At 70.8% G+C, this 56,893-nt stretch carries 52 protein-coding genes and 1 pseudogene (1 of these 53 cut by a window edge); 42 read left to right on the forward strand and 11 right to left on the reverse strand.

Annotated features, from left to right (window positions below):
• Positions 1-90 precede the first annotated feature (90 nt).
• Entirely contained in the window at positions 91-978 is an 888-nt protein-coding gene (locus tag BMG523DRAFT_RS00005; protein WP_011434943.1) for an HAD family phosphatase, read from the reverse strand.
• A 256-nt stretch (positions 979-1,234) separates the two neighbouring features.
• Entirely contained in the window at positions 1,235-1,951 is a 717-nt protein-coding gene (locus tag BMG523DRAFT_RS00010; RefSeq protein ID WP_011434944.1) for a sigma-70 family RNA polymerase sigma factor, read from the reverse strand.
• 262 nt (positions 1,952-2,213) lie between these two features.
• Here BMG523DRAFT_RS00010 and BMG523DRAFT_RS00015 point away from each other — a divergent pair, with 262 nt between their 5' ends.
• From BMG523DRAFT_RS00015 to BMG523DRAFT_RS00050, 8 genes are all read left to right on the forward strand, one after another.
• Entirely contained in the window at positions 2,214-2,525 is a 312-nt protein-coding gene (locus tag BMG523DRAFT_RS00015) for a glutaredoxin family protein (RefSeq protein WP_011434945.1), read from the forward strand.
• A gap of 212 nt (positions 2,526-2,737) precedes the next feature.
• The gene (locus BMG523DRAFT_RS22375) at positions 2,738-3,853 is read left to right on the forward strand and encodes a redox-sensing transcriptional repressor Rex (protein ID WP_232234864.1); all 1,116 of its coding nucleotides are present in this window, start codon (positions 2,738-2,740) and stop codon (positions 3,851-3,853) included.
• The gene (locus BMG523DRAFT_RS00025) at positions 3,850-5,271 is read left to right on the forward strand and encodes a glutamyl-tRNA reductase (protein WP_011434947.1); all 1,422 of its coding nucleotides are present in this window, start codon (positions 3,850-3,852) and stop codon (positions 5,269-5,271) included. Before BMG523DRAFT_RS22375 ends, BMG523DRAFT_RS00025 begins: the two co-directional genes overlap by 4 nt.
• Positions 5,268-6,455, forward strand: a complete 1,188-nt coding sequence (gene hemC, locus BMG523DRAFT_RS00030) for a hydroxymethylbilane synthase (RefSeq protein ID WP_011434948.1) — start codon at positions 5,268-5,270, stop codon at positions 6,453-6,455. The genes BMG523DRAFT_RS00025 and hemC overlap by 4 nt, the downstream gene beginning before the upstream one ends.
• Positions 6,456-6,457: 2 nt before the next feature.
• Positions 6,458-8,281 carry a uroporphyrinogen-III synthase gene (locus BMG523DRAFT_RS00035; protein WP_011434949.1) on the forward strand — a complete coding sequence of 608 codons (1,824 nt, stop codon included), beginning with the start codon at positions 6,458-6,460 and terminating at the stop codon, positions 8,279-8,281.
• Positions 8,278-9,306 (forward strand): porphobilinogen synthase, encoded by a 1,029-nt coding sequence (gene hemB, locus BMG523DRAFT_RS00040; RefSeq protein ID WP_023839819.1) that lies wholly within the window; start codon positions 8,278-8,280, stop codon positions 9,304-9,306. Before BMG523DRAFT_RS00035 ends, hemB begins: the two co-directional genes overlap by 4 nt.
• A gap of 613 nt (positions 9,307-9,919) precedes the next feature.
• The gene (locus BMG523DRAFT_RS00045; protein WP_011434951.1) at positions 9,920-10,144 is read left to right on the forward strand and encodes a heavy-metal-associated domain-containing protein; all 225 of its coding nucleotides are present in this window, start codon (positions 9,920-9,922) and stop codon (positions 10,142-10,144) included.
• Between the two features lie 113 nt (positions 10,145-10,257).
• Positions 10,258-12,822 carry a cation-translocating P-type ATPase gene (locus tag BMG523DRAFT_RS00050; protein WP_043590050.1) on the forward strand — a complete coding sequence of 855 codons (2,565 nt, stop codon included), beginning with the start codon at positions 10,258-10,260 and terminating at the stop codon, positions 12,820-12,822.
• Positions 12,823-12,885: 63 nt separating this feature from the next.
• Here BMG523DRAFT_RS00050 and BMG523DRAFT_RS00055 read toward each other — a convergent pair whose 3' ends face one another.
• Positions 12,886-14,415: a methionine--tRNA ligase gene (locus BMG523DRAFT_RS00055; RefSeq protein WP_023839818.1), complete on the reverse strand. Its 1,530-nt coding sequence runs from the start codon at positions 14,413-14,415 to the stop codon at positions 12,886-12,888.
• Positions 14,416-16,344: 1,929 nt separating this feature from the next.
• Between BMG523DRAFT_RS00055 and BMG523DRAFT_RS00065 the strand changes: the two genes are divergently transcribed.
• Genes BMG523DRAFT_RS00065 through BMG523DRAFT_RS00085 form a run of 6 tightly spaced genes read left to right on the forward strand, consistent with a single transcriptional unit; the run spans position 16,345 to position 21,801 of the window.
• Positions 16,345-17,169 (forward strand): TnsA-like heteromeric transposase endonuclease subunit, encoded by an 825-nt coding sequence (locus tag BMG523DRAFT_RS00065; protein WP_051623717.1) that lies wholly within the window; start codon positions 16,345-16,347, stop codon positions 17,167-17,169.
• Complete coding sequence (locus tag BMG523DRAFT_RS25765) at positions 17,169-17,507, forward strand: hypothetical protein (RefSeq protein ID WP_133057013.1); 339 nt, start codon at positions 17,169-17,171, stop codon at positions 17,505-17,507. Before BMG523DRAFT_RS00065 ends, BMG523DRAFT_RS25765 begins: the two co-directional genes overlap by 1 nt.
• 20 nt (positions 17,508-17,527) lie before the next feature.
• A complete protein-coding gene (locus tag BMG523DRAFT_RS00075; RefSeq protein WP_051623723.1) occupies positions 17,528-19,102 on the forward strand; it encodes a Mu transposase C-terminal domain-containing protein in 1,575 nt (524 codons plus the stop codon).
• Entirely contained in the window at positions 19,099-20,232 is a 1,134-nt protein-coding gene (locus tag BMG523DRAFT_RS00080) for an ATP-binding protein (protein WP_043590052.1), read from the forward strand. The genes BMG523DRAFT_RS00075 and BMG523DRAFT_RS00080 overlap by 4 nt, the downstream gene beginning before the upstream one ends.
• Positions 20,233-20,236: 4 nt before the next feature.
• The gene (locus BMG523DRAFT_RS22380; protein ID WP_083494687.1) at positions 20,237-21,046 is read left to right on the forward strand and encodes a TniQ family protein; all 810 of its coding nucleotides are present in this window, start codon (positions 20,237-20,239) and stop codon (positions 21,044-21,046) included.
• Entirely contained in the window at positions 20,941-21,801 is an 861-nt protein-coding gene (locus BMG523DRAFT_RS00085; protein WP_043590053.1) for a LysR family transcriptional regulator, read from the forward strand. Before BMG523DRAFT_RS22380 ends, BMG523DRAFT_RS00085 begins: the two co-directional genes overlap by 106 nt.
• A gap of 183 nt (positions 21,802-21,984) precedes the next feature.
• On the opposite strand, the gene BMG523DRAFT_RS00090 is transcribed toward BMG523DRAFT_RS00085, so the two are convergent.
• On the reverse strand, positions 21,985-22,500 hold the full coding sequence (locus BMG523DRAFT_RS00090; RefSeq protein ID WP_023839811.1) for a putative immunity protein: 516 nt from the start codon (positions 22,498-22,500) through the stop codon (positions 21,985-21,987).
• 98 nt (positions 22,501-22,598) lie between these two features.
• Between BMG523DRAFT_RS00090 and BMG523DRAFT_RS00095 the strand changes: the two genes are divergently transcribed.
• Positions 22,599-22,922: a hypothetical protein gene (locus BMG523DRAFT_RS00095; RefSeq protein ID WP_023839810.1), complete on the forward strand. Its 324-nt coding sequence runs from the start codon at positions 22,599-22,601 to the stop codon at positions 22,920-22,922.
• A gap of 192 nt (positions 22,923-23,114) precedes the next feature.
• Here BMG523DRAFT_RS00095 and BMG523DRAFT_RS00100 read toward each other — a convergent pair whose 3' ends face one another.
• Together BMG523DRAFT_RS00100 and BMG523DRAFT_RS00105 are read right to left on the reverse strand one after the other, a co-directional pair.
• Complete coding sequence (locus tag BMG523DRAFT_RS00100; protein WP_011434963.1) at positions 23,115-23,768, reverse strand: class I SAM-dependent methyltransferase; 654 nt, start codon at positions 23,766-23,768, stop codon at positions 23,115-23,117.
• A 137-nt stretch (positions 23,769-23,905) separates the two neighbouring features.
• Positions 23,906-24,064: pseudogene (locus BMG523DRAFT_RS00105) on the reverse strand (MerR family transcriptional regulator); the annotation flags it as partial.
• Between the two features lie 522 nt (positions 24,065-24,586).
• Here BMG523DRAFT_RS00105 and argS point away from each other — a divergent pair.
• Entirely contained in the window at positions 24,587-26,623 is a 2,037-nt protein-coding gene (gene argS, locus BMG523DRAFT_RS00110; RefSeq protein ID WP_023839808.1) for an arginine--tRNA ligase, read from the forward strand.
• 153 nt (positions 26,624-26,776) lie between these two features.
• Here the strand turns inward: argS and BMG523DRAFT_RS00115 are convergent, their stop codons facing one another.
• A complete protein-coding gene (locus BMG523DRAFT_RS00115) occupies positions 26,777-27,028 on the reverse strand; it encodes a hypothetical protein (RefSeq protein WP_035729516.1) in 252 nt (83 codons plus the stop codon).
• Between the two features lie 215 nt (positions 27,029-27,243).
• Between BMG523DRAFT_RS00115 and hemL the strand changes: the two genes are divergently transcribed.
• From hemL to ccsB, 7 genes are all read left to right on the forward strand, one after another.
• On the forward strand, positions 27,244-28,602 hold the full coding sequence (gene hemL / locus BMG523DRAFT_RS00120; RefSeq protein ID WP_011434967.1) for a glutamate-1-semialdehyde 2,1-aminomutase: 1,359 nt from the start codon (positions 27,244-27,246) through the stop codon (positions 28,600-28,602).
• Positions 28,599-29,246: a histidine phosphatase family protein gene (locus BMG523DRAFT_RS00125; RefSeq protein ID WP_011434968.1), complete on the forward strand. Its 648-nt coding sequence runs from the start codon at positions 28,599-28,601 to the stop codon at positions 29,244-29,246. The genes hemL and BMG523DRAFT_RS00125 overlap by 4 nt, the downstream gene beginning before the upstream one ends.
• Positions 29,247-29,335: 89 nt before the next feature.
• Positions 29,336-30,223, forward strand: coding sequence for a putative RNA methyltransferase (locus BMG523DRAFT_RS00130; protein ID WP_235462768.1), 888 nt, complete (start codon positions 29,336-29,338; stop codon positions 30,221-30,223).
• Between the two features lie 230 nt (positions 30,224-30,453).
• Positions 30,454-31,065, forward strand: a complete 612-nt coding sequence (locus BMG523DRAFT_RS00135) for a TlpA disulfide reductase family protein (RefSeq protein WP_023839805.1) — start codon at positions 30,454-30,456, stop codon at positions 31,063-31,065.
• Positions 31,066-31,099: 34 nt separating this feature from the next.
• Positions 31,100-32,035, forward strand: coding sequence for a cytochrome c biogenesis CcdA family protein (locus BMG523DRAFT_RS00140; RefSeq protein ID WP_011434971.1), 936 nt, complete (start codon positions 31,100-31,102; stop codon positions 32,033-32,035).
• A gap of 410 nt (positions 32,036-32,445) precedes the next feature.
• On the forward strand, positions 32,446-34,146 hold the full coding sequence (locus tag BMG523DRAFT_RS00145) for a cytochrome c biogenesis protein ResB (RefSeq protein ID WP_235462783.1): 1,701 nt from the start codon (positions 32,446-32,448) through the stop codon (positions 34,144-34,146).
• On the forward strand, positions 34,146-35,339 hold the full coding sequence (gene ccsB / locus BMG523DRAFT_RS00150) for a c-type cytochrome biogenesis protein CcsB (RefSeq protein WP_011434973.1): 1,194 nt from the start codon (positions 34,146-34,148) through the stop codon (positions 35,337-35,339). The genes BMG523DRAFT_RS00145 and ccsB overlap by 1 nt, the downstream gene beginning before the upstream one ends.
• Positions 35,340-35,525: 186 nt before the next feature.
• On the opposite strand, the gene BMG523DRAFT_RS00155 is transcribed toward ccsB, so the two are convergent.
• On the reverse strand, positions 35,526-35,951 hold the full coding sequence (locus BMG523DRAFT_RS00155; protein WP_011434974.1) for a PLD nuclease N-terminal domain-containing protein: 426 nt from the start codon (positions 35,949-35,951) through the stop codon (positions 35,526-35,528).
• 386 nt (positions 35,952-36,337) lie between these two features.
• Between BMG523DRAFT_RS00155 and BMG523DRAFT_RS00160 the strand changes: the two genes are divergently transcribed.
• The 8 genes from BMG523DRAFT_RS00160 to BMG523DRAFT_RS00195 all read left to right on the forward strand — a co-directional run bounded on the left by BMG523DRAFT_RS00160 (position 36,338) and on the right by BMG523DRAFT_RS00195 (position 42,845).
• Positions 36,338-37,789, forward strand: coding sequence for a menaquinone biosynthesis decarboxylase (locus tag BMG523DRAFT_RS00160; RefSeq protein WP_023839804.1), 1,452 nt, complete (start codon positions 36,338-36,340; stop codon positions 37,787-37,789).
• Positions 37,790-37,864: 75 nt separating this feature from the next.
• On the forward strand, positions 37,865-38,824 hold the full coding sequence (mqnP, locus tag BMG523DRAFT_RS00165) for a menaquinone biosynthesis prenyltransferase MqnP (protein ID WP_108913489.1): 960 nt from the start codon (positions 37,865-37,867) through the stop codon (positions 38,822-38,824).
• Between the two features lie 14 nt (positions 38,825-38,838).
• Positions 38,839-39,621, forward strand: a complete 783-nt coding sequence (locus BMG523DRAFT_RS00170) for a UbiX family flavin prenyltransferase (RefSeq protein ID WP_011434977.1) — start codon at positions 38,839-38,841, stop codon at positions 39,619-39,621.
• Between the two features lie 95 nt (positions 39,622-39,716).
• Positions 39,717-40,091, forward strand: a complete 375-nt coding sequence (locus tag BMG523DRAFT_RS00175; protein WP_051623719.1) for a hypothetical protein — start codon at positions 39,717-39,719, stop codon at positions 40,089-40,091.
• Between the two features lie 113 nt (positions 40,092-40,204).
• Complete coding sequence (gene mqnE, locus BMG523DRAFT_RS00180; protein WP_011434979.1) at positions 40,205-41,353, forward strand: aminofutalosine synthase MqnE; 1,149 nt, start codon at positions 40,205-40,207, stop codon at positions 41,351-41,353.
• 12 nt (positions 41,354-41,365) lie between these two features.
• On the forward strand, positions 41,366-41,659 hold the full coding sequence (locus tag BMG523DRAFT_RS00185) for a hypothetical protein (protein WP_011434980.1): 294 nt from the start codon (positions 41,366-41,368) through the stop codon (positions 41,657-41,659).
• 62 nt (positions 41,660-41,721) lie between these two features.
• Complete coding sequence (locus BMG523DRAFT_RS00190) at positions 41,722-41,973, forward strand: DUF4229 domain-containing protein (RefSeq protein WP_051868632.1); 252 nt, start codon at positions 41,722-41,724, stop codon at positions 41,971-41,973.
• Positions 41,967-42,845: a menaquinone biosynthetic enzyme MqnA/MqnD family protein gene (locus tag BMG523DRAFT_RS00195; RefSeq protein ID WP_011434982.1), complete on the forward strand. Its 879-nt coding sequence runs from the start codon at positions 41,967-41,969 to the stop codon at positions 42,843-42,845. Before BMG523DRAFT_RS00190 ends, BMG523DRAFT_RS00195 begins: the two co-directional genes overlap by 7 nt.
• Before the next feature lie 31 nt (positions 42,846-42,876).
• Here BMG523DRAFT_RS00195 and BMG523DRAFT_RS00200 read toward each other — a convergent pair whose 3' ends face one another.
• Positions 42,877-43,872 carry a helix-turn-helix transcriptional regulator gene (locus BMG523DRAFT_RS00200; protein WP_011434983.1) on the reverse strand — a complete coding sequence of 332 codons (996 nt, stop codon included), beginning with the start codon at positions 43,870-43,872 and terminating at the stop codon, positions 42,877-42,879.
• A 515-nt stretch (positions 43,873-44,387) separates the two neighbouring features.
• Between BMG523DRAFT_RS00200 and BMG523DRAFT_RS00205 the strand changes: the two genes are divergently transcribed.
• From BMG523DRAFT_RS00205 to cobA, 6 genes are all read left to right on the forward strand, one after another.
• Positions 44,388-44,933, forward strand: coding sequence for a response regulator transcription factor (locus tag BMG523DRAFT_RS00205; RefSeq protein ID WP_011434984.1), 546 nt, complete (start codon positions 44,388-44,390; stop codon positions 44,931-44,933).
• A gap of 222 nt (positions 44,934-45,155) precedes the next feature.
• Positions 45,156-45,347 carry a putative leader peptide gene (locus tag BMG523DRAFT_RS00210; RefSeq protein WP_035729528.1) on the forward strand — a complete coding sequence of 64 codons (192 nt, stop codon included), beginning with the start codon at positions 45,156-45,158 and terminating at the stop codon, positions 45,345-45,347.
• A 60-nt stretch (positions 45,348-45,407) separates the two neighbouring features.
• Entirely contained in the window at positions 45,408-47,117 is a 1,710-nt protein-coding gene (locus BMG523DRAFT_RS00215) for a nitrite/sulfite reductase (RefSeq protein WP_011434985.1), read from the forward strand.
• Positions 47,110-47,346, forward strand: coding sequence for a hypothetical protein (locus BMG523DRAFT_RS00220; protein ID WP_011434986.1), 237 nt, complete (start codon positions 47,110-47,112; stop codon positions 47,344-47,346). Before BMG523DRAFT_RS00215 ends, BMG523DRAFT_RS00220 begins: the two co-directional genes overlap by 8 nt.
• A 101-nt stretch (positions 47,347-47,447) precedes the next feature.
• Positions 47,448-48,119 (forward strand): phosphoadenylyl-sulfate reductase, encoded by a 672-nt coding sequence (locus BMG523DRAFT_RS00225; protein ID WP_011434987.1) that lies wholly within the window; start codon positions 47,448-47,450, stop codon positions 48,117-48,119.
• Between the two features lie 60 nt (positions 48,120-48,179).
• The gene (gene cobA, locus BMG523DRAFT_RS00230; protein ID WP_011434988.1) at positions 48,180-49,706 is read left to right on the forward strand and encodes a uroporphyrinogen-III C-methyltransferase; all 1,527 of its coding nucleotides are present in this window, start codon (positions 48,180-48,182) and stop codon (positions 49,704-49,706) included.
• Here the strand turns inward: cobA and BMG523DRAFT_RS00235 are convergent.
• Both BMG523DRAFT_RS00235 and BMG523DRAFT_RS00240 read right to left on the reverse strand, forming a co-directional pair.
• Positions 49,672-50,145, reverse strand: coding sequence for a sirohydrochlorin chelatase (locus tag BMG523DRAFT_RS00235; protein WP_011434989.1), 474 nt, complete (start codon positions 50,143-50,145; stop codon positions 49,672-49,674). The genes cobA and BMG523DRAFT_RS00235 overlap by 35 nt on opposite strands.
• A 102-nt stretch (positions 50,146-50,247) precedes the next feature.
• The gene (locus tag BMG523DRAFT_RS00240) at positions 50,248-51,213 is read right to left on the reverse strand and encodes an NAD(P)/FAD-dependent oxidoreductase (RefSeq protein ID WP_011434990.1); all 966 of its coding nucleotides are present in this window, start codon (positions 51,211-51,213) and stop codon (positions 50,248-50,250) included.
• A gap of 545 nt (positions 51,214-51,758) precedes the next feature.
• Here BMG523DRAFT_RS00240 and BMG523DRAFT_RS00245 point away from each other — a divergent pair.
• From BMG523DRAFT_RS00245 to BMG523DRAFT_RS00265, 5 genes are all read left to right on the forward strand, one after another.
• Complete coding sequence (locus BMG523DRAFT_RS00245; RefSeq protein ID WP_011434991.1) at positions 51,759-53,597, forward strand: serine/threonine-protein kinase; 1,839 nt, start codon at positions 51,759-51,761, stop codon at positions 53,595-53,597.
• A 42-nt stretch (positions 53,598-53,639) separates the two neighbouring features.
• Positions 53,640-53,900: a hypothetical protein gene (locus tag BMG523DRAFT_RS00250; protein ID WP_011434992.1), complete on the forward strand. Its 261-nt coding sequence runs from the start codon at positions 53,640-53,642 to the stop codon at positions 53,898-53,900.
• 327 nt (positions 53,901-54,227) lie between these two features.
• Positions 54,228-55,415 (forward strand): cyclic dehypoxanthinyl futalosine synthase, encoded by a 1,188-nt coding sequence (gene mqnC / locus BMG523DRAFT_RS00255; protein WP_011434993.1) that lies wholly within the window; start codon positions 54,228-54,230, stop codon positions 55,413-55,415.
• A 24-nt stretch (positions 55,416-55,439) separates the two neighbouring features.
• The gene (gene add, locus BMG523DRAFT_RS00260; RefSeq protein ID WP_011434994.1) at positions 55,440-56,522 is read left to right on the forward strand and encodes an adenosine deaminase; all 1,083 of its coding nucleotides are present in this window, start codon (positions 55,440-55,442) and stop codon (positions 56,520-56,522) included.
• Between the two features lie 16 nt (positions 56,523-56,538).
• Positions 56,539-56,893: the 5' portion of a demethylmenaquinone methyltransferase gene (locus tag BMG523DRAFT_RS00265; protein ID WP_035940880.1), read on the forward strand. The gene runs 368 nt beyond the window's last position; 355 of the gene's 723 nt are visible here — the first part of the coding sequence; the start codon lies at positions 56,539-56,541; its stop codon lies off the right edge, out of view.

Below are 56,893 nucleotides of genomic sequence, written 5' to 3' on the forward strand. Positions count from 1 at the left end.
GACCCGCCACCACGCATCCCGATCAGCCCGACCCGATCCGAACAATCAACCACGTAGCTATCTCACCGCACGCACGTGCGGAAGACAGGTCTAGGCGCCCGCGGCCCGGCGCCGCAACGCCATGCCGGCGGCGACCCCGCCGGCGAGCGCGCCCACCCCGGCTGCCGTCGGAATGCCGATCTTGGCTGCCTTGCGGGCCGTGCGAAAGTCCTTGATCGGCCATTCGCGTTCCCGGGCCACGGTCTTCAGGTCCGGATCCGGGTTGATCGCGACCGGGTGGCCCACCAGGGAGAGCATGGGCAGATCGTTGATCGAGTCCGAGTAGGCCCAGCACCGCGACAGGTCCAGGCCCTCCCGCTCGGCGAGCGCCTGCACGGCCTCGGCCTTCGCCTGGCCGTGCAGCAGGCCGCCGACCAGGTGGCCGGTGTAGGTGCCCTCGGCGGAGACCTCACTGACCGTGCCGAGGGCGCCGGTGAGGTTCAGCCGCCGGGCGATGACCGAGGCGAGCTCGACCGGGGTGGCCGTGACCAGCCACACTCGCTGGCCCGCGTCAAGGTGCTGCTGGGCGAGCGCGTGCGTACCCGAGTAGATCTGCTCGGCCATCCGTTCGTCGTAGATCTCCTCGCCGTAACGGACGATCTCGGCCACCGTGCGCCCGGCGACGAAGGCAAGCGCGGTCTCCCGAGCATCCCGGATGCCGCTCGGGTCCTCGAGCCCACGCAGCCGGTAGGTGATGTGCTGCCAGCCGAACCGGATCAGGTCACGCGAGTTGAAGAAGTCCCGGGCGGCCAGGCCGCGGGCGAAGTAGAAGATCGAGGCGCCCGCCATCATGGTGTTGTCCACGTCGAAGAACGCGGCCGCCGACTCGTCCAGCGGAGCCCGCGGAACCTCCTCGGCCGCGACCTTCAAGGCGGCGATCGCGGCGGCCTCGGCGGCCTGCCTCGTCGTGGCCAGGTCCCTGCGTCGTCGCACCCTCATCGTCAACTCCATGCTGTCCGGGGCGGAGCAAGGGCTCGGCTCGGGAAGTGACCGGGGCCGCCACCCACCCCTTGTCGCCACCTCCGCGCGCCGCGATCCACGCCATGGTTCGCCGGCACGCCGTCAGAGTACGGTGCGGCACGACTTCGCGGCGGCCGCCGCTCGAACGTGACGGCGGGAAAGTGCCGGTGGAACAACGACCGGGCCGGGGTTGCGACGTGATCTGGGATATCGCTCACGGCGAGGGGCCCGGAGGTCAGGCCGTGCCTGCTGCGGGAAGGGCGCGGGCAAGTGTCCGAATTGCTCTGAACTGCAAGGATTTGACCGCCCCTTCGTTGCGGCCCATGGCCAGCGCGGTCTCGCGGACCGACAGCCCTTCGAGGAACCGGAGCGCGACGCACTCCTGCTGGTCCGGGCGCAGTTCGCGGACGGCGTCGAGCAGCTCGCGGCGGGTCAGCACGGCCAGGATCGACTCTTCGGGGCTCGGCGCCGTCAGCGCCGTGGCTCGGTGCTCGGCCGCGGCGAGGATGTCCGCCGTCGGGATCTCGAACCGGCGCCGCGCCGAGCGGGCCTGATCGACCAGCAGGTTGCGGGCGATGGTGATGAACCAGGCACCGATGTCCCGTCCCTGCCACTGGAACGTGCCGATGGAGCGGAAGGCACGCAGGAAGGTCTCGCTGACGATGTCCTCGGCGGCCACCGGATCCCCGCCCAGCCGGTACAGCGCGTACCGGAACACGAGGTTGGCGTACCGGTCGTAGAGCAGCCCGAAGGCGTTGACGTCACCTCGCCGGGCCCGGGCGACGAGCGCCGTCCGGTCGTCGTCGGCCGGATCGCCCTGAGGGTCCCCGACTCGCTCGCGGTCCTCCCGGGCGCCCACCGGGGACATCGCGTCCTGCCGGCGGAGGGGGCCGCGGCGCGGGGCGGCGAGGTCGACGAGGTCGACGAGGTCGGCGAGCGTGCATTCGGTCACAGCCCGGGCTCCGGAGGATGCGGTCGCGGCAAGGTGGGCCGGAAGGCCCGGCGCACATGGTTCCGTTAGTAGCTGAGTGTAGCCGGAGGAGGGAGCGCGGGAAGTCGGAGATCGTCCGGGCGCAGGCAGAGGGCGTCTTCCGGCGAGGTCCGGACCGGACCGCACGCCGGGGCCGGGGCCGGGCCCCTGAACGGACCTCGGTCCCACCGAGCGGTTCGGAAAGCCACTCGGCGGCGACGGGGATCGCGCCTACCATCGGGGAATGGACGACGGGTTGGAACAGGCGGATTCCGGCCGCGACGGTGTGCGTATCACACTGCTCACCCGGACGGGATGTCATCTGTGCGACACCGCGCGGGCGGCGGTCGTCCGGGTCGCCGAGCAGGAGCAGGTCGGGTGGCGGGAGGCCGATGTCGACGCCGATCCCCAGCTTGCCGACGCCTACGGCGACCGGGTGCCGGTCATCCTGCTCGACGGCCGGGAACACGGTTACTGGCGGGTGGAGGAGGACCGGCTGCGGCGGGCGCTCGCCGGCGGCCGGTGGGCGCTGCGCCCTGCCAAGGGTGGTCGCTGATCAGGGGGCCGGCTCTCCTCGGCACTTCGTGAATCCCTTCACGAAGTCGTACACTGCCCGAGGACAGCCGACTTGTGGCGCCGACTACCGCACGCCGGGACTACCGCACGCTGGGTGTCGGCGGGGCCACGGATTCGGGCCCATAGCTCCGGGCGTAACCGCGCGCCTAGAGATCGGAGCCGCGGATGAGTCAGCCACGGCGTCGCCCGGCGGTGATCCGGCGACGTACACGTAGTGACACGGCTTCCAGGCGTTCCTCCGACGTTCCGGAGGCGACGGTCGCGCGGCTTCCGCTCTACCTCCGGGTGCTGACGACATTGGCGGAAAGCGGGGTTTATACTGTGTCTTCGGACACGCTCGCGGCCGCCGCCGGAGTCACTCCGGCCAAGGTTCGCAAGGATCTGTCCCATCTCGGTTCCTACGGCACGCGGGGCGTCGGCTACGAGGTGGATGTCCTGCTCGACTGCATCGCCGCGAAACTGGGCCTCACCGAGGACAGAGCGGTTGTGCTGGTGGGAGTCGGCAACCTCGGCCACGCCCTGGCGGGTTACGGCGGCTTTTATGCCAGGGGCTTTCGGATCGTGGCCCTGGTCGACGCGGATCCCGAGCGAGTCGGCGAGCGGGTCGGTGAGGTTGTCGTCAGTCCCGTCGGCGATCTCGAACAGGTGATCGTCCAGGGTCAGGTCACGATCGGGATGATCTGCACGCCGGCAGCCGCGGCGCAGGGGGTGTGTGATCGTCTGGTCGCTGCCGGGGTCACCAGCATCCTCAACTTCGCCCCCACGGTGCTTTCGGTACCCGACGGTGTGGACGTGCGTAAAGTCGACCTTGCCGTGGAACTGCAGATCCTCTCGTTCCATGAAGCACGTAAACGTCCGTCGCCGGCACGGGACACATCACCGAGACGGGGCGCGAGATCCACACCGGGCGCCGGCTCCGGGCGTGACGCCGTGCCGCCGCGCCGGGCGCGCCCGGCGCGGCGGGCGCCCTCGGCACGCGAGGCGCTGCCAGGCGGCGACGAGGTCCTCGCCGCGCTCGGGGCGGCGGGCCTGGACGGGGTGACGAGCGCGGACGGGACGGAGCCCTCCGCGGGCAGGCTGGAGACCGATACGGATGAGGTCGTGCGGGTGACTCGGCAAGTAGGCATGACTCGTCCGGCGGGGGCAGCTCGTCCGGCCGGGATGGCTCGGGACGATCGGCCGACCCGGGATGATCGGGAGGGGGAACCGGGCGCGGTGCGCCTGGAGCACACCCCGGAGCCTGGATCGCCGGCGCGCGGGACGCTGCCGGCCGCGGGAGCGCTGATGGCCGGAGGTGAGGCGTCGTGAGCCTCCTGGTGGTCGGGCTCAACCACCAGACCGCGCCCACGTCGTTGCTCGAACGCACCTCGGTCTCGGCCGAGGACATCCCGAAGGTCCTGCACGATCTGGCCGAGGGCACCCACGTCAGCGAGGCTGTGGTGCTCTCGACGTGCAACCGCATCGAGATCTATGCCGAGGTTGAGACCTTCCACGGCGGGGTCGCCGACATCTCCGACCAGCTCAGCCGGATCTGTGGGATCGACCTCGGTGATCTTGCCGGCCACCTGTACGTCCACCACGAGGCGCGGGCCATCGGGCACCTGTTCTCGGTGGTGTGCGGCTTGGACTCCATGCTTGTCGGGGAGAGCCAGATCCTCGGTCAGGTACGCACGGCCTTCCGGGCCGGTCAGGCCGCCGGGGTGGCGGGCAGCGCGCTGTCCGGCCTGTTCCAGGCCGCGCTGCGGGTCGGCAAGCGGGCCCACTCCGAGACGTCCATCGATGCCGCCGGCGCCTCCATTGTCTCGGTGGGTGTCCGGCTGGCCGCTTCCGGCCTGGGCCTCCACAGCGAGGTTCCGGCCGTGCCGGTGGCGCCGCCGGGCGGGCGGGCGCTGGACGGGGGAGGAGTCGCGGCCGAGGGGCCGCGACACGCCGTGACGCCCGAACCCCCGCCGTTGGCCGGGACCCGGGTGCTGCTCATCGGTGCCGGCGCGGTGGGATCGCTGGCCGCGCAGACCGTCCGGCGAGCTGGCGCCGGGGAGGTTGTGATCGCGAACAGGACCGCCGCCCGGGCGGCCCGCGTCGCCGAGGCCCACGAGGCCCGGGTCGTCGGTCTCACCGACCTGGCCCACGAGATCACCATGGCGGACCTGGTGATCTCCTCGACCGGCGCGAGCGGTCTCGTTGTCGAGCACGAGCTGGTTGCCGCGGCCCTGCCCGGCCGGGCAGGGCGCCCGCTGGTCTTCCTCGATCTGGCCCTGCCGCACGATATCGACCCGGGGGTGCGCGAGCTGCCCGGGGTGAGTCTGATCGACCTGGACGCACTGCGCATCGCGCTGGACGGCGCCCAGGTGACGCACGACGTGGAGGCGGTCCGCGCGCTGGTCGCCGCCGAGGTCGCGAGCTTCCTCGACCGCCGGCGGGCGGGCCGGGTGGCGCCGACCGTCGTCGCGCTGCGGGCCCACGCCGCCGCCGTGGTGCGTAGCGAGCTCGCCCGGTTGCACACCCGCCTGCCCGACCTCGACGATCGGGAGTGGAGCCTGGTGGAGGGCTCGGTCCGGCGCGTCGTCGACAAGCTGCTGCACGCCCCGACCGTGCGGGTACAGGAGCTGGCCGGGGCGCCCGGTGGGGACGCCTACGCCGAGGCCCTGCGGGAACTGTTCGATCTGCCGCGTGAGGTGCCCGCCGTGGTGTCCGCGCCTGACCTTGATCTGCTGGAGCGTTCGTGACGGGGATCGACCCGACGAGTACCGACCCGACGAGTACCGATCCGACGAGCATCGGCGCCACGGGTACCGGCGCCACGGGTACCGGCGCCGACCTGCTGGCCCGTTTCGCCGGCCGCCGGCTGCGGCTGGGAACACGGCGCTCGGCGCTGGCGCTGGCCCAGTCCGGGACGGTCGCTGCCACCCTGCGGGCGCGGGTGGGCTGCGCCGTCGAGCTGGTGCCGATCGTCACGGCGGGGGACCGCTCGTCCGGGGAGATCAGCCAGATCGGCGGGACCGGCGTCTTCGTCAGCGCGCTGCGCGACGCCCTGCTGTCCGGCGAGATCGACCTGGCGGTCCACTCGTTGAAGGACCTTCCGACGGCCACCCCACCCGGTCTGGTGCTCGCCGCGGTCCCGCCGCGGGCGGACCCCCGGGACGTGCTGGTCGCCCCGAGCGGGCGGCGCCTGGCCGAGCTCAGGGCCGGCGCCCGGATCGCGACCGGATCCCCACGTCGCGCCGCGCAGCTGCGTGCTCTCGGCCTCGGGCTGGAGGTCGTCACGATCCGCGGCAATGTCGACACCCGGTTGAAGAAGGCCATCGACGGTGAGGTGGACGCGGTCGTCCTCGCGCACGCCGGGCTGGCGCGGCTCGACCGGCTCGATGCCGTCACCGAGATCCTCGAACCCACGGTGATGCTGCCCGCGCCCGGCCAGGGAGCCCTGGCGATCGAGTGCACGGGCGGTGCCGGGCTCGTCGTGGCCGGTCCGGCGCGCGCTCTGGTGCCCGCCGGGCCGGGTTCAGGTCCCGCTGTGGGACAAACCGGTGGCGAAACGTGGTCAGATGGCGGCCAGCCCGTCGATACGGGCCTCGCCGAGCTGCTACGGTTTGTGCTCGATGACGCATCGTCGTCCGTCGCGGTCAGAGCGGAACGCGCGTTCCTCGCCGGCATCGAAGCTGGTTGTACTGCCCCGGTCGGCGCCTTGGCCGAGCTTCTTCCGGAGCTGGCCGAAGGAGCCGCGGCGGAGGCCGGCGGTGCGCCTCCCGCGGGTCGTCTGTGCCTGCGGGCGGTCGTCGCCGCGCCGGACGGAAGCGATGTCCTCCGGCGTGACGTCACCGGATCCGCCGTCGACCCGGAGGCGCTCGGGCAGCGCCTCGCGGACGACATGCTGTCCGCCGGAGCACACTCGCTGATGGGAACCCGCTGAGCATGGCCACCCGACGAACGAAGAAGCCCGTCTCCCCGGTCGCCCTGGTGGGTGCCGGACCGCGTGACCCCGGACTGCTCACCGTCCTCGCGGTCGAGACCCTGGCCGCCGCCGACCTGGTGGTTGCCGATCCCGAGGTGGCGCCGGCGGTGGTGGAGAACCTCACCGCCGAAGTGCTGCGCATCGGCGACCTCGAGGCGCCGAAGCCGGTCCGTGACGCGGAGGCGGCGACCGCCGCGGTGGTGAGCAGGGCCCGTGCCGGTGACAAGGTGGTCCGGCTCTACGCCTCCGATCCGTGGCTGACCCGCATCGGCGCCGCGGACGCCCAGGCGCTCGCGAAGGCCAAGATCCCCTATCGGGTGGTGCCCGGCATCCTCACCGGCGCCGCGGTCGCGACCTACGCCGGGGTCGCCCCGGGCGCGCCGGTCACCTTCGCCAGTACCTCCGGGGTCTTCTCGTCGTCGGGCACCGTGCCGGCGTCCTCGCCGTTCGGCGGGAGCGAGCCGGTGGGTCCGCTCACCGGTCCTCCGTTCGGGGCCTCGCGGCTGGGCGGACGGCCGATCGCCGGTCTCGGGGGCGGGCTCGGCGGTGGCCTGGGAACCGGCGGGTTCGGCTCGCCGCTGGGCCTCGGTGCCGCGGGCGGCTTCGGCGGGTTCGGTGCGCCGATCTCCTCCCCCGGTGACCTGGACTGGGGTGCCCTCGCCCAGACCCCGGGCACCCTCGTGGTCACGGCGGCACCGACGGAGGTCGGCAAGGTCGCGGCGGCGCTCGTCGAGCACGGGCGGCCCGGTGACACCCCGATCGCGGTGACCGTGGACGGCACCACCACCGACCAGCGCACCGTCACCTCGACGCTCGACCGGGTCGAGGCGGACACGGCACCGCTGTTGACCGCGGCCCCCACCCCGATCACCCAGGTCGTGCTGTCCATCGGCCCGGTGGTCGCGACCCGCGGCAAGCTCTCCTGGTGGGAGACCCGGGCGCTGTTCGGTTGGACGGTGCTGGTCCCGCGGACCAAGGAACAGGCGGCGATCCTGTCCGACCTGCTGCGTTCGCACGGCGCAAGCCCGCTGGAGGTGCCGACGATCGCCGTCGAGCCCCCGCGGACCGCCGCCCCGATGGAGCGCGCGATCACCGGTCTGGTCTCTGGGCGCTACCAGTGGGTGGCCTTCACCTCGGTCAACGCGGTCAAGGCGGTGCAGGAGAAGGTCGAGGAACGCAGCCTCGACGCCCGCGCGTTCGCGGGGGTCAAGGTTGCGGCGATCGGCGAGGCGACGGCCGACGCGCTGCGCACCTTCGGTATCCGGCCCGATCTCGTCCCGTCCGGGCAGCAGTCCAGCGAGGGGCTGCTGGCGGACTGGCCGGACTTCGACGACACCCTCGACCTGCTCGACCGGGTGCTGCTGCCGCGTGCCGACATCGCCACCGAGACCCTGGTCGCCGGCCTGAAGGAACGCGGCTGGCAGGTCGATGACGTGACGGCCTACCGCACCGTGCGTGCCGCTCCGCCGCCCGCATCCATCCGGGAGGCGCTGAAGGGCGGCCGGGTCGACGCGGTCGTCTTCACCTCATCCTCGACCGTGCGCAACCTGGTCGGCATCGCCGGCAAGCCCCACGAGACGACGGTGATCGCCGTGATCGGTCCGGCGACGGCCGCCACTGCCCAGGAGCTCGGGCTGCGCGTCGACGTGCAGGCTCCGGAGGCGTCCATCCCCGCCCTTGTCGGGGCGCTGGCGGAGTTCGCTGCCGAACACCGGGAGGAGCTCGGGAAGATCGGGCCGCTCGCTGCGCGGTTGCCGAAGCCACGGCGAGGCTCGCGGCGGTGAGGGCGCAGGCCCGGGGGAACGGGGCCGGGGCCGGGGCCGGCTATCCGACGGCACGTCCCCGCCGGCTGCGCCGCTCGTCCGCGCTGCGCCGGCTGGTCTCGAACGTGCGGTTGCACCCGTCCGACCTGGTGCTGCCGATGTTCGTCAAGGAGGGCGTGGCCGATCCCGTTCCACTGGCCTCGATGCCTGGTGTCGTCCAGCACACCCGCTCCTCGCTGCGGGGGGCGGCCGTCGAGGCCGCCGAGGCCGGCGTGGGCGGGCTCATCCTGTTTGGTGTGCCCGCGGAGAAGGACGCCCGGGGCTCGGCCGCCGACGACCCGGACGGCATCGTCCAGCTCGCGCTCGCCGATCTTGCCTCCGAGGTCGGTGGCGACGTCGTCCTGATGACGGACCTGTGCCTGGACGAGTACACCGACCACGGGCACTGCGGTCTGCTCACCGACTCCGGGGAGGTCGACAACGACGCCACCCTGGCGCGCTACGGCGCGATCGCCGTGGCGCAGGCCCGTGCGGGTGCCGAGGTCGTCGCGCCGAGCGGGATGATGGACGGCCAGGTCGGCGCGATCCGGGCCGCGCTGGACGCGGAGGGCTTCGTCGACCTGCCGATCATCGCCTACTCGGCTAAGTATGCTTCGGCGTTCTACGGGCCGTTTCGCGAGGCCGCCGAGTGCGCCCCGCAGTTCGGGGACCGGACCGGTTACCAGCAGGATCCGGCTCGCTCGGCCGAGGAGGCCCGGCGCGAGGTCGCGCTCGACCTCGCCGAGGGCGCGGACGCGGTGATGGTGAAACCGGCGCTGGCCTACCTGGACGTGCTGCGGGCGGTGGCCGACACGGTGGACGTACCGGTGGCGGCCTACCAGGTGTCGGGCGAGTACGCGATGGTGGAGGCCGCCGCGGCGGCCGGGTGGATCGACCGGGACCGGGCGATCGACGAGACGCTGACCGCGATCTCCCGGGCCGGGGCGGACATCATCCTGACCTACTGGGCCACCGAGGTTGCCCGCCGCTTGGCCGCCGCCCGCTGACTGTCCCCCTCGGTGACGATTCCTGTCCGCCGGCAGCTTTCTGGACAGGTATCCGGGCGGGAGGCCGCGCTCAACGGAGCGGGCCGCGCCGGGAGCGGGCCGCGCCGGGAGCGGGCCGCGCCGGACCGGTGGGTGACCACCGCGAGGCGGCGCCCCGACGTGCCGGGTCGTGGGTGCCCGGCTGATGTGCCGGTCGTCCGTCCGCGCAGGATCTGATGGACTCTGGACCACCCGGCCGTATTGCGATGCGCTGATGTGATGCGCTCCCGTCGCCCAGCTGGCCGCCCATCCGGTCACAGTCCCGTGCGCCTGCTATCCACGATGGTGCCGGAAGCTCGACATGTGCGGAAAGTGTTCGGCATGTTGCCCGAAGTAGGCCGGCGGGTTGGCCAAGGTGGGGCTGTGCGTCGCGGCCTTCCTGTGTCGGCGTGGGTGGGATCTCCCCCGTGATGATCGACCATTGGTTCGGAAGATACCCCCACCGGGTACCGGTACACCATACGGGGGGAGGGTATGTTCGGGAGGTGGGACGGGCGCCGGTGGGCCGGTGGGTCGGGCAGATCCATTGGGGCCGGGGCGGCTTACAAGAGGAGACGAGGAGACGGGAACGGCCATGACGACAACCGCCTACACGACCACCTACACGGTGGCCGGGATGACCTGCCAGCACTGCGTCCGATCCGTGACCGAGGAGCTCGCGCGGCTGCCGACCGTGTCGGACGTCGCCGTGGACCTGGCCGAGGGTCGGGTCACCCTCGTCAGCGATGGCGTCGTCGAGGACGGCGCCGTCCGGGAGGCCGTTGCGGAGGCCGGATACGAGCTTGTCGGGCGGGCGTAGCGCTTCGGTGGTGCCAACGGTGCCGGTGGTCGGCGGGTGTGTCCGCTCCCACCGCCCGTGACCGGCGGTACCTTCCGGTCCGCCGTCAGGAATCCGCCGTAAGGGGAGAGCTGATGACCACTCTCGACGTCGGAAGGGGTCACCCCGCGCGGATCGAGCTCGCGATCGGCGGGATGACCTGCTCGTCGTGTGCCGCGCGGGTGGAACGCAAACTCAACAAGCTGGACGGCGTCACCGCTTCGGTGAACTACGCCACCGAGAAGGCCACCGTGACCCTCGCGGACACGGAGGCCCCCGCGGTCCGTCTCGACGATCTGATCCGCGTGGTCCAGGCCGCGGGCTACTCCGCGGCCCCGGCCGCCGGACGCGCGGCTGACACCGCGGCTGACACCAGGGCCGAGACGGCGGCCTACACCGGGGCCGAGACGGCAGCCGATGCCGAGGCTGACACCGAGGTCGTAGCCGGCACCGCGGCCGAGCAGGTGGCGGGTGCGGCGGATGCCAAGGACGGCGGCGCGCAGGACGGCGGCGGCACGCAGGACGACGCACCCGGCGCGGCGCTGCGGGCGCTGCGCGTCCGGCTGGCGGTCTCGGCGGCGCTCGCCATGCCGGTGATCGTACTGGCCATGGTGCCCGCCTGGCAGTTCGACTACTGGCAGTGGGTCTCGCTGGCCCTGGCGACGCCGGTCGTGCTCTGGGGAGGCTGGCCGTTCCATCGGGCCGCGGCCCGGGGCGCCCGGCACGGTGTCGCGACGATGGACACCCTGGTCTCCCTCGGAACGCTGGCCGCCTTCGTCTGGTCGCTGTACGCCCTGTTCCTGGGCGGAGCGGGCGAGCCGGGGATGCGGCACTCGTTCTCGTTCACCGGCGGATTCCCGGGCCCGGAAGCCTCGGCCGGCGAGATCGTCCACTCGGGGAGTGGTCACGGCACCGGCGGGAGTGCCCACGGCGGCGCGGGCACGGCCCTCTACCTGGAGGTCGCCGCCGGGGTGACGGTGTTCCTGCTCGCCGGCCGATTCCTGGAGTCACGTGCCCGCCGGCGTTCCGGCGCGGCCCTGCGGGCGCTGCTCCACCTCGGGGCGAAGGACGTCACCGTGCTGCGCGTCCGGCCGGCGGACGGCGCGCGGGGGACTGGCCCGCGGCGGGTCGAGGAGCGGATCCCGGTCGAGGCGCTGCGGATCGGGGACGAGTTCGTCGTCCGTCCGGGCGAGAAGATCGCCACCGACGGCGTCGTGCTTGATGGGCTGTCGGCGGTGGACGCGAGCATGGTCACCGGCGAGTCGGTGCCCGTCGAGGCCGGCCCGGGTGACGCGGTTGTCGGGGCGACGGTGAACGTCGGCGGGCGGCTCGTGGTCCGGGCCACCCGGGTCGGTGCCGACACGCAGCTGGCGCGCATCGCCCGGCTCGTGACGGAGGCCCAGAGTGGCAAGGCCCGCGTCCAGCGCCTCGCCGACCGGGTCTCGGCGGTGTTCGTTCCGGTGGTGATCATTTTCGCACTCGTCACCCTCGGGGTCTGGCTGGCTCTCGGGCAGCCGGCGACCGACGCCTTCACCGCGGCCGTCGCCGTGTTGATCATCGCCTGCCCCTGCGCGCTGGGCCTGGCCACGCCGACGGCGCTGCTGGTCGGGACGGGACGCGGTGCGCAGGTGGGCATCCTTATCCGCGGCCCGGAGGTGCTGGAGTCGACGCGGCGGGTCCAGACCGTCCTACTCGACAAGACCGGCACGGTGACCAGCGGGCGGATGCAGGTTGTCGCGGTGCTGCCGGCTCCCGGCGAGGACGCCGCCGAGGTGCTCCGGCTCGCCGCGGCGGTGGAGGACGCGAGCGAGCACCCCATCGCCCGGGCGATCGCCGACGCGGCCAGGGAGCACGCGGTGGCCGCTGGTGCGGCTGGGGAGCACGCGGTGGCCGTCGGTGTGCTGCCGCCGGTCGCGGACTTCGCGAACACCGCGGGCCTCGGCGTGCGCGGCACCGTCGAGGGGCATGCGGTGCTCGTCGGGCGGCCCCAGGTGTTCGTGGAACTCCCGGACGCGCTCGCCGCCGAGCTGGACCGGGAACGGGCCGCCGGGCATACCGCCGTCGTGGTCGGCTGGGACGGCCGTCCCCGTGGACTGATCAGTGTCGCCGACACGGTGAAGCCCACCGCGGCCGCGGCCGTCGCCGATCTGCGTCGGCTCGGGCTGCACCCGGTCCTGCTGACCGGGGACGCCGAGGCGGTCGCCCGGTCCGTCGCCGCCGAGGTCGGCATCGCGGACGAGGATGTCATCGCCGAGGTCCTGCCCGAGGAGAAGGTCGCGGCGGTCCGTCGCTTGCAGGCGCAGGGCCGGGTCGTGGCCATGGTGGGCGACGGGGTGAACGACGCCGCCGCGCTCGCCCAGGCCGATCTGGGCCTGGCGATGGGCGGCGGCACCGACGCGGCGATCGAGGCGTCGGATCTGACGCTTGTCAACGCGGATCCCCGCCTGGTGGCGGATGCTATCCGACTGTCGCGCGCCACCCTGCGCACGATCAAGGGCAATCTGTTCTGGGCGTTCGCCTACAACGTGGCCGGGCTACCGCTTGCCGCGACCGGTCTGCTCAACCCAATGATCGCGGGGGCGGCGATGGCGTTCAGCTCCGTCTTCGTCGTCACGAACAGTCTGCGGCTGCGGCGTTTCACCGCACTGCGGCCGGCCTGAGCGGGTCCGGCCTGAGCGGGTCCGGCCGGAGCGGGTCCGGCCGGAGCGGTTCCACGGCGTCGGTCAGGTCGTGGCCGGTTCGGCCGGCGGGGCCTCCAGGCGCGGGAACACCGGGCTGGGACCCGCGACCCGCGACCCGCCGTCGCCGCACTGCGCGGCGATGCGCGGTGCCGAGTCAGGCAGGAAGGGCGCGAGGTGCTCCGCCAGCTCCCGGCACGTGGCGACCAGTTCGGCGAGGACTGCGTCGAGGGCGTCGCGCGACGCTCCCTCCTTGCGCTCCGCCTTCGCGAGCTCCCAGGGCCGGGCAGCCTCCACGTAGCGGTTACCCTCGTCGCCGATCCTCGTGATGACCTCGGCCGCCCGGCGGAAGTCGAAGGCGGCGAAGGCGTCGTCGATCGTCCGGGGGGTCTCGTCGCGCACTGCCCGCAGCTTGGCGGCCGCGGGATTGTCGAGGGCGAGTGGGGGAATGAGCCCGTCCCGGTACCGCTTCACCATCGACACGGTCCGGTTGACCAGGTTGCCGATGTTGTTGGCGAGGTCTTCGTTCGCGCGGGTCACGAGCCGTTCGGTCGTGTAGTCGGTGTCGCCGGCTCGGGCGACGTCGCGCAGCATCCACCACCGCAGCGCGTCGGTGTTGAAGGCGGCGACGATGTCGGCGGGATCCTCGGCGTTGCCAGCCGACTTGCTGATCTTCATGCTGTCGGCGGTGAGATACTCGTGCACGAAGATGGTGTCGGGCAGGCGCACCCCGGCCGAGAGCAGCATCGCCGGCCAGTAGACGGCGTGAAAGCGGATGATGCCCTTGCCGATGACGTGCACTCGCCTGTCGGCGTCGTTCCACCAGTACTGGAAGCTGTCGTCGTCGTTGCCGTACCCGGGGGCGGTGATGTAGTTCCCGAGCGCGTCGAACCACACGTAGATGACCTGCTCGGGGTCGCCGGGGACCGGAATACCCCAGCCGCGGGCCCGGCTCATGCTCCGCGACGCGCTGAAGTCCTCCAGACCGGCCTCGATGAAGGACAGCACCTCCCGCTTGCGGGCGGCGGGCTCGATGCGCAGCCGGTCGGTGGAGATGAGCGCGTGGAGCTGGTCCTGATAGCGGCCCAACCGGAAGAACCAGTTGCTCTCCTCCACCAGGTCGGGAACGGTCCCGTGTTCCGGACAGCGGCCGTCCACCAGCTCGTCGGGCTGGTAGAACAGCTCGCATCCCACGCAATACAGACCGGCGTAGGTCTTGCGGTAGAAGTCCCCGCGGTCGGCGCAGGCCGACCACAGCTTCTCGACTCCCGGCCGATGACGGGGGTCCGTGCTCGTCTTGATGAAATCGTCGAACGAGAGGCCCAACGGACCGCGAAGGCCCACGAACCCGGTGGCGACCCGCTCGACGTACTCGGCGGGTGTAATCCCCTCGGCCTCGGCCGCCTGGACGTTCTTCAGGGCGTTGTCGTCGGTGCCGGTCTGGAACCGGACCTCGTGGCCGCGCTGACGAAGATGACGTGCGTACGCATCGGTCTCGATCAGTTCGAGAGCGTGACCTACGTGCGGCTTGCCGTTGACGTACGGAATCGCCGTCGTCACGAAGTAGCGGCCCATCTGGTGTGAGTCCTTCCGCCCCGGTAGCAGCCTCACCGACGAGGCTCCGTCAGGGCCTCATCGGTCAGTCTGTCAAGACGCGCGGAAGAGGCCGGACGGCATGTGCATCATCATCTGGCTGGCCGGCGTCTCGGCCGTGGCATGTGTCCTCGACACAGGGTGAATCCTACGCGACCTCGCGCCCGGTAGCCTCCCGGGGAGTGTGGCCCGATCCGCATGATTCGGATCATGGTTTCCGACTGAGGTCGCCATAGACGCTGACCACCGCGTTCATGCCCATGCGGGCCATCGCGGCCGGCGCTGCCGGCACCCCCCGCCGGTCGGCCAAGCGTCGGCGTCGGTCGGCGCCGGGCTGCTTCCGCCGATCGTGACAACGATCGTCGGCGGAGGTACTTCGTAACCGTCGCCGTTCGCCAGACTAATCCGGGTCTCGACAACGATCCGCGGGATGTGGCGTTGATGTACTTTGTCCATCGAATTTTGGCTCCCGTCTTCAGGGTTTTCTAAGAATCACAGAAAGGCTTCATGAAAAACACACGAGAATCACATGTGATCTGCCGCCAAATGCTTCCGGCCATCTCTGGCGCGAACACGCCGGGCGCAATCCAGCCAGGCGCCGGTGCGTACGGCTAGTCTTCCCATCGCAAGTAGTCGATCGATATTTTTGATGACGGGAGAATCATGACAAGATCCCTGAAGAGGAAAGCGGTGGTCGCCTCCCTGTCCGCCGTGTCGGCAGTCTGTGTGACGGTGGGACCGGCGGCTTCAAGCGCCTGGGCCGACGACCGCGTTCCCGTGCGGAGTGTCAACCATTGGCACGCCACGGACGGCTGGAAGCGGAACGACTGGAACGGCTGGAACAAGGGCGGTCGGGGCATCGGGCGGCAGGACCAGGGCCGCGAGGACGAGCGACGCCACGACGACAGCCGCCAGAGCGGCGGTAGCCAGGACCAGTGGCGCCGGGACCATGGTCGTCAGGGCCGGGACCAGCTACAACGGGACCAGGGCCAACGGGACTGGGGTCGCCAGCCGGGTGGAATAGTTCGATAGAAAGGGCCGACGGGTGATCGGCCCGGCGCCTTTCCGCCGGCCGGTCGTGCGGGTGCCGGGACTAGCGGTAGCCGACACCCGCATCCGTCAGCTTTCTGTTGACGTCGGAGGGCGTGCCCCCGGTCGCCAGCCGGGTACGGGCTGGCCTCCCTCAGGCGTTCAGCCAGTTACGCCGGTCTCGTGGCGCGGGACGTCGGTCCGCCGGCGTCGGGCACCGCCGTGGGGCCGTTTCCGCCCGTGTCCGCCGGGCCGGTCTGCGGCGGCCCGTCCCCGGTCTGCGCTGGCCCGTCGTGCGAGTCGGCGGAGGCGGGACGGATCGACCACGGCACCTCACAGAACAGGCGGGGGAATTCGGCAAATAAACGCTAACCGCACTATCCGATTCTGCCAAGCGCGTGCATTCTGCCGACCACTCCCGCTCGTGACCATGATTAGATAGGATGCCAGTAATGGCATGACTCTTGGCCTACTCTTGGCCTACCCGGGTACGTGCCAGATGCTCGCTGAGCTGCACCGATGCGCCGCCTCAGACGTACCCAATTAGCGGGTACGCCGATGGGGGTCCGTTGGGGTGGTCGGGTACGCGTATGACGGTCTAGGGATCTGTAGGGATCGCGGACAGATGGCCACTCACCGTGATGGTTGGCCAGTAGATGGCCGCTGGCCGTGGTAGTTGGCCAATCTGCGGGAGACGTCGGGTGATGCCGGTCCGGAGCGATTCTGCCGCCGTCGCGGGTGCGGAAGGTCGGCGCGAGATCGTCGGCTCTCCGGCTGAATGGTTCGCGGGGTGCCAGCCTCGGATAATCGTCGTTTCGATCTGTAGGAACTCGCTGATTGTCTTGTTCTCTGGGGTCGTGGGTGTGGTCCGAGGTGTGCCCTGTGAGGCGTTGGGACGGTCCCGGCGTCCTGGCGGCTTACCTTTCGGACATCGATGGTGAATCGGTCGCGCAGAAGCGAGTTTCGGGTTCGGCCGGCGCGGACGGGGAGGACCTGCCTGAGCCGGTCGTGTTGTTGCGCACGGCGGAGGGCGAGGTCGAGCGCCCGATACGGAACGTTACGGCAGCGCTGGTGATGGCGGCTGTGCCCTGGCGGACGGTCCGGAGCGTGCGAGGGCAGTCGCATTTTCCTGGTTGGTACTGGTCTGCGACGACGGGCGGTCATGTCGTCTACGAGAGCCGGTTGGAGTTGGCGCGGCTGCTGGTCGCGGACTTCGACACGGAGGTGGTCGGGATCGCGGCGCAGCCGTTCCTGCTGCGGGCGACGGTCGGTGGCCGGGCCCGCCGGCACGTGCCGGATTTCCTGCTGGTGCATGCGGATGGGGCGGCGCGGCTGGTGAACGTGAAGCCGGTGTCTCGGCTGGAGGACCCGGTGGTCGCTGAGGCGCTGCGGTGGCCGGGCGTCGTGGCGCGGTCGCACGGCTGGGCGTATGAGATCTGGAGTGGCGCCGAGGCGGTCTATCTCGCGAACCTGCGGTTTCTGGCTGGCTATCGCCGGCCGGGTCTGCTGCCCGGCGCGTTGACGGATGCCGTCGTCGCGGCGTTCCGGCCCGGTGACACGATCGGTTCGCTCGTCGGCCGCGCCACGCGGGAGAGCCCGGCGGGGCAGGTCAAGGCCGCAGCACTGACGCTGCTGTGGCAGGGAAGGCTGTCGACGGACCTGCACCGCCGGCTGAGCGACGACAGCGCGCTGGAGGCCGCGCTGTGATGGCGCAGGCTCGGGTGGACGTGGCGGTCGGTAGCCGGTTGGCGCATGACGGCCGGTGGTGGACGGTGACCGAGCTGACGGCGGGCTCGGTGCTGCTCACCGACGTCGGCGGCGGGGTCCGGCAGGTCGGGCTGGCCCATCTGCTGGCGCATCCCAGCACCCGGCTGCTCACCGACGTCCCGGTCGACGCGGTGGAGGGCGTGGGCGCGGATCTGGCGGGCTTGAACGCGGCTGGCCGCGAGGCGCTGGCCGAACGGGTCGGGCACGTGCAGGAGGTCCGCACGGGGTTCCGGCGGGGCTGGTCGACGAGCGGTGGCGGCGGCGACAGACAGCGCTGAGCGTGGTGGATGGCCGCTGGGTGGATACGGCGCGGGGCGTGCTCGCCGAGTTCAGCCACGCGAGCACGCCGACTCAGGATCTGGTCCTCGCGGCGATCGAGGCTCGGCTTGAGCAGGAGCACGGCCCGGGGGTGGTGCCCCTGCCGGGTCGGACCCGGGCGCGGGCCCTGCTGCGGGAGCTGAGCCGTGGCACCAGCGCGTTCGGTGGGGCGAAGGCCCGCCGCGAGATCGCGGGCCGCCCGGTGGCGCCTTACGGGAAGCTGCGGGCGCACCGGCCGGGTGAGTACCTGCTGGTGGACACGACCAGGTTGGACGTGTTCGCGATGGAGCGGGTGACGCTGCGCTGGGTGCAGGCGGAGCTGACGGTCGCGATGGACCGCTACGACCGGTGCATCACCGGGCTGCGGCTGACCCCGGTGTCAACGAAGGCGGTCGACGCCGCGGCGGTGCTGTTCGAGTCGGTCCGTCCGCTGCCGGAGCCGGCGGCGGGCTGGGTGGATGTCCGCCCGCCCTATCACGGTGTTCCGGGACGGGTGGTGGTCGATGTCGAGCGGCTCGTCGACGCCGCCGGCGCTCCGCTGTTGCCGTCGGTGGCCGCGGAGACCCTGGTGGTCGATCATGGCCGGATCTACCTGTCGGAGCATCTGCTGTCGGTCTGCCAGCGGCTGGGGATCTCGGTGCAGCCGGCGCGGGTCGCGCAGGCCACCGACAAGGCCGCGGTCGAGCGGTTCTTCCGCACGCTGCGCGAGCAGCTACTCGTCGCGCTTCCCGGCTACAAGGGCCCGGACGTCCACCACCGGGGCGCCGATGTCGAGGAGCAGGCGTTCTACTTCCTCGACGAGCTCGAAGAGCTCATCCGTCAGTGGGTCGCGGACTGCTACCACCGCCAGGCCCACGGCGGGCTCGTGGTCCCGGAGGTGCCGGGGCTGGCGGTGTCGCCGTTGGAGATGTTCGCCCACGGGGTGGCGCGGGCCGGTCATCTCCAGGTGCCCGCGCGGGCGGACCTGGTCTTTGATTTCCTGGCGGTCGAGTGGCGCACGATCCAGCACTACGGGGTGGAGATCGGCGGGCTGCGCTACGACGGGCCAGCTCTGTCGCCCTACCGCAACCGGACCAGCCCGCACACTGGCGTCCACGCGGGCAAGTGGCCGATCCGGGTCTATGCCGATGACGTCAGCCGGGTCTACTTCCAGGACCCGGCCGACCAGCGCTGGCATGTGCTGCGCTGGGAGCACGCCGACGCCCTGGGCGGGCCGTTCAGCGCCGACGCGCTCGCCTACGCTCGCCAGCTCGCCACCGCGACCGACCGGTTCCCCGACACCCGCCGGGCGCTGGCCCGGCTGTTGGAACGCTGGGACGCGGGCCTGGCCGGCAACCGGGCCGAGCGGCGCATGGCGGTGCGTCTGTCCGAACGCCGGCTGCGTCTCGTCGGCGACACGGCCGTCCCGGACGAACCCGCCCCGTCGCCGGTCGTCCCGCCCGACCAGGACCGTTCGGCCGAGGAGACGGCGGGCGATGACGACCGCGACGACGAGCTCGCCGCCCCGTTCCCTGGCGAAGACGACTTCTACGCCGACGCGATGGAGATCGTGTGACCGCACCGCCGGACGGCGGCGAACGCGCCTACAGCCTGTCGACGAAACAGGGATGGACGACGTTCGTGACCGCCCCGGACCGGCCACGCCCCGAAGCGTTGGACCGCGCCGGCCTGGCGGCGCTGTCGGCGACGGCGCGGGCGGACTACGACGAGCAGCGCACGGTCTGGCACGCCAACCTCGGCCCGATCCGCACCCCGCAGATGCGGGCTGTCCACGACGACCTCGATGACATCGTCGAGGCCAACCGGCAGGACGGCGACAAGGTCAAAGGCGCCGCGGTCATCGACGCGTTCCCCGGGCTGGGGAAGTCCACGGTCGCGCAGACGTTCGCCCGCGGCTTCCACCAGCGCCAGCTGGCCCGCTACGGGCCGACGACCACCGGCGGCCATGAGCGGGTCCCGGTCGCGCACGTCTGCCTGACCTCGTCGACGACGAAACGCACGTTCAACACGATGCTCTGCCGGTTCTTCCACCTGCCCGGCTCGGAGCGGGGCAACGCCGAGCACCTCGGCCACAAGGCCGCCGATGCGGTCCTGGCCTGCGACACCCGGCTGATCGTGATCGATGACGTCCACTTCCTCGACCCGCGGCGCGCCGACGGCCGCGATGTGGCGAACCATTTCAAATATTTGGCGAACACCTTCCCGGTCACGTTCCTCTACGTCGGTGTCGGGATCATCCGCCGCGGCCTGCTCGCCGAGGGACTCGGCCCGTCCGAGGAGGAGCTCGCGCAGAACGGCCGCCGGTGGACGACGCTGTCCGTCGACCCGTTCGAGATCGAGACCGAGCCGGGCCGGCGCACCTGGCGGCGGCTGCTACTAGCGATCGAGAAGAACCTGATCCTCGCCGAGGGCCATCCGGGGATGGTCGCCGACGAGCTGTCGGACTACCTGTTCGCCCGCAGCACCGGCCACTTCGCCTCGCTGATGACGCTCATCGCCCGCGGCTGCCGCCGCGCGGTCCGCACCGGCCAGGAACGGCTCACTCCCGCCTTGCTCGACCAGGTCCGCAACGACGCCGCCGAAGCCGCCCGCCAGGAACTGCACGCCGCCTTCACCCACCGCCGGCTGACCAGCCGACCCGCCAGCACCCCACGCGCCGAGCCGGCGCTGCCGGCGGCGGGATAAGCCGGTGGTCGACAGCATCCCGATCCGGCTGGCCCCGCTGCCCGGTGAGGACCTCGACAGCTACCTGCACGCCTACGCCCGCCTGCTGCACGCCGAGGTCTCCGACATCCTCACCCTCGCGGGCCTGGCAGGTCAGCCGAGCACCGAGAAGCTCGGCCACCGGCCCTGGACCTACCGGCTCGACCCCGTCGAACGCGCCGCGCTCGCCACCGTCACTGGCCTTCGGCCACAGACTCTCACCGCGATGACCCTCGCCCGCTACGACGACACCGGCCTACTCGGCGGTATCCGGCCGACCGGACGGCCCCGGCCGCCCCGCTGGTGGAACCAGCTCAAAGGATCACGGTTCTGCCCCCGGTGCCTCGCCGGCAACGGCGGGCGGTGGATGCTGGCCTGGCGGCTGCCCTGGACCTTCGCCTGCACCCGTCATCATCTTCTGCTCGTCGACACCTGCCTCGCCTGCGGCCGGGCTCACCGCCCCGCCCTCGACCAGCCGCCCCGCGACCCCGGGACGGTGCGACACCACCGGCCTGCCGCTCCCGTCGCACCCGCGCGGACGCCAGCCGCCCGCCTGCACGGCCCCACCCGCCGACACCGACGCGGTCGCGCTGCGTCCCGATGGTCCGATCGTCACCGCGCAACGTCACGTAGACAATCTGCTCGCCGAGCTCGGCCGCAGCCATCCTGGCACCGTCGCCCGGCCGGCGGGTGTCGCGCAGCGCCTCGACGACCTGCACGCCGTCGCCTTCGACACCCACGGCGCCCCCATCGATTACGCCCGCCGCCGGCGATGGCGACGCCTGCGCCAGCCTGACTTCGACGAGACCGCCTGGCGCGATCGCTTATCTGCACGACCGCGCCGCACACATCCTGCGCCGCGGCAGGATCGACGAACCTGTCACCTGGGAACCGCCCTTCGACTGGATCACCGGCATCACCTGGCCCGGCCTCGACCCCACCCGCGTGCACCGCCGGGAACTCTGGGCCCACCGACCCCGCCCCACCCCCATCGAACCGCCCCACACTGTCCAGCCCCCGACCATCACGGAGCCCACCCAGCTGTCCGGGCGCGCGATCCTCGCCGCGGTCGATCCCGCCTGGCTACGCGAGCAATACGAAGTCAAGCGACGACACTTCGCCGACATCGCCGCCGAGCTCGGCATCCATGGCACCGACGTCAGCGCCCGAGCACGCGCCCTCGGCATCCCCACCCGCCGCGGCACCGCCGCCCACACCCACCCCCTGGCCCCGCACGGAGGACCCGACGCGTTCACCCCGCTGACCTGGACCGTCCTCGACGGCCGAGGCGCCGAACAGCGTGTCCGCAGACTGCTCGCCACCCCCGGCCACGCCCACCTCCGCGACGCCGCCCGCGCCCTCGGCATCCGCACCGACGCCCTCAGACGGCAGATCCACCACCTTGAACACACCGTCGGCGCCGCACTGCTGCACACCGACGATCAAGAACACCTCATGCTCACCCCGCACGGCGAACACCTCGCCCACACCCTCCTGCCCATCCTTGATCTCCTCGACCGCACTCGGAATCCGGGGAGGACACCCTCCTGACCCACTCCGTCATGACTGTTCCTGGGGCGCGACGCCACGGGCATTCGTGATGAACCGGGTTAACGTCCGACGTCGTCGAGGAGGAACTCGCCGCCCCGGCCGAGGGCCGGTTCCGCATCGAACCGCTGATGTTCCACCTCGCCGCATCCCGTCCTCAGACAGGCCACGACGGTCGCAGCAGTGTCAGCCGTCGAACACTGACCAGCAGATGTCGTTGCGCAGTCGCTGATCGTCCAGAACCAGTTCGCGAATCGCGTCCGGGAGCTGTTCTCGCTGCCAACGGCACTCAAGCCGTGCGGCGGCCTCAGCTTCGCCCGCGGGCGCCGCCGCCCGCGCGGCCTTGATCGCGTAGGCCGCGGCACCGAGTTCGTGTGCGGCGACATGGGCGACCACCCCGGCCTGACCGGCGGCGAACGCCGCGTGACGAGCCGCTCCGCTCATCACCCTGGCGGCGGCCATGGCATGGCCGCCTGCCGAGCGGGACTGGGACATCGTGATCTCGCCTCGCGACCAGGCTCGAATCTGCTCGATCGCATGGCGGGGCCGGGGGTCCGACGGCTGCACCGACTCGAAGAGGTACAGAACGTGTTCTGCGCAGGCTGCCGCCCACACGGCCAGGAGCTGATGATCGGAGTCCGTGAGCGTGCCCCCACGGCGAACCGTGATGAACCGGGGGTCCCGCTCCTTGGGGAGGATCACGGGTTCCACCGTACGGCCACGCAGACATCGCAGGTCTGCCCGCAGACAGCGACGAACCGGCGGGCCCGATGGGACGATGGGTTCGAAGGAGGGGCAGCGTGGACGACCCGCATGTACATGTCGAGTGGGCCGTGCCGAACGCCAGCGCCGATCTGCGCGCGGTGACGGCATCAGTGTTCGGGCTCGTCGGCGACGCACCTCACGCGGTGCGGACGGGATGCGGCACGCAGGTCTCGTATGCCTCGACCTCCACCCATCCCGAACGTGTCACCTGCCTGCCGTGCCGGGACTACGCGCGAGACCGCTACCTGCGCTACGCGACCAGGATGGAGGAGTCAGCGATCCTGCCAGGCGGCGGTGATGTTCAGGACGTCCTCGCCGCGGCACGCAGACTGCGCGACCTCGCCGATCGGTTCACCTGACACCAGGTTCTGCATCACGACGAACAGCGCCTCCGCCGCCTCCTGGATCGCCAAAAATGGCCAAGTAGACGCTGCCCGTCGGCCCCTCCTCTGGCCGCGCCGAGCGACGGCGAGGGGGCCGGTTGCCTGAGGATGGGCTGTTTCGGATGTGAGGTGGTCTCGGTGCCGGTACGGGCGTAATCCGGTGGAGGCCTACGTCTGCTGGGGGCGGCGGGCCAGTAGCTGGGCCTGTCGGCCTCGTTCTTCGTCCGTCGGTGCTCGTACCAGCTGGGCGACCTCGACCAGTCCTGCCTGCCGTGCCAGCTCGGTGAGGTGGTCGGGCGGCCAGCGGTACGCGCCGGTGACCCGGTGGTCATAGGCGTGCACCCCGGCCGCGGGCTCGTCGGTGGCCAGAAAGCCGAGGAGCAGGTGGCCGCCGGGTGCAAGGAGGCGGTAGATCTCGGCGAGGATGGCGGGGATGTCGGCGGGCGGGGTGTGGATGAGCGAGTAGCGGCACAGGGCGCCGCTGAGGATGCCGTCCGGCAGGTCCAGCGCGGTCATCGTGCCCACCTCGAAACGCAGCTGTGGATGTGAGCGTCGAGCGATAGCGATCATCTTCGGTGACAGGTCCACGCCGAACACGTCCAGCCCCAAGCGGTGCAGGTGGGCCGTCGCATAGCCGGGCCCGCAGCCGAGGTCGGCGACCGGGCCGGGCAGGGGGCGCGTGAGGTCGGCGAACGCGGACAGCAGCGCACGCTCCAGCGGCTGGCGGTCGAGCACGTCGGCGAATAGCTCGGCATACACCTCGGCCACGCCGTCATACGCCGCCGCGACGGTCGTCAGATAGTTCGGGGCAGACTCGGCCATGGCCGATCATCCTAGGCGTGCCCCGGCTGGCCAACTACGGTGGCCAGCCGGGGCGCTGGCGCTGGCCAACAACCGCGACCTGCCAGCTCGGAGTGGCCAAGTAGATCCGTTTCCTACAACGGTCTAGGGATCGCAGATAGATGCCCGATCCGTTGAAGCCGGGCCAGGTCGTCGCTGCTGTAGCGGCGGGTCCCGCCGTCGGTGCGGGCCGGCTCCAGCAGCCCGCGCCGCTCGTACAGACGCAGGCTCTGCGGGTCCATCCCGACCAGATCGGCGGCCACCGAGATCCCGTACACCTCTCACCAGGCCCCGGGATGGCCAACGTCGCGCGATCCCTACAGACGGCGGGCTGTGGGGATCGGAACGGCCGCATTGTGCCGATCGCCGGTTCGGGGGCGCGGAGGGGTACGGACGTCCGAGCGAGTCTGGAAACGATCAGAAGCCTCGACTGGTGTGACGTCCGCCACTTTCACGGAGCGTGAAAACCTGCGTCGACTGGGTCGCTTGGGGGAGGGGTGGTGGAAGTTCCATCGGCACCGTCCCGGCCCGCGGCCTGAACCAACACCGCCGGGGCCTCGTCGGCTGCGTGCTGGCCCAGCCGCTGCACTCGTCCTCGCCCGGGTCGGACAGGGCGCTGGCGGACCGGGGCCGAGCGATGCTCCGACTGAGGGCTCGGATCGGCTGTGCCAGCCCGGCCACCGTGCCGACGAACCGCCACGAAATCGTCCGCACGAAGCCCAACGCCCAACATGAGGAACGGGCAAACACCGCCTCCACCAGCCAATCTATGCCGCCCTGATAAACTCTGGGCCGTGAATATGCTTGCCCAGGTGACCTCCACGCGTAGGCGTGATATCGAAGATCTCCGCGACCGGGTTCGCGGGTCTCGCCCCGCGGCCTTTCCTTCGTCACGCGACTATCCGCTGGCAAGGCTAAGTGCGATCGTCACGCAAGCATTGCAGGAGAAGTTTGCGCGTTCCGATCTCACGGCGGAGATCGAGTTGATCTCCCGAGAGAAGTTCGGCGCCGACGTGACGGTTAAGATGCCGATGCTCCTTAAAGAGGCGGGCGCGAAAGAGTTCGTTAGGACCTACATTCCGCGGGCCATCGAGGCCCTGCAGGTCGAGGAGCTCAAGAAGGTAATTTCCGAGGCCACCGCCAAAGGCATCTACATCAATCTCACGCTGTCCGATAACTGGCTGGCGCAGGCCGTCCAGGGGATCAACAGCCTTGGCGATAGATTCGGCGAGAACGACAGTGCCGCCAGGCGGACCCTCATCATCGAATACTCGTCGCCGAACGTCGCGAAGAAGCTTCACGCCGGACACGTCCGATCAACTATCATTGGGCATGTGCTCGGCAATCTACACCAAGCATGCGGTGCGCTCGTATACCGGTTGAACCACATCAATGACTTCGGCGGATTCGGTTTCATGCTGGAGGGGTTTCGCCGTTTCGGCGATATGTTTCCCGCAGCCATGACCGAGAACGATCGCCTGCTGGAGATCTACGCCATCCGCCGCGCGCTGGAGAGGGTGGTTGCCTCCGGCGGAGGGCTGGGCGGCGCCAGCGAATCGGACGCCGCCGTGCTCCAGCGCTATTTCCCGGGCGTGGACAGCAAGGATGCGCTTGAGTCTGCGTTCAAGGGTTACGTGGAGGCGTCGGATGCCCGCTTTGCGAGGCTGGAGGGCGGAGACTCCGAGGAGGTGGAACTCTGGTCCAAGATGGTGGACTGGAGCCTTGCAGATTTCCGTTCTTTCTATGAAGCACTCGACATCCACATCGACTTCACGATCGGTGAAAGCTTTTACTTCCAGGCCGGTAATGAGGTGATCGAGACCGCTCTGCGCGACGGCCGGGCATTCGAGTTCACGGAGAGTCGCCTGCGCGAGGAAATCGCCAAGATCGAGCAGGCCATGTCTGCCGGTGAGATCACCTCCGCCGTTCGCGACCGGACTGTGGAATTCGCCCGGAAGGATCTCGGAGCCATCGTCGTTCCTCTTCCAGGAAACGAGCGGTTCGTGGTCCGCAGGTCGGACGGCCGGAGCATCTACGCGACACGCGACGTCGGAGCCATCAAGCTCCGCCGTGATATCTTCGACCCGTCCGGCATCTACTATGTCGTGGGCCAAGAGCAGCGCGTCCATTTCGCGCGGCTCTTTCAAGCTGTCGAGGTCCTGGGCATCGCAAGCCGTGACGAACTGGACCTCCGACACATCTACTTTGGCTTCTACGTCGATGAGAAGACTGGCCGGAAGCTCTCAAGCCGAGACAGCGTCGCCGGAGTAAACGATCTACTGAAAATGTCATTCGAGCACTTTTGGAAGAGGTCTGCGGAGCGCGGCACGATGACGGAGGAGGAACTCTCCGTCGCCGCCCAGCAGTTGGCGGTCGGCTCGCTCGTCTTCAACGACCTCAAGCAGGACATGAAGACGACTGTCGCCATGGCTCGCGGAGATCTTTCTCCGACCTTGACGGCCTTCGAGAAGTCAGGAGGACCGTATGTTGTCTACACCGCATGCCGCGCACGGGCAATCCTACGGAAATGGGGCAAGCCCGTGCCGAGTCTGGTTGACCTGACACATTTCGAGGTCAGCGACCAAGAGGCGCAGCTCATTCTCAGGTTGCAGGAGTTGCCTAGCAAGATTACCAGAGCAACAGGCGAGGATAGCCCGGCCATTCTCGTCCGCTATCTACTGGATCTGGCAGCACTCTACAATTCCTACTATACGACCTCGCCGGTCCTTGCGGGTGAGGCCGCCAACGAATTTCGACTAATGATCACTCGGGCTGTTCAGTACACGCTGGTTAACGGACTGCGTCTCTGCCACGTCGAGTGTCCCCCGAAGATCTGACGTGTAGTACCCCGAAGACGGCGTGCCGCGAATTCTGAGGTTATCAGACGGGCCCACGGGCGAGTATTACCTGCCTCGGCGAGAAGCTCCTCATCCCGCGGCCGTCCCGAGACGGAATCCGTCCGGCGTGGGCCAGGCTTGCCTCAATGATCCCTAATGATCATTGACTGGAGTGGGTCGTGTGGGCGGCGTACCGGGCACCATTAGGGCAAGCAGCACCAGGACAACCACCAGGACAACCACCAGGACAACCATCGGGACAACGTCGTCGTCTTCCTTGTAGCCCTCGCGGTAGTCCTCGCCCATCGAGATCGGGCCGACCGGCGGTGGATCGCCGAACGCCGGGGCCTGGGAGGGACAGCGGCCGACCGACGGCCGCGGGTGTCCGGGGAGGACCGGGCGCACGAGCCGCCGTCGGTGGGCGGCCGGGGCAGACCCCCGTCCACCGGCGGCTTCCAGCGATGGCTTCCAGCGATGGCTTCCAGCGATGGCTTCCAGCGATGGCTTCCAGCGATGGTGGCGGGTGGGTCAACGCGGAGCATGGACCGGGGAGGAGGACGCGGCGTGCCACCGGACACGCGGGGCGCGGGAGGCGGAGCCGACCTGCGAGGATCGTGGGCATGGTGGTTCCGTCTGCCGCGCCGGCATCCGAGGAGCTTTTCCGGCGCGCCGAGCGTGTTGTTCCCGGTGGGGTCAATTCTCCGGTCCGAGCCTTCCGTGCCGTCGGCGGCACGCCGCGCTTCATGGTGGCGGGCAACGGCCCCTATCTGACCGATGCGGACGGGCGTACCTACATCGACCTGGTGTGCTCGTGGGGGCCGATGATCCTCGGGCATGCCCATCCGGCCGTCGTCGAGGCGGTGTCGCGCGCCGTCTCGGTCGGCACCAGCTTCGGCACCCCCACACCGGGGGAGGTGGAGCTCGCGGAGCTGATCGTCGACCGGGTCGGCCCGGTCGAGAAGGTGCGCCTGGTCAACTCCGGCACCGAGGCGACGATGAGCGCCGTGCGACTGGCCCGGGGTTTCACCGGCCGGTCGACCATCATCAAGTTCGCCGGCTGCTACCACGGGCACGTTGACGCGCTGCTCGCCTCCGCCGGTTCCGGAGTGGCGACCCTCGGGTTGCCGGACACCCCGGGAGTCACCGGCGCCGCCACCGCGGACACCATCGTTCTGCCCTACAACGATCTCGCGCTGGTCGAGGCGGTCTTCGTCGAGCGCGGTGAGACGATCGCGGCGGTCATCACGGAGGCCGCCGCCGCCAACATGGGGGTCGTCCCGCCGCTGCCCGGCTTCAACGCCGGGTTGCGCCGGCTGTGCGACATCCACGGCGCGCTGCTCATTCTCGACGAGGTGATGACCGGGTTCCGCATCTCACGCGCCGGCTGGTGGGGCAACGAGGGCGCGATCGAGGACTGGTCGCCGGACCTGTTCACCTTCGGCAAGGTGATGGGCGGCGGGCTGCCGGCGGCGGCCTTCGGCGGGCGGGCGGACGTGATGGCCAGGCTCGCACCCGCCGGCCCGGTGTACCAGGCGGGCACGCTGTCGGGTAACCCGATTGCCGTCGCCGCCGGACTCGCCACCCTGCGGGCCTGCACCGATGAGGTCTACGCCACCGTCGACACCCGCGCCGCCGACGTGGCCGGGATCGTCTCAACCGCGTTGACCGAGGAGGGCGTGGCCCACCTGCCGAGCAGCGCCGGATCGCTGTTCAGCTTCTTCTTCACCGACGCCGCCACCGTGGTCGACTACGCCGGCGCCCAGGCGCAGAACACCGCCCGGTACGCGGCGTTCTTCCACAGCATGCTCGACGCCGGGATCTACCTGCCGCCGTCGGCGTTCGAGGCGTGGTTCGTCTCGGCCGCGCATGACGACGAGACGGTGGAGCGGATCGCCGCGGCGGCACCGGCGGCCGCACGTGCCGCCGCGGCGGTACCCGAACCGGTGACCGTCTCCGCCTCTCCCGAGGGGCGGGCATGACGGAGCCGACTTCGTTGACCCGGGTGCATCTGGTCCGCCACGGCGAGGTCTTCAACCCGGAGAAGATCCTCTACGGCCGGCTGCCGGGGTTCCGGTTGTCCGACAAGGGCCAGCAGCAGGCGAAGGTCACCGCCGAGTTCCTCGCGGAGCTGGACGTCGCGGCCGTGGTCGCGAGTCCGCTGGATCGTGCCCAGCAGACCGCTGCGCCCATCGCCGCGGCGCACGCACTCGCCGTCCAGGTCGACCCGCGGCTGATCGAAAGCCGCAACGCCTTCGAGGGCAGAACGTTCGAGGCCGGCCCGGCGGTGGTCCGGTACCCCGCCCTGTGGCGCCTGCTACTCAATCCGTTCCGCCCATCCTGGGGCGAACCGTACGACGAGATCGCCGCGCGGATGCTCGTGGCCGTCGTGGAATGGCGCGACGCCCACCCCGGTCGGCACGTCGTGCTCGTCAGCCACCAGCTTCCGGTCTGGACGGCTCGGCGTGCCCTGGAGAGAGTGCCCCTCTGGCACCGTCCCGACCGGCGGCAGTGCGGGCTGGCGAGCGTCACCACGGCCGTCTACCGGGACTCCGAGCTCGTCGGCGTCGAGTACGCGGAGCCGAACGGGCCGACCGCGAACACGCCTGGATCGGTCGGCGCCTGACGAACTCCACCGGTCCCGAGTCACCGGCGCCGGCCGTCGCTGCCCCGCCGGCCGTCGCTGCCCCGCCGGCCCTCGCGGCCCTGCGGGCCGTGCTGCCGTTTCTGCGCTGCCCCGTGTGCGGCCACGCGCTGCACCCGGCGGACAGATCCCTGCGCTGTCCCGCCGGGCACGACTTCGACGTCGGCCGCGGCGGCTATGTCAACCTGCGCACCGGCCGGACTCGGCGGGTCGTCGGCGACAGTGCCGTCATGGTCGCCGCGCGGGAGTCCTTCCTCGGTGGTGGCCACTACGGGCCGCTCACCGCCCGGCTGGCCCAGATCGCGCATCCCGTCCCCGGGGGGCCATCCGGGCTATCCGGGCCATTCGGGCCGCCCGGTCGGGTGATCCTCGACATCGGTGCCGGGACCGGGCACCATCTGGCCGGCGTGGTCGGTGCGCGACCGGACGCCGTCGGCCTCGCCGTCGACGTCTCCAAGTACGCCCTGCGTCGCGCGGCGCGTGCCCATCCCCGGATCGGCGCGGTCTCCTTCGACGTCGCAGCCCCCTGGCCGGTGGCCGACCACGCCGTCGCCGTGCTCCTCGACGTCTTCGCGCCGCGCAACCTGGCCCAGATGCACCGGGTGCTGCGCCCCGACGGGCTGCTCATCGTCGTCACCCCCGGGCCGGGCCATCTCGCCGAGCTGTACGGCCCGCTCGGACTCGTCGGGATACAGGCGGGCAAGAGCGACCGGCTCGACGAACGGACCACCGGACGGTTCGAGCCGATCATCGTCGAGCACGTTGACGTTCCGCTCACGCTGAACACCGAGCAGATCGTCGACCTGGCTCTGATGGGCCCGACCGGCCATCACCGGGCGCCCGACCAGCTGCGCCGACGGGCCGAAACCGCCTTCCCCGGGAGCGCCACCGTCACGGCCCGTTTTCAGATCCGCGGTTACCGTCCGCTCCCGGTCCCGCCGGTGGCCGGCGGCCGGTGAGGCGGCGGAACGGTGCCCGCCTGGCAGATGAAGCCCACAGGTGTCCTTCGTCGAGAAGCCCATGCGCGTCTCGCGGCCCCTCCACCTACCCTGAGTTGAGTTCTACAGTTGGTCGTAGACAGGTTCCCGGGTGGGAAGGGGCAGGGCACATACTGGTTCGCGTGGCGGAGAAGGGATGGCGGTCCGCGTCGGATGACAGGTCGGACCCGCCGGTGACAGGCATTGCCCCGATGCGGCGGACGCGCCGGGCCTGGTCGGCCCGCCGTGTCCGCCGGGCGGGACGCATCGCCTTGGCCGCCGTGGCGCTCGCGGCGGCCGGGCTGCTGGCCGCCTGCTCCCCCGGGGCGAACTCGGTCGACGCCACCGGTGGTGGGGGCTACGGCTTCGTCCAGCAGGCGGCCGGGCAGGACTTCGCCGCCCCCGGAAACCGGCATCCAGCACCCCCCCTGTCCGGTAAGACTCTCGACGGGACCTCCCTCGACCTCTCGTCCTACCGAGGGAAGATCGTTGTGATCAATTTCTGGGCCTCGTGGTGCGCTCCCTGCCGCGCGGAGACGCCAGGCCTGGTCCAGCTGGCCAAGGACAACCCCACGGTGGCGTTCCTCGGTGTCAACGAGAAGGACACCGTCTCCGGTGCGAAGGCCTTCACGCAGGACTTCGGCAGGTCCTACCCGAGCATCGTCGACAAGCTGGGCACCCTCGCCGCGGGCTGGCCGGTCGCTCCGGGCCTCCCGTCGACGTTCGTGCTCGACCAGAACGGGCGGATCGCGGCCCGGTTCACCGGTGGTGTGCTGCCCGACGACCTGAAGCCCGCGTTGAGCCGTCTGCAGGCCGAGGCGTGAGCGGGCACCGTTTGCCCGGGGCGGAGGACCCGCGGTGAGCGTGGTCGGGCTCATCACCGACGGGCCGGTCCTGCTCGCCGCGCCGGTCGCCGCCGCGGCGGGACTGCTCTCTTTTCTCTCCCCCTGCGTCCTTCCGCTGGTGCCGGGCTATCTCAGCTTCGTCACCGGCCTGTCCGGGGCGGAGCTTCAGGATCGTTCGAGGCGAGTTGCCGCCACCCCGGGCGGGCTGCCGGGCCGGGCACCGGCGATGCCGGCGGTGTCCGTAGCGGTGCCGGCGGTGCCGGGCATGGCGGTGGCCGGCGGGGCGGCGGTCTCCGGTGCCCTCGCCCGGGACGACGAGGGGACCGGGTCGCCCGGGCCGCGGCTGTACCGGCTGCGCGCGGGTGGGCGGGTCGCCGCGGGCACGGGTCTGTTCGTGCTCGGCTTCACCGCGGTCTTCGTGTCCTACGGCGCGGCGTTCGGTGGGCTCGGGCAGTGGCTCACCCGCCATCAGGTCGGCGTCAGCCAGCTTCTCGGGGTTGTCACCATTGTGATGGGACTCGCGTTCGCCGGCGTGTTCTCCCGGCTGTCCTGGGCGAACAGGGAGTGGCGCATCCACCGGTTGCCGGCGCCCGGCCTGCTCGGCGCGCCCGTGCTGGGGGTGCTCTTCGGAATCGGCTGGACGCCTTGCCTCGGCCCGACGTTGTCGGCCGTCCTGGGGCTGGCGGTGACGAGCGCGACGGCGCAGCGGGGAGCGTTCCTCTCCGCGGTGTACTGCCTCGGGCTCGGGCTGCCGTTCCTCGCCGTCGGACTGGCTTTCCGACGTGCCGTCGGCGCCCTGCGGGTGCTGCGACGGCATACCCGCATCCTGACCCTGCTCGGCGGCATGCTGCTCGTCACGGTCGGAGTGCTTCAACTCACGGGGGAGTGGGCCGACCTGGTTGCGAACCTACGGCCCTACGCCCCCGGCTTCTCGGAGACGCCGCTGTGACCTCCTCAACCCGTTCGAACGCCCGGCTCGCGCCTGCGTCCGGAACCGTCGATCCCGCAGCACTCGCCGTCGATCCCGCGCCACTCGCCGCCGGGTCCGTCGACGTCGAACCCATCGACACCGTCGAGGTCGAGTCCGACCTTGAGAAGTCCGACCTCGATTCCGCCGTCGAGTCCGCGGGATTCGACTCCGACGCGGCGGCCAGCGCGCGCCGTCTGCCCGAGGGGCACGCCGACGCCCGCGCCGCCGCCCCCGAGGCGTTCGATCCGCCGGACAGCGCGGCCGGTCCGTCGTCCGACGACCCCGGTACGCCGACCGGCGGACCGGGGCGCGCTCCCGGCGCCGGTGGCCGGTTCACCCGGCATCCGGCCCTTGCCCTCGCCGTCCGGTCCTGGCGTCAGCTCACCAGCATGCGCACCGCGCTGCTGCTGCTGTTCCTGCTGGCCCTGGCTGCCGTGCCCGGATCGCTGCTGCCGCAACGCGCCATCAACCCGATGCGGGTAGAGCAGTACCGCGCCGACCACCCCACCCTCGGTCCGCTGCTCGACCGGTTCTCCGGGTTTGACGTCTTCGCCGCGCCCTGGTTCGCGGCGATCTACCTGCTGCTGTTCATCTCCCTGATTGGCTGCCTGTCGTCCCGGATCCGCTGGCATGCCAGGGCGCTGTTCACCGCGCCGCCGAAGGCCCCGGCCCGGCCCGGCCGGCTGCCCGGCGGCAGCGCCTGGACGAGTCCGATGGAGTCCGCCGACGCGATGGCGGCTGCCCGGCAGGCGCTGCGCCGACGGCGCTTCCGGGCCACGGCCACAGCTGGGGAGGCCCACGACGCGAAGGGGACTGCCGACCACTCCGTCGCCGCGGAGAAGGGGTACCTGCGCGAGACCGGCAACCTCGTCTTCCACATTGCCCTGGTGGGGCTGCTCGCCGCGGTGGGCTTCGGTTCCTGGTACGGATACTCCGGGACCGTGCTCGTCGTTTCCGGGAGCGGGTTCGCGAACACGATCATCTCCTATGACCAGTTCAACGCTGGTCAGCGCGTCGACACCGCGAAGCTGCGTCCGTTCTCGCTCACGCTGGACCGGTTCAACGCCACGTTCCAGCCAAGCGGCCAGCCGTCCGACTTCCGCGCCGACGTCACGTATGCCGCCGCGCTGAACGCCCCGACCCGCAAGGCGACCATCCGCGTCAACCATCCGCTGGTGATCGGCAACGCCAAGATTTACCTCATCGGGCATGGATTCGCCCCGCACTTCGTGCTTCGCGACGCCGCACGCAAGGTCGTCTGGGAGGCGAACGTGCCGTGTACCCCGCGGGACGGCATGTTCACCTCAACCTGCACCGTCAAGATCCCCGACACCGGACTGCCCGCGCTGGGCGTCCGCAAGGAGCCCCAGCAGCTGGCCTTCAGCGGCGTGTTCACGCCGACCACCCGCCTCGACCCGACCCAGGGATACGTCTCCGCGTTCCCCGCCGCCCGCGCGCCCGGTCTGACGATCACGGGATTCGTCGGCAACCTCCATCTCAACGAGGGCATTCCACAGAACGTCTACACGGTCGACACCCGCGACCTGCGCCAGATCACGATGACGGGTCCGGCGGGCAGCGAGCGCACCGCGCAGGTCCTGGCCCTCGACAACCCGCGGCAGCGCACCCTTACCGGGCTACCCGGCGGGATGAGCCTCGAGGCCGACCGCGTAGCCGAGTTCGCCACCTTCCAGGTCAAGTCCGACCCGTTCAAGGGTGAGGCGTTGCTCTTCGCGGTCCTCATCATCGTCGGGCTGATCGCGAGTCTTCGGGTGCGCCGCCGCCGGGTATGGGTGCGGGCCCGGCCAGCGGCCGCCGGTGGGTGCACGGTGGAGATCGGTGGGCTGTCCCGCTCCGACGCCGACGGGTTCGCCGTCGAGCTGGCCCAGCTCACGACCCTGGTCCGCGAGGCCACCGGGCCCGCGGGCACCGACCGGTCCGTGCCGACCGCCTCGGAATCGAGCGGCGCCGAACCAGCCAGTACCGAACCAGCCAGTACCGAGCCGGGCAGTACCGAACCCAGTAGTACCGAACCGGGTGGCACCGCAGCCGGCGATGCCGCGTCGAGTGCCAGCGAACGGGAGCACTGATGGCGGTCAACGAGGGCGTAGCCAGCCTTTCCGATCATCTGTTTGGCAGCGGCGAGGCGGTGTACGCCACGGCGATGCTCGGCTACGCGGCCGAGTTCGCGTTCAGCCGGCTCGGCCTGCGCCACGACGTGGCTCAGGAGGCGGCGGCCGTCCCGGCACGGCAGGGGGCCGGGCTGCCGGCAGCGCTGATCGGGGCGGCGGCCGGCGGGATCGGCGGCGCCGCCGATCCCGCCGAGGCGGCCGGCCCGACCGACGGGGCCGCGACCCCGATCGACCCGTCCGACCCCGCCGCCGTGGCCCTCGCTGCGGCCCGGGCCCGGGAGATCGAGGCTGTCCGGCGGCGGGCGAACGCCGCGCACACGCTGGCCGCCGGTAACGACGGCGACGTGGCGGTTCCCGCGCGTGCCCGGTGGATCGGGCGGATCGCCGTCGCGCTGACGGTCGTCGGCTGGACGCTGCACCTGGGGTCCGTCATCACTCGTGGCCTCGCGGCGGACCGGGTGCCCTGGGGCAACATGTACGAGTTCTCGTCGATGATCTGCCTGATCGCGGTCACGACGTTTCTCGCCCTGATGATCCGGCAGCCGGTCCGGTGGCTGGGCGTCTTCGTCATGCTGCCGGTCGTGCTCTCGCTCGGTTTCGCCGGCACTGTGCTCTATGTCGCAGCGGGACCGCTGGTGCCCGCGCTCAACTCGTACTGGCTCAAGATCCATGTGGTCGGTGCGATCGTCGCCAGCGGGGTGTTCCTGGTCTCCGCCGTGACCACGGTGTTGTTCCTCGTCAAGGAGCGTTGGGAAAATCGGCTGGCCGAGGTCGCGGCCGGACGGGCTGACGCGAGCCAGGCCATGCAGCGCCGGGGCGGCATCGTCATGCGCCTGCCGTCGTCGGCGGCGCTCGACACCCTGTCCTACCGGGTCATCGCGTTCGCGTTCCCGATCTGGACCTTCGCGATCATTGCCGGGGCGATCTGGGCGGAATCAGCATGGGGCCGCTACTGGGGGTGGGACCCCAAGGAGACGTGGTCGTTCATCACCTGGGTCTGCTACGCCGCCTACCTGCACGCCCGCGCGACGGCCGGATGGCGTGGGCGGCGGGCCGCGGCGATCTCGCTGCTGGCCTTCAGCGCCCTGTTCGTGGACTACTACCTGGTGAATCTGGTCATCTCGGGGCTGCACTCCTACGCCGGCATCTGACCCTCCCCACGGCTGCTGCTCCCTGGTCCCGGCCTGGCCCCGCCGGGGAGAACGGGCGGGCCACCCGCAGCCTGCGGAGAACACCCCGCTCGGCCGCGTACCGGAACGACGGACCGCTGCTCGTCCCGGTGCGCGGAGCCGGTCAGCCGCGGGCTCGTGCCCCTGGATCCCCCGCGTCCATGCGGCTCAGCCGCGGGACGATGACGACGGAGGTCCGGCCTCGCCCTTGCGGATCCGGGCGGACAGCTCCCGCATGAAGTCCGGGTCGTCGTCGGGACCCTTCGGCCGGACGGCGGCCCGGCGGGTGCCCGTCCGCGCGCTGTACCGGCCGAAGCCGCCATCACGCCGGCTGTCGATGCCCCAGGACGATCGTTGCCCGAAGGCCGGATGGTCGGAGACCGGCCGGCGCAACGGCCGCTCGCCGACGCTGTTCGCGCGAGGTCGACCGAAGAAAAACCATCCGGCGGTGCCGAAGATACCAAGGAAGATCACTGCTACGATCCACGCGAGTTTGGGCATGATCCGAACCTCCTCGGGGGGTGTCCCGAAGACATCGATGATCGCGTAAGCCCAAACACCAATGATCACAAACGTCAGCGCGAGGCCCAGCACCGGCCGGTCGCTCCTTCCTGCTTTTCTTGATCGTTATGTCCGTCTTGACCTGTCAGGTATGGAACATCCGATCCGCGGGCATCTAATCCCCGACCCGTGGCGAAACCCCCGACCCGTGGCGACGTCACGGACGGATGGCGCCACGGACGGGCGACCTCACCAGATGGGTCAGGCGAGCACGTACCGTCCGCTATGGCCCGCGACGGACGTACATGTCGTGGTGATGGCCGGCCCGTGTATCTCTAGTGTGCCTTCCGCGCCGGCTCCTCGTCCTCCCGGTCCGTTATCCGACGAGGCCGTGCCCGGGACGTGACGTGTTGAACTGGGATCGTGACCACCTGTGGGCGGTCGGGCATCCACCCGTGGCGACTGCGAGGATGGAGCTCATGGCCTGGGCGGATCTGCGTGCGTTCCTTGCTCATCTCGAAAGGCGGAAGGATCTGCGCCGCGTCACCGTACCCGTCGACCCGCGTCTCGAGGTCACCGAGATCGTGACCCGGGTGGTACGGGAGCGCGGGCCGGCTCTGCTGTTCGAGTCCCCGGCCGGCGCCGACATGCCGCTGGCGATCAATGTGTTCGGCACCGAGGAGCGGATGGCTGCCGCGCTCGGCGTCGAGGCGCTGGACGACATCGGTGAACGGCTCGGCGCGCTGCTGCGCCCGCAGCTGCCGATCGGCCTGTCCGGGTTGCGTGAGGCGTTCGGCAAGGCAGCGTCGCTCGCCTCGGTCCCGCCCCGCCGGGTCCGGACCGCGCCCTGCCAGGACGTCGTCCTCAAGGGTCCGGACGTCGACCTGTTCCGGCTGCCGGGGGTGCACGCCTGGCCGAACGACGGCGGGGCCTTCCTCAACCTCGGTCTGACGCACACGAAGCACCCCGAGACCGGGGCGCGTAACCTCGGGATGTACCGGTTGCAACGCCATGACGCACGCACCGTCGGCATGCACTGGCAGATCCACAAGGACTCCAACGCGCATCACGCGGTCGCCGAGCGGCGTGGGGAGCGGCTGCCGGTCGCCATCGCGTTCGGGTGCGACCCGGCGGTCACCTACGCCGCGTCCGCCCCCCTGCCTGCCGACCTCGACGAGTACCTGTTCGCCGGTTACCTGCGCGGCGAGCGGGTGGAGATGGTCGACTGCCTCTCCGTCCCGCTGCGGGTGCCCGCGAACGCACAGGTGGTGATCGAGGGCTGGCTCGAGCCGGGGGAGCGGCTGCCCGAGGGGCCGTTCGGCGACCACACCGGCTTCTACACGCCCGTCGAACCGTTCCCGGCGCTGCACGTCGACGTGATGACGATGCAGCGTGACCCGGTGTTCCAGACGATCGTGGTCGGTCGGCCGCCGCAGGAGGACGGTCCGATGGGCAAGGCCACCGAACGGATCTTCCTGCCACTGGTCAGGATGATGATTCCCGAGATCGTCGACTACGACCTGCCCGAGGCGGGGGTGTTCCACAATTGCTGCATCGTCTCCATCGAGAAGCGTTATCCGAAGCACGCGCAGAAGGTGATGAACGCGGTCTGGGGGGCCGGGCTGCTGTCGTTGTCGAAGCTGATCGTGGTCGTCGACGCCGACTGCGACGTGCACGACTACCACGAGGTCGCTTGGCGCGCCTTCGGCAACGTCGACTATGCCCACGACCTGATCACCACCATCGGGCCGGTGGACCATCTCGACCACGCCGCCTACGAGCAGTTCTGGGGCGGCAAGGTCGGTGTGGACGCGACCCGCAAGCTACCGAGCGAGGGTTACCGGCGCGACGGCGGCTGGCCGGAGGAGATCGTCATGGACGAGGCGGTCCGCGAACGGGTCACCCGCCGATGGAAGGAGTATGGCCTGTGACCGTCCTCCGTTTTTCTTGCCTAGCCAGAGGGACAAAAAGGACGCTGGGGCCTCTGGCTGGGCAAGGAACAAGGAGTGGTGATCGCGGTGAGTGACGCCGCGTGGGTGCCTGGCGCGTCGGAGTCGGTCGGGCGAGGGTCGGGAGCCGGCCCGGGACACGCCACCGGCCGGGTACGGGCGTTTCTGCGGCTCGTCGTCATCGAGCACTCGGTCTTCGCGCTGCCGTTCGCCTACATCGCGGCGCTCGCCGCCTCGTTCGCGGATTCCCGGTCGGTGCACTGGTCGGACCTCGCCCTCGTCACCGTGGCGATGGTCGCGGCCCGAACTTTCGCCATGGCCGCAAACCGGGTCATCGATCGCGCGATCGACGCCCGTAATCCGAGGACGGCGAACCGAGAGCTGGTCACCGGCGTGGTCTCGGTGCGTACGGCGGTCGTCGGCGCCGCGGTCGCGCTCGCCGTCTTCCTCACCGCCGCCGCGGCCTTGTCCTGGCTCTGCCTGCTGCTCGCGCCGGTCGCCGTCGCGCCGCTCGTCGTCTACCCCTACGCGAAACGGTTCACCGACTTCCCGCACGCCGTGCTCGGCATCGCCCAGGCGGTGGCCCCGGTCGGCGCGTGGATCGCGGTCACCGGTGAGTGGTCCTGGGCCGCACTGGTGCTCGGCCTTGCGGTCGGTAGCTGGATCGGCGGCTTCGACGTGATCTACGCCTGCCAGGATGCCGAGGTCGACCGGCGCATCGGCGTGCGTGCGGTGCCGGCCCGGTTCGGGGTGCGGGCCGCGCTCATTGGTTCCACGGTTACGCATATGATCACCTTTGCGTTGTTCATCGTCTACGGGCTGATGGACAACGCCGGTCCGTGGTGGTGGGCTGGGCTCGTGCTGACGGCGGCGGCATTCTGCTATGAGCACGCCATCGTGTCCCCGAACGACCTGTCGCGGGTCAACCGGGCCTTCCTCACCGCGAACGGATTCGTCGGCATCGTCTTGTTCCTCTTCGCCGTTGTCGATCTCGCCAGCCGTGGTCTGGCCGTCTGAGCATCGGATTCGTCATGGCCGATGTGTTCAGTGCCCCCGAGGAGGGGGCCGGAGCGCGCCTGCCGTGGGTGGTCGGGGTGAGCGGCGCCAGTGGAACCCCCTACGCGGCCGCGGTGCTGCGTGGCCTGCTGGCCGCTCGGCTGCCAGTCGATCTGGTGCTGTCCCGCGCGGCCCGCCTGACCCTGCTCGATGAGACGGGTATCGCCTGGCGTGACTCCGCCTGGGCGAAAGCCCTGGTCACGTGGCTGTCCATGCCCCCGGGCGGGGTGTCACCTCCGGAGGGTCTGTCGGCGCGGCTGGCCGATCGTGACGTGCTGGCCGATACGGTGTCCACCCTCGTCGCGGTACATGCCCCTGGTGATCTGGGGGCGCCGACGAGCAGCGGTTCGTACCCGACTCGCGGGATGATCGTCGTCCCGGCGAGCACCGCCTGCCTGGCCGGCATCACCCTGGGACTGTCCAAGGATCTGTTGCAGCGGTCGGCGGATGTCACGCTCAAGGAAGGCCGCCGTCTGATCGTCGTCCCGCGGGAGATGCCCTACACCCGCGCGACGCTGCGCCACATGCTGGACCTGCACGACGCCGGGGCGGTGGTGGCCGCGGCGAGCCCGGGGTTTTACGCGGGTGTGCGGACGGCCGGCGATCTCGTCGACTTCGTGGCCGGGCGGGTGCTCGACGCCGCCGACGTGCCGCACACGCTCTTCCGGCGTTGGACCGGCGAGCTCGGCGGCGCCCGCCGTGACCTGGCGGACCGCCGTGACCTGCTGGAGGTCGAGACGGCGCCACCGGCCGGGTGACGTCTGTTCCCCCTGGCGCAGGCCCCACCCGGACAGGCACAGTTGTCGGGAACGGGCCCCGACCGGGGCCGCGGTGCCGGCGGGATGAGGACGATATGGCGACGGGTGGGCGCGGACCGACGAGGAACCGGGGCCGGGGAACCGGTGGGGTGGACGGGGCCACGGCACGCAGATCCGCCTCGGCGCGGCCGGGTCGTCCCACTCGCGCCGAGCGGCCCGCGCCGCAGGACGTGAACCTGCGTGCGCAACTGCCGTATTTCCTGATCCGCGTCGCAGCCCTCGCCGTGATTACCGTGATCCTGGTGGCCGTCGGGCTGAACCTGCTGATGGCGCTGCTCGTTGGGTTCGCTGTCGCCGGACTGCTGACCTGGCCGCTCGGGCGGATGCAGCGCAGGGCCGCACAGCGGGCCGCTCAGCGCCCGGATGCGAGGAACGCCGGGAACGCCGGGAACAGCGGGAACGCCGGGTAGCCGCGAGTAGTCGGACGCCCCGCCGGATCGCGGGGCGGATCGCGGGGCGGCTGTGACCGGGCAGCCGTGCTCGCCTCCGAGGACACCGAGACCGGCGGGCTAGGCTGGAAGGCATGGATGCTGGGCTCAAGCGGGAGATCGAGGCCAAAGTTTCCGCCGGCGAGAGACTGAGCCGTGCCGACGGGGAGGCGCTGTACGCCAGCGACGACCTCGTCTGGTTGGGCGGTCTCGCCCACGAGGTTCGCACCAGAAAGAACGGCGACAAGACCTTCTTCAACGTCAACCGGCATCTGAACCTGACGAACGTCTGCTCGGCGTCCTGCGCGTACTGCTCGTTCCAGCGCAAGCCCGGTGAGTCCGATGCCTACACCATGCGCATCGAGGAGGCTGTCCGGCTGGCGAAGGAGATGGAGCCGGCCGGGATCACCGAGCTGCATATCGTCAACGGTCTGCATCCGACGCTGCCCTGGCGTTACTATCCGCGCTCGCTGCGGGAGCTCGGCAAGGCGCTGCCCGGCGTCGCCTTGAAGGCGTTCACCGCTACCGAGATCCACTGGTTTGAGAAGATCAGTGGCCTGTCCGCCGATGAGATCCTCGACGAGCTCATCGACGCGGGACTCGAGTCGCTCACCGGCGGCGGCGCGGAGATCTTCGACTGGGAGGTCCGCCAGAAGATCGTCGGTCACGAGACGCACTGGGAGGACTGGTCGCGCATCCACCGGCTCGCCCACGCCAAGGGCCTGCGCACTCCGTGCACGATGCTGTACGGGCACGTCGAGGACCCCCGGCACCGGGTGGACCACGTGCTGCGGCTGCGTGAGCTGCAGGATTCCACGGGCGGGTTCACGGTCTTCATCCCGCTGCGCTTCCAGCACGACGCCGCCGGCGACCCGCGCAACCGGTTGATGAACCAGCCGATGGCGACGGGGGCCGAGGCGTTGAAGACGTTCGCCGTCTCCCGGCTGCTGTTCGACAACGTGGACCACATCAAGTGCTTCTGGGTGATGCATGGTCTCACCACGGCGCAGCTCGCGTTGAACTTCGGCGCCGACGACCTCGACGGTTCCGTTGTCGAGTACAAGATCACGCACGATGCGGACCGGTTCGGGACGCCGCACACCATGACCCGCGAGGATCTGCTCGCAATCATCCGCGACGCCGGCTTCCGCCCGGTCGAGCGGGACACCCGCTACCGGGAGATCCGTGTCTACGACGGTCCCGACCCGGCTCGGCGTGACGTCCCGACCTCGATCGACGCCTGACCGGTGGACCGGATGGGCACCGGGGAGGGGCCGGGGCCGGCCCGCGGATCCGAGGAGTCGCCGGCGCCCGGGGGTTCCGGGCCTGTCCGGCCCCACGGAGCACCCGGCATCGGATCGATCTTTGTGCTGGCCTTCCTGGTGATCCTGTTTCCGGGGGTGGCCGGGTATGTGGTGCTCGACTGGATCGGTCTGCCGATCGGTGCCGCCGGCCTGCTGGGTCTGTTCGTCGTCTTCCTGGGGCTGGGCTTCTTCCCGACCGTGCTGCGCCGGCTCGGCTGGGTGCCGACGAAGAGACGGAGGACGTGATGGCGCAATCGCGTAGGCGGCTGGTTTCGTGGCCACAGCGGGTTTCGTGGCCACAGCGGGCGATGCCCGACTCGCCGACCGAATCGGGCCAGGCGGGCGAGCGCGGCCTGCTCGGCATCAACCTGCGGTACTTCGCGGTACGCGTGGTGCTCTTCGGAGCGGTGCTGGCCGTGGTCCTGCTGCTGGGGGTGAACGGGCTGCTGGCCTTCGCCCTGGCCGTGGTGTTCAGCGGGCTGCTCAGCTATCCCCTGGCGTTGCGCCAGCGCCGCGCGGTCATCGAGGTCATGGAGGAGCGCCGGGGCGGACGGTGTTGACCGGAGCCGGAGCGGACGACGACGGCGATACCCAGGCCCGTCCCCGGGTGGGGCACATCCAGTTTCTGAACTGCCTGCCGCTGTACTGGGGACTGGTCCACTCCGGTGCTCTGCTCGACATCGAGCTGACGAAGGACACCCCGGACCGGCTGAACGACGCGCTGATCGTCGGCGATCTCGATATCGGTCCGATCAGCCTGGTGGAGTACCTCCGGCATGCCGACGAGCTCGTCGTGCTGCCCGACCTCGCGGTCGGCTCCGACGGTCCGGTCCTGTCCGTCGTGCTGAGCACGGCGGCGCCGCTCGCGGAGATCCGGACCGTCGCGCTCGGCTCGACGTCCAGGACCAGCGTGCTGCTCGCCCGGATGTTGCTGGAGGAGCGCCACGGCCTGCGACCGGAGTACGTGACGATGCCGCCGGACCTGCCGTCGATGCTGCGGGAGGCGGATGCCGCGGTGATCATCGGGGATACCGCGCTACGGGCGACCTACGACGCCGAGCGGGGCGGTCCGGACCATCCTCTCCGGCTCATCGATCTCGGTGCCGCCTGGCAGGAGTGGACCGGCCTGCCCATGGTGTTCGCCGTGTGGGCCGCCCGACGGTCCTTCGCCGAACGCCGTCCCGGGGTGGTCAAGGAGGTGCACGGCGCGTTCCGCTCCGGACTCGACCTGGCGCTGCGTGATGTGGACGAGGTCGCGGCGCGGGCGGCCCGTTTTGAGGTGTTCGACCCGGGCACGCTGGCCCGGTATTTCACCACTCTCGACTTTCGGCTTGGTGCGCGCCAGCAGGCGGGGATTATCGCCTTCGCCGGACGTGCCGCGCGGCGAGGTGATGTTCCGGCGCTGCGCGAACTGCGTTTCGCGGACGTCTGAGCGCCACTCAGGCCGGCGGTCGGAACCCCGCTCAGACCGGTGGTCGGAACGCGCGGGAGATACTGGTCGGCGGAATCGGAACCGCTCGGCGCGTACTCGCCGTGGCGAAGCGCGCGATACGGCCCTTTACCAGCGCGATCAACCGGGGCGGGGTGGCTCGCCCGCCCGGCGCGATCAGCATCTCGTCGAGAGTCTCGCCACCGGAATCATCCCCGTCGGCCAGAGCATACCTCGGAGCGCTGGGCTCACCTGGCGGCCCGGACCGTGGGTCCGGTGGCACGGGGGCCCCGGGGCCGTCGCCGGACACGATGCCGGGTTCGGTGCCGGGTTCGGTGCCCTCGCAGACCTGCCGGGCGGCCGCGTCGATGAGGCTGTTGACCGCGAGGGTCCAGGCCCGTAGTCCTTCGTGACCGGTCAGCTCGGTGAACACCGCCGCCTCGAGGCAGCAGGTGCTGGCTCCCGCGAGCTCGTCCACGTCCAACAGGGAGATGGCGAGCAGCCCGGCCAGGTGACCCGCGAGCATGAACAGCCGGAACTGCTGGTGCGGCAGCATGGGCGTGTGTAGCAGGTTGTCGACGACGTTCTGCTGCTCCAGCACCTGGGCGGTGACGTCCTGTGGATCGAGCCGATCGGCCTTGGCGATCAGATCGGCCACCAACCGATCGAGGTAGTCCAGTTCGGTGTCCGACCGGCGGTGGTCGAGCAGATCCGAAACCCGGCGGCGGGACTCCCGCTCCGGATCGGGCCTGCGACGCAGGCGTTCCGCCCGGGCGGCGACGGCTGCCTCACGCAGGTCGATGAGGGCGCCCCCGGCCTCCAGCGCCGCGTCGACTGCGGCGATCACCGGCCGGGAGGGGATGCCTCGGCTGGGCTGTTCGAGCTGACCGATGTACTGGCGGCTGTAGCCGGTGCGTCGGGCGAGCTCCTCCCGAGAGAGGACACGTTCACAGCGCCGCCGTCGGACCTCAGCGGGTAGCAGGTCTTCGGCGGTCGCCGCATCGTGCCGGCCTCGGCTCCGTTGCCGCATCTGTGACGTCCTTCCGCGTGGCAAGGTCCCGCCTCCCGAGGAGGGAAGCTCAGCAGTCGTGTGCTGTCTCTGCCCGCCCGCCTGACGGTCGCCCGCCCGATGGCCAGCAGAGAGTCACCGATAGTGATCAGATTACTCCAGACTGCACCCTAGTAGACTAGAGGTCAAAAGTCCCATACACATCCAGTTCCAATGATTACTCTCAGCTGTCGGGTGGCAGGCGAAGTTGATCGGCGTCGCGCTTCGTGGTCGGCCGATTGATCGTAGCGTGGAAGTCGTCCGTCGTACCGCGCCTCCGTCGAGACATTATGCCGACCTTCTTGGGTTATTGTTGGGAAACGCGAGCGTTGCCACGGAAGTGTTGGCAGAAAGCGGCGGAATCGCCGAGGGCTCGTCCGGACGGGCTATTCCCGCATGGTGTGCTATCGCGGCCGCGTCCAGGCTGCGGTGCTTCGCGACGGTCTGCGGGTATCGGCCTGATGGCCAACGTGGGTCATCCTCGGAAACCATCCTGAATGACGATGCGCGGGGTCGGGCGGGGCGCGTACAAAAGAATGGTGGATACCGGCCGTTCGGTGGATGCCGACACCGTCGGGCTCGTCGGGGAGAAGGCCGTCGGCCTGGCCGGCGGTTCCGCTGTGGGCCGTGGTTCCCCTCCGGGGGAGCAGGTGCCTCCGCCCGGTCCACGGCGCGTCGTCGTCGTTGACGACGCGGACGGCGTGCGCGAACTATTGTGCCTGTTGCTGGAGACCGAACCCGACTTCGTGATCGTCGGCGCCGCGTCCAACGGCGCGGAGGCGATCGACGAGGTCGTCCGCACCGAGCCGGACCTCGTGCTGCTTGACCTGGCCATGCCGGTCCTCGACGGCATCGCCGCCCTGCCGCGGATCCGGCGGGTCGTGCCGCGGGCCACGGTGGTGATTTTCACGGGATTCTCCGAGGATGCGTTGCTCGACCAGGTGCTGGAACTCGGCGCGGACGCCCTGCTGGAGAAAGGGCTGGCCACCGGTCCGCTGGTGGAGCAGCTTCGACGGCTGTGCGCCGTCCACCGGACGATCTGAGCGATCTTGCGACTGGCAGAATTGTTCATTTTCTCCACTGGCATGATAGAGTTTTATGTTCGGTGGCTGTCATGGTTGCCGCATCGGTCGCATCGGCCATGATGGACGATCTCGGGGCTGGCTGTCCGGTTTGTTGCAGTTTGGAGCAGCATGGCGGGTCGAAGTAGGCCGGACAGTGCCCCGACTTGCCCATCGGCCGTACTTCTGTGGAAACATGGGCTCGTGACTACGTGCGCCCTCGCTGGTGGGGTGCCGGTTGGGCAGGCGTCGGGCCTTCCGGTCGATGCCTCCCGCCGGCGCCGGGCTGCGTCGTCCCCCGCGGTGCCGTGCCTGGTGATCGAGCCGATGCTCGTCGCCCGTCTGCACGTCGACCTGCTGCGGGTTTCCAGCGCCGGCTGTCGCCGCCCCCGCTGACGTCTCCGTTCGTGGCGCCCGCTGTCGGCGCCGCGACTTCCTCGCGCACCGAGAGATCTCATGACTTCTCCTGCTCGTCCTGCCCGGTCCGCGCGCCCGTCCCGACCCAAGGGAGCGGGCCAGTGGGCGTTGGGATATTCCGAGCCGCTCAACGCGAACGAGCGGATGAAGAAGGACCAAGGCGGCCTGGAGGTGCGGGACCGCATCCTCAACCTCTACCCGCGCACCGGTTTCGACGGGATCGATCCCCAGGACCTGCGGGGCCGGTTCCGGTGGTGGGGTCTGTACACCCAGCGCCGGCCGGGGATCAGTGGCGGGCGGACGGCGATCCTCGAACCCGAGGAACTGGACGACTCCTACTTCATGCAGCGCATCCGGCTCGACGGCGGCCGGATGACCTCGGATCAGCTCCGGGTGATCGCCGACGTCTCCACCTGCTACGGCCGGGACGTCGCTGATGTCACCGACCGGCAGAACATCCAACTCCACTGGATCCGGATCGAGGATGTGCCGGCGATCTGGGCGGCGCTGGAGAACGCCGGCATGACCACCGCCGAGGCCTGTGGCGACACCCCCCGGGTGATCCTCGGTTGCCCGCTCGCCGGGGTCGACGGTGACGAGATCATCGACGGGAGCGAGGCGATCGACGAGGTCGTCCGCCGGTTCGTCGGCGACCCCACGCTGGCCAACCTGCCCCGTAAGTTCAAAAGCGCCATCTCCGGCTGCGCCGACCACTGCACGTTGCACGAGATCAACGACATCGCGTTCGTCGGGGTCGTCCATCCGGAGCTGGGAGCCGGCTACGACCTGTGGGTCGGTGGCGGTCTGTCGACGAACCCACGGCTCGGCGTGCGGCTGGGCGCGTTCGTGCCGCCGGCGCGGGTTGCCGAGGTCTGGCACGGCGTCGTATCGCTGTTCCGAGACTACGGCTACCGACGGCTGCGCACCCGCGCCCGGTTGAAGTTCCTGGTCGCGGACATGGGCGCCGAATGGGTGCGCGCGACTCTGGAGAAGGAGTACCTGGCTTCGGCGCTGCCCGATGGCCCGCCGCCGGCCCCGCCGCGCAGCGAGGGGCGCGACCACATCGGGGTGCACCGCCAGCGCGACGGCCGCAACGCCGTGGGGTTCGCACCGCGGGCGGGTCGGCTCAGCGGGACCACGCTGAGCGCGGTGGCGGACCTCGCCGACCGGTTCGGGCAGGGCCGCATCCGCGCCACGACGACGCAGAAGCTCGTCATCCTCGATGTCGCCGACGCGGACGTCAACGCGCTGGAGGCCGAACTCGGTGCGCTCGACCTGGTGGTCCGCCCGAGCGTGTTCCGGCGCGGCACGATGGCCTGCACCGGTATCGAGTTCTGCAAACTGGCGATCGTCGAGACCAAGGGTCGGGCCCGCGACCTCATCGACGAGCTCGAACGCCGGCTGCCCGACTTCGACGAGCCGATCGGGATCAACGTCAACGGCTGCCCCAACGCCTGCGCCCGCTTTCAGGTCGCCGACATCGGGCTCAAGGGCTCCCTGGTACCGGACGACGCCACCGGTGAGATGGTCGAGGGCTTCCAGGTCCACCTCGGCGGGCACCTGGGCACCAGGTCGCGGCTGGGCCGCAAGTCGCGTGGTCTGAAGGTGACCGCCGACGGCCTCGTCGACTACGTCGTCGCGGTGCTGGAGACCTACCGGGCGGACCGGACCGCGGGGGAGAGCTTCGCGGACTGGGCGGAGCGGGCCGACGAGGCCCAACTGACGGCGCTCGGTGCCGCAGATGGCTAGCGGTGAGCGGGTGGTGCCCTTCTACTGCCCGTATTGCGGCGAGGAGGACATCGTCCCGGACACGCCGCCGGAGGGCTCCGGCGCGGGACATGGTCACGGGTACTGGGCGTGCCGGTCCTGCCTGCGGGGCTTCCGGCTGAGCCTGACGGCCCTCGCGGTCGCCTCGGGCGGGACCGCCGTCATCACGGGCGGGGCGTTCGGCGCGGCGGAAGAGCAGGCGGCACGGTGATCGGCAATGGACAGCACCCGGGCGGCTGCCCGGTGGACGACCGCGGCATCCGCCTGCGGCGTCGCCGGAGCCGGGTTGCGTGACGACGAGGAGACGAGCTGATGGATGCCGCGTTGCAGGCCCGGGCGCTGCGGGCCGGGGACGACCTCGAGGGCGCGCCGGCGGAGGAGATCCTGCGCTGGGCGGTCGGGGAATTCGGGACGAAGCTGGCGATCGCCGCCTCGATGGCTGAGGCGATCCTCGTGGACATGCTCGCCCGGATTCGGTCCGACGTCCCCGTGGTTTTCATCGACACCGGTTATCACTTCCCCGAGACCGTCGGTACCCGGGACGCGGTGGCCGGAACCTACGACCTGCCGATCATCAGCGCCCGTCCGCAGCTCACCGTCGTCGGCCAGGACGCCGTCTACGGCCAGGACCTCTACCGGACCGACCCGGACCTGTGCTGCCGGATGCGCAAGGTCGTTCCGCTGGATCGGGCCCTGGCGCCCTACCGTGCCTGGGCCGCGGGGTCGCGGCGGGCGGAGTCGCCCAGCCGGGCGAAGCTCCGGGTCGTCGACTGGGACGCCCGACGGGGCAAGGTGAAGATCCACCCGCTCGCGGCTTGGACCGACGAGGACGTCGAACGCTACGTGGCCGAGCACGGCGTCATCGTCAACCCGCTCCTCTCCGATGGTTACGACTCGGTCGGCTGCTGGCCGTGCACCCGGCGGGGCGCCGGCCGGGAGGGCCGGTGGGTCGGTTCGATCAAGACGGAGTGCGGCATCCACTGACCTCCTCGGGCCTGCCGGCTGCCGGTGTTCGAAGGCAACCGAGCAGGTACGGTGCACGCCGTGACGGACGGGCGAAGTGTGGGTGAGGTCTGGCTGGTCGGCGCGGGTCCGGGCGATCCCGGTCTGCTCACCGTTCGCGGCCGTGAGGTGCTGGCGAACGCGGACGTCGTGGTCACCGACCGGCTCGCCGCGGCCGTCCTCCTCGGCGCCGCCCCGGCCGGCGCCGAGATCATCCACGTGGGCAAGAGCCCGGCCGCCCCGTCGTGGACCCAGGAGGAGATCAACGCGGTCCTCGTCGACCGGGCGCGCGCCGGTGCGCGCGTCGTCCGCCTCAAGGGCGGCGATCCCTACATGCTCGGGCGAGGCAGCGAGGAGGCGCAGGCCTGCGCCGCGGCGGGGGTCGCGTGCACCGTCGTGCCCGGCGTCACCTCGGCGCTGGCCGTACCCGCCTGTGCCGGCATCCCGGTCACCCATCGTGGTCTCGCGCAGGAAGTTGCCATCGTCTCGGGGCACCTGCCACCCGGCCATCCGGAGTCGACGGTGGACTGGGCCGCTCTCGCGGCCTCCCGGGCGACCATCGTCATCCTGATGGGGGTGGCGCGTCTCATGGACATCGCCGACGCGCTGCTCACCGGCGGTCGCCCCGAGGCGACGCCGGTCGCGGTCATCGAGCGCGGGGCGACCCCGGCGCAGCGGGTCCTGCGGACCACCCTGGACGCGCTGGCGATCGACGCGATCGCGGCCGGTGTGCGGTCTCCCGCGGTGATCGTGGTCGGAGAGGTCGCGGCGCGCCGGGACGCGCTGGCCTTGGAGGCGGGGCCGCTCACCGGGATCCGGGTACTCGTGGCCCGTACCCGGCCGCGGCCGGGTCTGCTGGCTCGCCGGCTGCGGCAGCTGGGCGCGGATGCGGTCGAGACCGTCGTTGCCCGGCCCGCGCCGGTCGAGGACGCCGGTGCCGCGCTGGTGGCGGCGCTGCCGGGAGCGGGCGGCCTGCTGCTGGCCGATGCGGACGAGGTCGCCGCCGTGGTGACCCTGCTGCGTCGAGCCGGCACCGACGTGCGGGCGTTGGCCGGCCTGACTCTCGTCGCGGCCCGCGAGGACGCCGCGGAAGCGCTTGACGGCCTGGGCCTCGCCTCGGTGCCCGTCGCCGAGCTGTCCACGGATCCGCTGTCCGCGGATCCATCGTCGACCGGTCCCGCCGGTCCCGCCGGTCCGACCGGCTCGTCGCGGGTGCTGATCGCCGGCGCGGCGGACCCGCCGGACGCGGTGTGTTCCCTGCGCCGGGTGCCGCTGCTCACCGACGTGACCGCCGAGCCGGATCCCCGGATCGCCGAGGAGCTCCGGCATGGCGACTTCGACGTCGCGGTCTTCGCGTCGTCCACCGCCGCCCGCGGCACCGCCGAGATCTACGGACCTCTCCCGCCCGATCTGCTCATCGCGGCGATGGGTCGACGCAGCGCGCTGGCCTGCGCGGCGGCGGGCATGCGGGTGGACATCGTGCCCACCGAACCCGGGGTCCATCCGCTCGCGGCCGCCGTCGCGGACTTCGTCGTCACCAGCCGGTCCACCGGCTCGCCTGGGGGTTGATCTTCAGGGTGGCGGCATCGGCTTCGCGGACCAGGAGACGCAGGGTGTCGTCGAGTCGCGCGCGGACCGCGTCGACGACGCTCGCGTGCAGCCCGAGCGGCTCCGACAGCACCCATCGGGTCGTCGGGTGCCGGCACCGGGCGCCCTCCAGTGCCGCCGGGATGTCCCGGCGGGTGTGGTTGCCGTCGAACAGGAAGAACGGGTAGGCGACGATTTCGGTGCATCCCGCGTCGGCCAGCGTGGCGTACCCGGTGGCGATGTCGGGCTGGGCGATTTCAAGGAAGGCGGCTTCGACCGCCCCCCACGTCCATGGCGCGGCGGCATGGCCGGGATCGACCACATGGCCGGGATCGACCAGGAGCCGGTGGGCGAGTTCCCGAACCGTCGCGTTCGCCTCGTCCCGCCGGGATCCGTGACCGATCACCAGTAGACCGCGCATGTTCCCAGTGTGCGCCGCGGGTCCGCCGGTGCCCGGTCGGAAACGGCCACATCCGTCGGCCGCATCCGTCGGCCACGCCTGTCGGCCACGCCCGCCGGGCGCTCAGCCGCCGGTGCCGTCGTCGGAGCTGTGCCCCGGGAAGATCTTTGCCGACGGGTCCACCAGCGGCGCCGCGTTGTTGACCGCCGTCGCGGCCTCCCCGAAACCCGTCGCGATCAGGCGGACCTTCCCCGGGTACTCGGTGATGTCGCCGGCCGCGAAGATCCGCTCGACCCCGGTCGCCATCGTCGGGTCGACGACAATGTGCCGCTTGTCAATGGTCAGATTCCAGCGGGTCAGCGGTCCGAGGTCGGCGGTGAATCCGAGCGCGGCGACGACCGCCTGCGCGGGTCGGACATGTCGGTCGCCGGTGCGGGTCTGCACCAGTTCGACCTTCTCGATCCACTCCTCACCGTGGACCATGGCGACCTCGGTGAAGGTCAGGATCTCGACGGAGGACGCCTCGACCCGCTCGACTGTGGACATATGCGCCCGGAACCGGTCCCGCCGGTGCACGAGGGTGACCGAGCGGGCGATCGGCTCCAGGGCCAGCGCCCAGTCGAAGGCGCTGTCCCCGCCGCCGACCACGATGACGTCCTGGCCGGTGTGGACGTCGAGCTTGGGCACGAAGTAGACCAGGCCGCGGCCCAGATGCGCGGTGCCGGTGGGCAGCGGGCGGGGGGCGAAGGTGCCGAGACCGCCGGTGATGACGACGACCTTGGCGCGTACCCGAAGGCCCTGGCTGCTGGTCACCACCACGGCGTCCGGCTTGTGGGCCAGCTCGGCGGCCTGCTGGCCCAGCAGGTAGGTGGGGGAGAACTGGTTCGCCTGGATCAACAGGGCGTCGATCAGTTCCCGCCCCCGGACGGCCGGCAGACCCGCGATGTCGTAGATCACCTTCTCCGGGTACATCGCGGTGACCTGACCGCCGGCCTCGGGCAACGAGTCCATGAGCGCGACCGACATGCCGCGGAATCCGGCGTAGTAGGCGCCGTAGAGACCGGCCGGACCGGCGCCTACGATCAGCATGTCGACGTCGGTGTCGACCGGGGACGTCCCCGACCGCACGGCGCCGGTGACGCTCGCTCCGGCCGCGGGGTCGGTCTCCGTGACCGCGTTCGCGGGCTGGTGCGCATCGGCGGACTGCGTGACCACGGGTGACTCCCTAGGCTTGGCGGCCGACCGGCGCTGTCGGGGCAGCCGGTCGGTAGCAGTGGATGTTCCCTCCCTCATCCTGCCGGAGACACACCTCACCCGCCTTCATCCGCGGAATGGTGAGTCGTCGACCACCTGTGGTTGTTGTCGACCACCTGCGGTCTCCTCGGATACGGCTGGCGGGAACGATCGGATCCGCCGCGTCGGCTGGCGGACAACGCTCGACATCGATTTACTCGAGAGGGTTAGCGTGACTTCCGCGCCGTTGCGGATGCCCGTAGGGACTGGGCGACGACGGACTGTGGCGTGATGATGGGTTCATCTCCCTGCACGGGGAGACAATTGCGGCACCGGTGACGGCTCCCAGGCCGGAACGGTACCTGGGCCGCGGCCGGAGGTATAACACGGGCGGGAGAACAGTGACGGAACGATCGGCGCGTCGGGTTTCGCCTATCGGCGGATATCCGGCCGAGGCGCCGCATCCCGATGATCCGACCACGATCGGTGTTTACCAGGTCGTCGGTCGGCTGGGCGCGGGTGGGATGGGAACGGTGTTCCTCGCCCAGGACGCGGCCGAGAAGTTCGTTGCGATCAAGGTGATCAGGTCGGACCTCGCCGCCGACCCGGAATTCCGGGCACGTTTCCGGGACGAGGTGGCGGCCGCTCGGCGGGTCGCGCCCTTCTGCACCGCCCAGGTACTCGACGCCGATCCCGACGCGCGTCGTCCTTATCTGGTCACGGAGTACATCGACGGCGTCCGGCTTGATCAGGCCGTCACCGAGTCCGGTCCGCTGCCGCTGTCGACACTGCAGGGCGTGGCGGTCGGCGTGGCGTCCGCGCTCACCGCCATCCACCGGGCCGGCATCGTGCACAGGGATCTCAAACCGAGCAACGTCATGCTGTCGTACTCCGGCCCCCGGGTCATCGACTTCGGGATCGCCCGCACGCTCGACATGACGAAGGGCCGCACCCAGACGGGTCTGGTCCTCGGCTCGGTCGGCTGGATGGCGCCCGAGCAGATGGAGGGCGCTGCGCTCGGTCCGGCGGTCGACGTCTTCGCCTGGGGACTGCTGATCGGCTACGCGGCCACCGGCGGTCACCCCTACGGCCACGGCACCTACCTGGAGATGTCGGAGAAGATCCTGACGGGTCAGCCGGACCTGCGGGCCATGCCGCCGGATCTCACGCCGATCGTCCGGTCCGCGCTCGCCCGCGACCCCCGGGACCGGCCCTCCACCGAGAACCTGCTGCTCACCCTACTCGGCGAACGCGGCCGGGCCGGTGACGCGCGGGACGCCGCGACCGCACTGCTCGACGGGACCTGGCCACGGGGGCGCAGTACCGCCGGGGCTGGGGCGGCCGCGCTCGCCGGGGGTGCCGGGGCCGGTTGGCCGGATCCGACCCACGTTGCGACCCCGTATGAACAGCGGCGCTGGTGGGAGAATGAGCCCCGGCCCCTCGGCGGCGACCGTTGGTGGAACGACTCGGCCCGCGACAGGCCCCCGCCGGCCGGTCCGCCTGTGCCGCCACCCGCGCTGGCACCGCCACCGGCCGCCGACCGTGCCGCGGGCCCGCGGCACGGGGTGCCGCGGGCCCGTCGACGGCGCCGCGGCGGATTCGTCCAGTACGACGATGAGGCCGACGGGAACGGCCACCGATCGGGTTTCGACAATTCCGGCGAGGGGGGCCATCCGCCGCCGGCGCCGGACGCCCGCCCGAGGCACGGCGGCCAGCCCCGGGTGGATTCTCCGCACGCCGGTCAGCCCTACCCGGACCAGGCCCACGCGGGTCGGCCCTACGCCGGTCGGCCCTACGCCGGTCAGCCCTACGCCGGCCGTGCCGCGGAGGCGGCACCGTCTCCCCAGGCGCCGGCCCGGCCCCGCCCCGTGGCCCAGCAGCGGCCCCCGTCGGCGCCCGCGGGTCCCGCGCCTGCCCCGGCCCCGCGGGTGGCCGAGGCGCGGCCGGCGCCGCGCGGACGCGCGCCGGCTCCCTACGCCGAATCGGTGCCGCGACCGCGTCCCCGGCGTCGGTTCCGGCTGCGGATCCCTTTCAAGCGCACGATCCTGTTCGTTCTTGTCGTCCTGCTGCTGCTCTCCGCGGCGGACCAGATCGCCTTGATGGTCGACGAACAGCGCCAGCGGTTGTGGAACAAGGTCGTCACGTCCGTCAAGGATGACACCCATGACCAGCTCGACAGCCTGTGGAACCGGGTGAGGGACACGTTCGGCGGCTCCTCGGGCGGGTCGTCGAACGGGTGACCGGCAGGCGTAAACCCCTGCCCGGATAGGTACACCGTTGTCATGGCCAGTTTCTCGAACAAGATCACGGACTTCCTACACAGCCCGAAGACCAAGGAGATGGTCAACAAGGCCAAGGCCGCGGCCAACCGGCCGGAGAACCGGGCCAAGATCAAGCAGCTCCAGGCGAAGCTCACCAGCCGCGGCCACGGTCACCACGACGCCGGTCCCGCCAGCCCGGCCGGCTCCTCGACAGCCGGCTACACTGACGCCACCCGTGGTGGCTCCAGCCCGGTGGACCCGAGGACGCGATCCGGACACTGACCGTTCATCCCCCGCGTCGCGCCGAAGGCTCCGACGGCTACCCTGGGAGGATCGCCGAAGGTGATTCGACGGAGACCCCGAACGGCGCCCGATGCCAGGGGTCCCCGCGTCGCGCGGAAGGCTCCGACGGCTACCCTGGGAGGATCGCCGAAGGTGATTCGACGGAGACCCCGAACGGCGCCCGATGCCAGGGGTCCCCGCGTCGCGCGGAAGGCTCCGACGGCTACCCTGGGAGGATCGCCGAAGGTGATTCGACGGAGACCCCGAACGGCGCCCGATGCCAGGGGTCCCCGCGTCGCGCCGAAGGCGCTACGCGGGGAGGGCCGTATGGATGTCGATGGTGAGATTCCGGTGGGTCGGGGTGGTGGCGAGATCCGGTCTGTGCTGGACCGGGCCGCAGCCGGCGGGCGTATCTCCGCGGAGGAGGCGCTGCTCCTCTATACGAGGGCGCCGCTGCACGCGCTCGGCGGCGCGGCGGACACGGTCCGTCGGCGCCGTTTCCCCGATGGCATCGCGACGTACATCATCGACCGGAACATCAACTACACGAATGTCTGCGTGACCGCCTGCCGGTTTTGCGCCTTCTACCGCGCTCCGAAGCATGCCGAGGGCTGGGTCCGCGACGTCGAGGACATCGTCGCCAAGTGCGGGGAGGCGGTCGAGCTCGGCGCCACGCAGATCATGCTGCAGGGCGGGCACCATCCCGACTTCGGCATCGAGTGGTATGAGCGTACCTTTGCCGCCATCAAGAAGGCATATCCCCAGTTGGCGCTGCACTCGCTGGGCGCCAGCGAGGTTGTGCACATCGCCCGGACGTCCGATCTGACTTTTCCCGAGGTCATTACCCGGCTGCGGGACGCGGGCCTGGACAGCTTCGCGGGCGCGGGAGCGGAGATTCTCACCGAACGGCCCCGGCAGGCGATCGCTCCGCTGAAGGAGCCCGGTCACGTCTGGCTGTCCGTGATGGAGACCGCCCACAACCTCGGCCTGGAATCCACCGCCACCTTCATGATGGGCACGGGGGAGACGAACGCCGAGCGCATCGAACACCTGACGATGATCCGGGACGTCCAGGACCGGACCGGCGGGTTCCGTTCGTTCATCCCCTGGACCTACCAGCCGGAGAACAATCATCTCGGCGGGCGCACCCAGGCGACGACCCTGGAGTACCTCCGCCTCGTCGCGGTCGCGCGGCTGTTCTTCGACAACATCACGCACCTGCAGGGCTCCTGGCTGACCACCGGCAAGGAGATCGGCCAGCTCACCCTGCACATGGGCGCCGACGACCTCGGCTCGGTGATGCTGGAGGAGAACGTCGTCTCCTCCGCCGGGGCGCGCCACCGCACCAACCGGTCGGAGCTGATCTCCCTGATCCGTGCTGCCGGCCGCATCCCCGCTCAGCGCGACACCCGCTACCAGCACCTCGTCGTGCACCGCGACCCGGCGCAGGACCCGGTTGACGACCGGGTGGCCTCGCACTTCTCCTCCACCGCGCTACCGCTCATCTCCGCGTAGCCGGGCGCACCATACAGTGACCGGGTGAGTGACCCCTCCGGATTCGCGGTCCCGTCCCCGACCGGGCCGAAGATCGAACTCCACGTCCATCTGGAGGGCACGGTCCGTCCCGCCACCCTGCTGGAGATGGCGCGCCGCAACTCCGAGGCGCTGCCTGCCCGCACGGTCGAGGGCCTCGCGGACCTCTACCGCTTCCGCGACTTCGACCACTTCCTGAAGGCCTGGATCCTCACCACCCACGTGATGCGGACGGAGGCCGACTTCCGCCAGGTGGTCGTCGACTACGCCGCCGAGGCGGCCCGGGCGGGCGCCGTCTACCTGGAGGGCATCTTCTCGCCCTGGTTCCGGGTCCATCGGGGGGTCCGCGTCGAGGAGATCTTCCACGGCTACGCCGACGGGGCGATCGAGGCCCGGGAACGCTATGGCGTCGAGGTGCGCCTCACCCCGGACATCGAGCGGGTGCTGCCGGTCGAGGCCGCGATGGAGGTGGCGCGGTGGGCGGTGCGGTTCGCCGATCGCGGTGTCGTCGGCATTGGGCTCGGCGGACCGGAGGTCGGTCATCCCCCCGAGCCGTTCGCGCCGGCGTTCGCACTGGCCGCCGACGGCGGGCTCGCCGCGGTCCCGCACGCGGGGGAGACGGCGGGCCCGGTGTCCGTACGGGGCGCGCTCGACGCGCTGGGAGCCAGGCGGATCCGGCATGGGATCCGGGCCGCCGAGGACCCCGAGCTGATGCGACGGCTGGTCGATCAGGGGATCGTGCTGGACGTCTGCCCGGTGTCCAACCTGCGGACTCGGTCGGTGGCATCCCTCGACGACCACCCCTTGGCGGCGTTGCTGCGGGCCGGGGTCGCGTGCTCGCTTGCCACCGACGATCCCGCTATGTTCGGCACCGATCTGGAGACGGAGCACGCGGTCGCGGCAGGGCTCGGTGCCCGGGCCCGCGACCTGTACACCGCCGGGGTCGCGGGCGCGCTGTGCGACGAGCCGACCCGCACGCGGCTGCGGCGGATCGGCGAGAGCACCGACTGGGACACCGTCGAGAGGGCCGCCCGCGACGCCTCGGCGGCGGCCTCGGCGCGGTTCGGCGGCGGGGAAGGGGCATGGTGAGCGGGGAAGGGGCATGGTGAGCAGAGCGGGACTCGACAAACGTCCGCGGGACGTCGCGTCGATGTTCGACGGGGTGGCCAACCGGTACGACCTGACCAACACCGTGCTCACCGGCGGGCTCGACCGGACCTGGCGGCGCGCCGCGGCGGGCGCGCTGGACCTGCGGCCGGGGCTTCGGGTCCTCGACCTCGCCGCCGGGACGGCGACCTCGTCACGAGCCTTCGCTCTCGCCGGGACCGATGTGGTGGCCTGTGACTTCTCCCTGGGGATGCTGCGGGCCGGGCAGCGTCGGCTGGCGTCGCGGCCGTTGCCGGGGGAGGCTGGGCGGATCCTGCTGACCGCCGGGGACGGGCTGCGGCTGCCGTTCCGGG

The sequence above is a fragment of the Frankia sp. BMG5.23 genome, assembly GCF_000685765.2.
GTDB classification, from domain to species: Bacteria; Actinomycetota; Actinomycetes; order Frankiales; family Frankiaceae; genus Frankia; species Frankia casuarinae.

Excerpts from the sequence above, each read along its gene's own strand:
- BMG523DRAFT_RS00225 (WP_011434987.1), top strand. The coding sequence starts at position 47,448 with ATGGATGCCGCGTTGCAGGCCCGGGCGCTGCGGGCCGGGGACGACCTC.
- BMG523DRAFT_RS00015 (WP_011434945.1), top strand. The coding sequence starts at position 2,214 with ATGGACGACGGGTTGGAACAGGCGGATTCCGGCCGCGACGGTGTGCGT.
- BMG523DRAFT_RS00250 (WP_011434992.1), top strand. The coding sequence starts at position 53,640 with ATGGCCAGTTTCTCGAACAAGATCACGGACTTCCTACACAGCCCGAAG.
- BMG523DRAFT_RS00055 (WP_023839818.1), bottom strand. The coding sequence starts at position 14,415 with ATGGGCCGCTACTTCGTGACGACGGCGATTCCGTACGTCAACGGCAAG.
- mqnE (WP_011434979.1), top strand. The coding sequence starts at position 40,205 with ATGGATGCTGGGCTCAAGCGGGAGATCGAGGCCAAAGTTTCCGCCGGC.
- BMG523DRAFT_RS00035 (WP_011434949.1), top strand. The coding sequence starts at position 6,458 with ATGGCCACCCGACGAACGAAGAAGCCCGTCTCCCCGGTCGCCCTGGTG.
- BMG523DRAFT_RS00205 (WP_011434984.1), top strand. The coding sequence starts at position 44,388 with ATGACGATGCGCGGGGTCGGGCGGGGCGCGTACAAAAGAATGGTGGAT.
- BMG523DRAFT_RS00215 (WP_011434985.1), top strand. The coding sequence starts at position 45,408 with ATGACTTCTCCTGCTCGTCCTGCCCGGTCCGCGCGCCCGTCCCGACCC.
- BMG523DRAFT_RS00005 (WP_011434943.1), bottom strand. The coding sequence starts at position 978 with ATGAGGGTGCGACGACGCAGGGACCTGGCCACGACGAGGCAGGCCGCC.
- BMG523DRAFT_RS00220 (WP_011434986.1), top strand. The coding sequence starts at position 47,110 with ATGGCTAGCGGTGAGCGGGTGGTGCCCTTCTACTGCCCGTATTGCGGC.
- BMG523DRAFT_RS00170 (WP_011434977.1), top strand. The coding sequence starts at position 38,839 with ATGGCCGATGTGTTCAGTGCCCCCGAGGAGGGGGCCGGAGCGCGCCTG.
- BMG523DRAFT_RS00200 (WP_011434983.1), bottom strand. The coding sequence starts at position 43,872 with ATGCGGCAACGGAGCCGAGGCCGGCACGATGCGGCGACCGCCGAAGAC.
- BMG523DRAFT_RS25765 (WP_133057013.1), top strand. The coding sequence starts at position 17,169 with ATGGCGCAGGCTCGGGTGGACGTGGCGGTCGGTAGCCGGTTGGCGCAT.
- BMG523DRAFT_RS00160 (WP_023839804.1), top strand. The coding sequence starts at position 36,338 with ATGGCCTGGGCGGATCTGCGTGCGTTCCTTGCTCATCTCGAAAGGCGG.
- BMG523DRAFT_RS00045 (WP_011434951.1), top strand. The coding sequence starts at position 9,920 with ATGACGACAACCGCCTACACGACCACCTACACGGTGGCCGGGATGACC.
- BMG523DRAFT_RS00100 (WP_011434963.1), bottom strand. The coding sequence starts at position 23,768 with ATGGCCGAGTCTGCCCCGAACTATCTGACGACCGTCGCGGCGGCGTAT.
- BMG523DRAFT_RS00145 (WP_235462783.1), top strand. The coding sequence starts at position 32,446 with ATGCGCACCGCGCTGCTGCTGCTGTTCCTGCTGGCCCTGGCTGCCGTG.
- BMG523DRAFT_RS00190 (WP_051868632.1), top strand. The coding sequence starts at position 41,722 with ATGCCCGACTCGCCGACCGAATCGGGCCAGGCGGGCGAGCGCGGCCTG.
- argS (WP_023839808.1), top strand. The coding sequence starts at position 24,587 with ATGCTTGCCCAGGTGACCTCCACGCGTAGGCGTGATATCGAAGATCTC.
- BMG523DRAFT_RS00135 (WP_023839805.1), top strand. The coding sequence starts at position 30,454 with ATGCGGCGGACGCGCCGGGCCTGGTCGGCCCGCCGTGTCCGCCGGGCG.
- mqnC (WP_011434993.1), top strand. The coding sequence starts at position 54,228 with ATGGATGTCGATGGTGAGATTCCGGTGGGTCGGGGTGGTGGCGAGATC.
- BMG523DRAFT_RS00050 (WP_043590050.1), top strand. The coding sequence starts at position 10,258 with ATGACCACTCTCGACGTCGGAAGGGGTCACCCCGCGCGGATCGAGCTC.
- BMG523DRAFT_RS00185 (WP_011434980.1), top strand. The coding sequence starts at position 41,366 with ATGGGCACCGGGGAGGGGCCGGGGCCGGCCCGCGGATCCGAGGAGTCG.
- ccsB (WP_011434973.1), top strand. The coding sequence starts at position 34,146 with ATGGCGGTCAACGAGGGCGTAGCCAGCCTTTCCGATCATCTGTTTGGC.
- BMG523DRAFT_RS00175 (WP_051623719.1), top strand. The coding sequence starts at position 39,717 with ATGGCGACGGGTGGGCGCGGACCGACGAGGAACCGGGGCCGGGGAACC.
- BMG523DRAFT_RS00125 (WP_011434968.1), top strand. The coding sequence starts at position 28,599 with ATGACGGAGCCGACTTCGTTGACCCGGGTGCATCTGGTCCGCCACGGC.
- BMG523DRAFT_RS00240 (WP_011434990.1), bottom strand. The coding sequence starts at position 51,213 with ATGCTGATCGTAGGCGCCGGTCCGGCCGGTCTCTACGGCGCCTACTAC.
- hemL (WP_011434967.1), top strand. The coding sequence starts at position 27,244 with ATGGTGGTTCCGTCTGCCGCGCCGGCATCCGAGGAGCTTTTCCGGCGC.
- BMG523DRAFT_RS00235 (WP_011434989.1), bottom strand. The coding sequence starts at position 50,145 with ATGCGCGGTCTACTGGTGATCGGTCACGGATCCCGGCGGGACGAGGCG.